The organism is Streptosporangium sp. NPDC002607 (assembly GCF_053592655.1).
Window position 1 is genome coordinate 1 of the sequence record NZ_JBSFWD010000004.1, and the last position, 57671, is coordinate 57671.

Consider the following 57671-nt stretch of genomic DNA (forward strand, 5'->3'; position numbering starts at 1 on the left):
CCCGATCCAACTTCCCGTTCCCCGTCACCGGCAACACCCCCAACACCACCACCGCCGACGGCACCATGAACTCCGGCAACACCTCCCCCGCGAACCGCCGCAACTCAGCGACATCCACCACGTCCCCGCCCTGAGCGGCCACCACATACGCCACCAACCGCCGATCCCCCGGACGCTCCTCCCGCACCACCACCGCCACCCGCGACACCGACCCATGCCGGGCCAACACCGCCTCCACCTCACCCAACTCAATCCGAAAACCCCGCACCTTCACCTGCTGATCAACCCGCCCCACGAACTCCACAACCCCATCACCACGACGCCGAACCACATCCCCCGTCCGATACATCCGCCCACCGGACCCATCAAACGGACACGCCACAAACCGCTCCGCCGTCAACCCGGCCCGCCCCAGATACCCCCGCGCCAGCTGCGCTCCGGCCAGGTACAGCTCCCCCTCCACCCCGGCCGGAACCGGCCGCAGCCACGAATCCAGCACGTGGAGACGGGTGTTCCAGACGGGGTGACCGATCGGCACGGAGGTGATCTCCGTGCCGGGACGGTGCTCCCAGAAGGTGACGTCGACCGCGGCCTCGGTCGGGCCGTAGAGGTTGTGCACCGGCACCCCCAGCCGGGCCGCCGCCTCGTCGGCGAGTGCAGGTGGCAGCGCCTCACCGCTGCAGACGAGAAACCGAAGAGCCGTACCCGTTCCGGACACCTCCGGCGAACCAGGAGAGGGCACCGCCTCCAGGAAGGCGGCCAGCATGGAGGGGACGAAGTGCAGGACCGTGATGCGTTCGGAGTCGATGAGCCCGGCGAGGTAGGACGGGTCCCGGTGCCCGTCCGGCCTGGCGACGACCAGGGTGGCGCCGGTCTGAAGCGGCCAGAAGAACTCCCAGACCGACACGTCGAATCCGGCCGGCGTCTTCTGCAGAACGCGGTCCGCCGGACCCAGGCGATACTCGGACTGGGCCCAGAGCAGGCGGTTGACGATCGCACCGTGGGTGACCACGACCCCCTTGGGCCGCCCCGTCGAGCCGGAGGTGTAGATCACGTACGCCGGATGCTCCGGCGCGAGCGGCACACCGAGATCGGAAGCCGGGTACCCGGAGGCGTCGGCACGGCCCAGCCAGTCACCGTCGATCACCAGAACCGGCCGTGAGTCGTCCAGCATCGACGCGATCCGCACCGCAGGAAGCTCCGGGTCGACCGGCAGGTAGGCGGCGCCCGCCTTGATCACGGCGTACATGGCGACCAGCAGGTCCGGTGACCTGGGCAGCATCAGCGCCACCACTCGTTCGGCTCCCACCCCGTACTCGGCCACCAGCAGCCGGGCCAGCCGGTTGGCTCGCGCGTTGAACGCCGCGTAGCTCAGCTCGTCCCCCTCGAACACCAGCGCCGTCGCGTCCGGTGTCCGCGCGACCTGGGCCTCGAACAGCGCGGCCAGCGTGGTGCGGGGCACGTCCGCGGCCGTGTCGTTCCAGTGGTGTGGCACGAGCCCGCGCTCGCCCGGGGAGAACCCGTCGAGACGGCCGGTGGCGGTGTCCGGTTCGGCGACCAGTTCGGCCAGCAGGCTCAGGAAGCGGTCGAGCAGAGCCGCGGCCTCCGCCTCGGTGAACACGTCGGGCCGGTACTGCAGCCGGAAACGGAGCATGTCCCCCGGCACGACCAGCAGCGTGATCGGATAGTGCGTCGCGTCGGTCACGTCCGCCGAGGTCAGGTCGAGGTCGCCGATCGCCGTACGGGAGTCGATGGGGTAGTTCTCCATCACCAGCAGCGCGTCGAACAGGGGGCCGCGCCGGATCTCGGCAAGGCCGACGTGGTGGTGGGGCAGCAGTTCCGCCTGCTCGTCGCGGAGCCTGCGCAGCAGGTCACCCACGGTTTCCGCGGGGTCGAGCCGGACCCGGACCGGCACGGTGTTGATGAACAGGCCGACCATGCGCTCGACCCCGGGCAACTCGGGCGGGCGGCCGGAGACCGTACCGCCGAAGACGACGTCCCGGCGGCCGGTCAACCGGCCGAGCAGCAGGCCGAAGGCGGCCTGCATGACGGTGCTGAGCGTGCTGGAGTGCGTGCGGGCGAGAGCGGTGAGCGCCCTGGTCCGGCCGTCGTCGAGTTCGGCGGTGACCCTGGCGGGCGCGACCGGCTCGGCGGGGGCGTGCGGGGCGACGAGGGCGGGCTCGTCGAAACCGTCCAGCGCGCGCTCCCAGGCCCGCCGCGTGGACTCGCCGTCCCGACCGGCCAGCCAGGCCAGGTAGTTCTCGTACGGCGGCGCGGGGGCGGGTTCCTGGCCTGAGTACAGCGCGAACAGCTCGGCCGCCAGCAGCGGTGTCGACCAGCCGTCCAGCAGGATGTGATGGTTGGTGAGGATCAGCCGGTGCCTGCCGGGTCCGAGCCGTACCAGTGCGAAACGGAGCAGCGGTGGCCGGGACAGGTCGAACCGCCGGGCCCGCTCCTCGGCGGCCACCGTCTCGGCGTCGGTCCCCGCCACCTCCCGCCACGGCACCTCCACCCGCCGGTGCACCAGCTGCACCGGGTCGCCGCGCAGCTCGAAGGAGGTTCGGAGGTTGGGGTGCCTGCGGACCAGGCGTTCCGCGGCCGCCCTGAGCCGTGGCGCGTCGAGGGGACCGCTCAGGTCCAGGGTCAGCTGAGCGGTGTAGACGTCCACCTCCAGCAGGGAGTGGAAGAACAGGCCGTGCTGGAGCGGGGCGAGCGGCCAGACGTTCTGGAGGCCGGGGCCGAGCTCGTCGAGGTCGTCCTGGGTGAGGGGTACCGCGACGTCGGAGGGGGTGAGGCCGCCGCCGACGTGCCGGGAGATGCCGGTCAGCGCCTCCGACCAGGCGGCGGCCAGCTCGGCGATCCGGTTGTCGGCGTGGCGGGCGGGATCCCAGGTCCAGGTGACGCGGAGGACGTCACCGAGGGCGATCGCGTCGATCTGGATGCCGTGCCTGAGCGGGGCGGCGGCATCCTGGCCACCGGACAGCCCTCCGGCTACGGGCTCCCAGTCCAGCCCGGAGGAGGTGATCCGGCCGAGATAGTTGAAACCGATCTCCGGCTGGGGCAGTGCGGCGAGTGCGGGTGCCGTGTCAGGGTTGAGGTAACGCAGGAGGCCATAGCCCAGCGGGTCGGGAAGAGCGCGGAGCTGCTCCTTCACCCGCTTGACCGCCTGGCCCGCGGCCTGGCCTCCGTTCTTGAGATCGGCCCAGTCAACGGGGCCCGCGTCGATCCTGACGGGGTGCACGGCGGTGAACCAGCCCACGGTCGCGGACAGGTCCACGCCGGGGAGGACCTCCTGCCTGCCGTGCCCCTCCAGGTCGACGAGTACGGAACGCCGCCCGCTCCACCTCGCGACCGCCGCCGCGAGCCCGGCGAGCAGCACGTCGTCGGCGTTCCCGTGGAAGGCACCCGGCACGCCGCCCAGCAGCGGCCCCGCCACGTCGGCGGAGAGCTCCACGACCATCTCCCGCCGCTCCCCCCAGGTTCCCCGCTCGCGTACCGGCGCGGCGGGAAGGAGTGAGCCATCGGTCGCGGGGACGAAAGTGCCCGAGGACACGGCCCGCGCCGGTGAGACCGGCGGGGACGGCGCGAGGAGCGCGGTCCAGGCGGGAAGGTCGGCCACCCGTACCGGGTTCACGGCCTCGGCCTGGAGCAGACGCGCCCAGGTGCGGAAGGAGGTGGTGGGCTCGGGCAGGCGTACCTCGGTGCCCTCTCTCCCGGCGCTCCAGGCCGCGAGAAGGTCGGGCAGCAGGATCCGCCAGGAGACGCCGTCGACGGCCAGGTGGTGGATGGCCAGCAGAAGCCGTCCGGACCGCTCGTGGCCCGCGTCGAACCACACGACCCGTACCATCCGTCCGGCGCCGGGATCCAGCTCACCCCGGACCCGCTCGGCATACCCGGCCACCGTATCGTCCGACACGTCCCGAACCCGTGCACCGTCCCCGCCGGGAACACCGGGAACACCGGGAACACCGGGAACACCGGGAACACCGGGAACACCGGGAACACCGGGAACACCGGGAACGCTGTCGGCCGTACCGTGCACGACACCGAGGCCCTCGCCGGCCGCCTCGTCCGGAACGTTCGAGACCTCCACCCGGCGCACGCAGTCCGCTGCCAGGACCGCTCCAGCCGGGGCGATCTCCAGCCCCCACGCCCCGGCACCCGCCGGAGGCGTGGACGTCCGGAGCCTCAGCGCGTCGTGACGGTCCAGCACGACCTGGACGGCGGCCGTCAGGTTGTCGAGGCCGAGATCCGGGGGTACCTGAAGCACCGCGCTCTGGCTGAATCCCTCGATCGGCCCTTCGCCCTCGGCGAGCCAGGCGATGATCGGGGTGACGTCGACGCTTCCCGTGCCGTCACCCGCCGGATCCGTGCCGTCCGCGGGCTCCTCCGTGGCGAGGGCGACGAGGGCGAGGGCCTCGGGGGTCTGGTGCTGGAAGACCTGCTTCGGAGTGAGCGCGAGCCCGGCCTCCCGTGCTCGGGAGACGAACCGGATGGCGAGGATGCTGTCGCCGCCCAGGTCGAAGAACCCGTCGTCGGCCCCGGCCCTGGGCAGGCCGAGGACCTCGGCGAACAGTCCGGCCAGCAGGTGTTCGCGGTCGGTCGCGGGCTCCCGCCCCGAGGTCTCCCCCGCGGGTTCCGGCAGGGCACGCCGGTCGAGCTTGCCGTTGGCGGTCAGCGGCATCTCGTCCAGCGTCACGATTGCGGCGGGCACCATGTATTCGGGCAGGGACCGCCGCAGGTGCCCGCGCAGTTCCTCCGCGCCCGCGCCACCGACCACGTACCCGACCAGCCGCAGGTCTCCCCCCGGCTCGGGCCCCCGGTCACGGCGGGCCAGCACGGCCGCCTGTTCGACGCCGGGATGCGCGGCCAGTACCGCCTCGATCTCGCCCAGCTCGATCCGGAAACCGCGGACCTTCACCTGCTGGTCGGCGCGGTCGACGTAGTGGAGTTGCCCGTCGGCACCCCAGCGGACCAGGTCGCCGGTGCGGTACATCCGCCCGCCGGGCACGAAGGGGTCGGCGACGAACCGCTCGGCGGTCAGCCCCGGCCGGTTCAGGTATCCGCGCGCCAGGCTGGGTCCCGAGACGTACAGCTCCCCGACAGAACCCGGCGGGACCGGGCGTAGTCCGGCGTCCAGCACGTGCAGGCGGGCGTCGTAGACCGGGCGGCCGATCGGGCTCTCGCCGGGGAGGGTCAGCGGGTCGCTGCAGGTGACGACGACCGTGGTCTCCGTCGGCCCGTAAACGTTGATCATCCGGCGCCCGGCGGACCAGCGGCGGACCAGCTCGGGGCGGCACGCCTCGCCACCCACCAGCAGGGTCCGCAGCCCGGGGAGCGGTCTGACCGGGACCGTCGCCAGCGCGGCGGGGGTGACGAACGCGTGCGTGACGCGCGCCTCGGCGAGGAACCGGCCGAGTGGCTCGCCGCCGTACACCCCGGCGGGCACCGGCACGAGCGCCGCACCCGCCGACAGGGCCATCAGCCACTCGAGCACCGCCCCGTCGAACCCGATCGAGGCGAACTGCAGGACCCGGCTGTCCTCCGTCACCGCGTACCTGTCGATCTCGGTGCGCGCGTACGCGGGCAGGCCCGCGTGGGTGACCACCACTCCCTTGGGGCGGCCGGTGGATCCGGAGGTGTAGACGACGTAGGCCGGGTGTTCCGGCAGCAGCCCGGTCACCGGGTCGGTGGCGGGCAGGCCGCCGCCGGTCCAGGTGTCCAGCTGGACGACCTCGACGCCAGGCGGCGCGCGGAACCCGGCGTCGGCGCGGGTCACCACGGCGGAAGGGGCGGCGTCGGCGAGCATCGTCGCCAGGCGCTCCGGCGGATGGTCGGGGTCGAGGGGGAGGTAGGCGGCGCCGGACTTGAGGATGCCGAGGAACGCGACGGTCATGTCGAGGGAGCGGGGCACCGACAGGCCCACATAGCGGTCGGGCCCGGCGCCGAGGGCGATGAGATGGTGGGCCAGCCGGTTGGCCCGCGCGTTCAGCTCGGCATAGGTGATCTCGGTGTCCCCCGCGACGACGGCGACGGCACCGGGAGCGCGCCGCACCCGGTCCTCGAACAGGGAGACGGCCGTGCCCGGCGGCACCTCGCGCGGCGCGGCGCCCCAGTCGGCCAGAAGCGTGTGCTCGGCCTCGTCGAGGAGTTCCACGGCGCCGACACGGGTGGTGGGGCCCGCCTGGACGACGCGGGTGAGGAAGCGCAGGAAACGGCCGTGATGGTCGGCCAGCAGGTCCTCGCCGTACAGGTCGGGGTGGCCGTCGAAGTCGATGCGGACTCCGCGCCCGTCGGAGCCGTCGTAGAGGTTGATCGACAGGTCCTCGACGGGCCCGGTGCAGAGCGGGTGCGCGACGGCGGTGTGACCGGCGAACCTCAGGTCGTAGTCGAACCGCATGATGTTGACCACCGGGCCGAACAGCCGGTCGCCCACTGTGCCGCGGAGTTCGCGGCGCAGGTCCTCGTACCGGTAGCGCTGGTGCACCAGCAGCCGCCCGACCTCCCGGGTGACCTGGGCGGACAGCTCGCCGAAGGTCGTCTCCGGGGAGACCGCCAGGCGGAGCGGGAGCACGTTGGAGAGCATCCCCGGCGTTCGCCGGGCGGCGGGCGTGGTCCTGGCGGTGACGGCCAGCCCGAGGACCACCTCGCGGGCGCCGGTGAGGCGCCCGACGAAGGCCGCGATCGCCGCGATCATGAACCCGGAGACGGCCGTACCGTGGGAGAGCGCGGCCTCGGTGAGCGCGGCGGCGTCGCGCTCACCCAGCGTGGCGCTCCGCCGGTTGAACCGCGACGTGGCGGCGGCGCCGGAGGAGAGGGCGGGGACCGCGCTCAGATCGGCGAGCCTGCCGTGCCAGTGGCGGCGGTCGGCCTGGAAACGGTCGGAGGCGCGGTAGGCGGCGTCCTCCTCCAGCAACGTGGCCAGCGACTGGAAACCGCCGGGGCCGGGGTCGCGGCCGTCGACCAGCGCGGTGTAGACCTCGGCGAGACGCTGGGCGATCATCGGCCCGCTGTAGCCGTCCATGACCACGTGGTGGCAGCGCAGGTACCACAGGTGGCGGTCGGGCGCGATCCGGATCAGGGCGGTGGCCACGAGCGCGTCCTCGCGGAACGGCGAGCGCAGGTCCTCCCGCATCCACTCCAGAGCGGCCCGCTCCGCACCGAGTCCCCCGTCGCCCGGCTCTCCCCCGCTGAGGTCGAGGAACGGGCACGGCACCTCGCACTCCCCGACGACCTGACCGACCTGACCGACCCGGCCCGCCTCCTCGGTCTCGCCACCGATGATCCGCACGTGAACGGCGTCGACCTCCCCGGCGGCGAGTCGCACGGCCGCGGCGAAGACCTCCGGATCGACCGGACCGGAGATCTCTATGTACTGGGCAATGCAGAGCGGTTCGCCAGGGATAATCCGCTGGGCGTCCCATATTCCACTCTGCGCTGCAGACAATGGCAGGAGGGAATTCTTGCTGAACACCGTCGCCACGCTTTCCATCTGGGCCGGAAAATGCCTGACGGGTGCTTATTAGCACCTCGAAGGGGCAGAAACGCATTGTGTGCGGCGATCCACTCCCACGTTTATTACCGGCAAGTAAATCACAGGTGTGATCTGCCTCGCAATAACGCCTTTTATCATTTACCGCTAAACTCGCCTCCTACTTTTTCGCTCTTTCTCAAGGCGACCTTGCCGGATCCGAGCACCACGCGGGGGCGCACGAGCCGCCGGGGCCTGAGCATGACCCGCGGCCTGACCGCCGGGGCAGGGGGCCGGTAGGGGCGCGGTCCGCGGTGCCACCAGCGTGTGCCCCTGGCCAGGTGGCTCGGCCACCAGACGACGTCGCCGACGTCCAGGGTGAGCGCGGTCACCAGTACGGAACGGACGATCATCGTGTCGAGCAGCACCCCCACGGCCACCGTGAAGGCGATCTGGACCGTCTGCGTCAGTGGAAGCACCACCAGCACCGCGAAGGTGCCGGCGAGCACGACTCCCGCCGAGGTGATCACACCGCCGGTCGCGCCCAGACCGAGGATCGCGCTGTGCGCCGTGCTGTAGCGGTGCGCCTCCTCCCGAACCCGGTGCATGAGGAAGATGTTGTAGTCGACGCCCAGCGCCACCAGCAGGACGAAGACCAGCAGGACGAACCCCTGGTCCACCCCGGCGAAGCCGAAAAGGTGCGCGAACGCCAGCGAGCTGATTCCCAGCGTGGCCAGGAACGACAGCACCACGGTGGCCAGCAGCAGCATGGGCGCGATGAGCGAGCGCAGCAGCACCGCGAGCACCGCGAAGACCACGAGCAGCACCAGCGGGATGATCACCATCCGATCCCGCTGCGCGCCGCGCTCCAGGTCGGCGATGAGCGCCACGTTGCCGCCCACGTTGACGTCCGGGGCGGCGACCGCCCGCAGCCGGTCGCGCAGGGCGAGCACCTCGTGCTGCTCGGCCTCCTCGCCGTCGCCCCCGCGTACCGTCACGTTGAGCAGGATGTCGCCGTTGCCCGCGGCGCCCAGCGAGATCGCGGTGACCTCGGGCCGCTGCGCGGTGTCCACGATCACGTCCCTGACGTACTGCTCGGTGGTGACCACCTGGACCGGGTCGGCCTCGCCCGAGGGGAAGTGCCGCTCGGCGACCTCCTGCCCGACCACCGAGTCCGGCCTGGAGAGGAAGACGTCGGCGTTGCCCAGCCCGCCCGCCCGGTAGGAGGCCAGCCCGGACGCGCACAGGCAGAGCCCGATGACCGTGACGACCCACACCAGACGGGGGTTCGCGTGGATCCTCCTGCCCAGGGCGCCCCATCTGCCGTGGTCGGCGGGGTGCTCCTCGGCGTCCGGGTCGTGGTGCGGGACGAGCGGCCAGAAGATCCAGCGCCCGAAGACGACCATGACCGCGGGAAGCAGGGTCATCATGGCGAGCATCGCGCTGGTCACCCCGACCGCGGAGACCGGCCCGAGTCCCCTGGTGGAGTTGAGCTCGGCCACCACCAGGCAGAGCAGCGCGGCGACCACCGTCGCCGCGCTCGCCACCACCGCGGGCCCGGCCCTGCGCAGCGCGACCGCCATCGCCTCGTGCCGGTCGGCGTGCCTGCGCAGTTCCTCGCGGTAGCGGGCGATGACCAGCAGCGCGTAGTCGGTGCCCGCGCCGATCACCAGGACCATGAGCAGCGAGACCGCCACGCTGCTGACCGTGATCGCGCCCACGGCGGCGAGCAGGTAGTTCACCCCCATCGCGACGGCCAGCCCGACCAGCACCGTTCCCAGCGGGAAGAGCCAGAGGACCGCGCTGCGGTAGGTGATCAGGAGCACCACCACGGCCACGCCCATCGCGGCCAGCAGCAGGTCGCTGTCCACCGTCGAGAACACGGCCAGCGCGTCGGCCTGGAATCCGACCATGCCGGTGATGTGCGCGGCCAGTCCCGCGGGGCGGCCCTCGTCCACGACCCGGCGGATCCGGTCGACGATCTCGGCGGTCTCCCTGCCGCCCTGGTCCCTGACGATCACCACGACCTGGACCGCCTCGCCGTCCCCGGACCGCTGCGTGGCGATCAACTTGATCGTCCTGGTCAGCCTGGGCGCCCGGAACTTCTGCTCGACCATCCGCAGTTGCGCGGGCAGCCGTCCTCGGGCGTCCCGGTACGGTGCGAGCTCCCTGTCGAACTCCGCACGCCCGAAGGTCCTGCCGCCGGTGGGGGTGGGCATCTCGGCCACCACCCCGGGGACCCCGGCCAGCGCCTTGACGTCCCTGGCGATCTCGGCGTCGTCGGCCTCGCCGAGACCGCCCGGCCGCTCGTAGACGATCGTCGCCGGGGAGAGGTTCTCCCCCTGCATGCCGAGGATGCGCCTGACCGCCTGCGCGGAGTCCGCGCCGGCGGGGAGGTATCCGGCGATGTCGTCCTGCTGCACCGACTCCAGCCGCCCGGCGAGGGAGGCGGCCACGACGACGACGCCCAGCCAGACGAGCAGCACCACCCACTTCGTGCGCCGCCCGCACAGCAGCCCGCACAGCAGCCCGGCCGGCGACGCCCCGTTCATCGGCCCGTGCTCAGCCGTCCCAGCAGGTGGTCGGCCATGGCCGCGACCGTCGGGTGCTCCCAGGCCATGGTCGGCTCGATCTCCAGCCCGTACTCGGCCTCGATGTCACCGCAGAGGCTGAGCGAGTAGACGGAGTCCATGCCGTACTGGGCGACCGGCACCAGCGGGTCGATCTCCTCCGGTGAGCGCATGACGTAGGAGGCCACCCGCGCCCCCAGCCAGCCGCGGATGATGTCCAGGTCTGCGGCGATCCCGGCGTCGGCGGACATGTTCACACTCCTTCTGATCGGACGCGCGCGGCGACGGCCGCCGTGAGCTCGGCGTGGACGACGGGCAGCGATCCGTTCAGCAGCAGGTCACGGGTGCGTGAGCGCTGGATCTTGCCGCTGGTGGTCTTGCCCACTCCGCCGCGCCTGACCAGCACGACGCTCATCGACGGCAGCCCGAAGGAACGGGCGAGCTCGCCCTGCACGCCACGGGCCAGCTCTTCCGCGGGAGCGTCGAGGCCCCGCTCGCGAATCTCCTGGACGAGCACCACGTGCTCACCCTCGGCGCGTACCCCGAAGGCCGCCCCGGCCCCCAGCGACGGGTGCACCCGCCGGGCGGCCTCCTCCAGGTCCTGGGGATAGAGGTTGCGCCCGTTGACGATGACGACGTCCTTGATCCGGCCGGTGACGTACAGCTCGCCGTCCAGCAGGAAGCCCAGGTCCCCGGTCCGCAGGAACGGCCCCTCGCCCGTGGCGGTGCGTCCGCGGAAGGCGTCGCGGGTCGCCTCCTCACGCTGCCAGTACCCCCGCGCGACGCTCTCCCCGCGTACCCAGAGCTCTCCGACCCGCCCGTGCGGCAGCTCGGTTCCGGTGCCGGGATCGACGACGTGCACGGACATGCTGATCGGCCGCCCGCAACCGACCAGTTCCACGCCTTCTCCCGGGTTCTCCGCCGGAACCGCCTCGTGCCGCTCCAGCGCCGCGGCGTCGAACCCGCGGACCTTCGGCCCGTGCCCCAGCGGGGTGGCGGTGATCACCAGGGTCGCCTCGGCCATGCCGTACGCCGGGGCCCATGCCTTCTCGCTGAAGCCCGCGGCTCCGAAGCGGCGCACCATCGCGCGAAGCGTGCCGGTACGCACCGGCTCGGCCCCGTTGAGCGCGAAGCGCAGGCCGGACAGGTCGAGCCCGGCCACCTGGGCGTCGGTGACCCGGGCCGCGCACCACTCGTAGGCGAAGTTCGGCGCGACGGTGTATCCGGCCCGGTATCGGCTGATCATCTCCAGCCAGAGCGCGGGGCGCATGACGAAGGCGATCGGCGAGGCGAAGTAGAGGTCGCCGCCCGCGTAGATCGGCTGGAGCAGCATGCCGACCAGGCCCATGTCGTGGTAGTGCGGCAGCCAACCCACCCCGACGCCCACCTTGGGCGAGCCGATCGCCCGCCAGATCTCCCCCTCGTTGTGGAGCAGGTTGGCATGGGTGATCATGACGCCTCTGGGCTCGCTGGTGGAACCGGAGGTGTACTGCATGTAGGCGAGGGTGTCGGGCCCCATCCGGGGCATCGTCCAGTCATCGGGGTCGGGGAGGTCGAGGGCGTCGGTGGCCACGCACTCGACGGTGCCGTCCAGACCGACGTCGCGCAGCCAGGCATCGAGCATGTCCAGATTGGCCGAGTCGGTGAGCACCAGCCGCACGTCGGCGTCCTTGATGATCCCCTCGGCGCGCTCCAGCGCGCGGGGATCGGTCTGCGGCAGCGGCGAGGGCACCGCGACCACCCGGGAGTACAGGCAACCCAGGAATGCCGCCAGGAACTCCAGACCGGCCGGGTGGAGCAGCAGCACCGTCTGGTCCGCCATCCGCCGCCCCGCCAGCCAGGCGCCGATCGACCTGGCCCGTGCGTCCAGGTCGGCGAAGGTCAGCCGGCCCTGCTCGACGAGCTCGCCCCTGCGGTCCGCCACGAAGGTGTAGGACCGTTCGTGCCCGTGCCGGTCCACCTGCGCGCGCACCCACTGCACAAAGGACATCTGGTCATCTCCCATGATGGCAAGAGACCCCAACATAGGAGGAAAGATCAGCCGGTCCCAGGCCTGGGCCGCACAAGCTCTCACCCGGTTTTACGCCGAAAGTTAGTATCTTCCCCCTCCCCGCTTCCGCCCCAGGAGTCCGTGTACGGGGGCACGCGCGGGGGCATGGACGGAGCTGCGCCTTGCCGAGTTAGGCTCACCTTGCTTAATATATGAGCAGGTGTTCAGGTGTTGACAGAATGGATCTTACGATGGGTCACGGGCATGGCCACGGGCACCGCGCCGACGCCGACCGCCGCTACCTCGCAGCGGCGCTCGCCCTGCTGCTCGCCTTCATGGCGGTCGAGGTCGTCATCGGCATCGCCGCCAACTCCATCGCGCTGATCTCCGACGCCGGGCACATGCTCACCGACGCCGGCGCCATCGCGCTCGCGCTGGTGGCGATGAGGATGGCGGCCCGCCCGGCCCGCGGCGCCTACACCTTCGGCTGGAAGCGGGCCGAGATCCTCTCCGCGGCCGTCAACGGGCTGACGTTCGTGGCCCTCGTCGCCTACTTCGTCTACGAGAGCGTGCGGCGGCTCATCGAGCCGCCCGAGGTCGCCGGAGCCCTGGTCTTCGGCACCGCCCTGGCCGGGATCGCGGTCAACGCCGTCGCCGCGTGGCTCATCGCCAGGGCCGACCGGAGCAGCCTCAACGTGGAGGGCGCGTTCCAGCACATCCTCAACGACCTGTACGCGTTCGTGGCCACCGCGATCGCCGGCGCGGTCGTCTGGCTCACCGGCTGGGGCCGGGCCGACGCGATCGCCGCCCTGGTCGTCGCGGCCCTGATGGCCAAGGCGGCCTACGGCCTGCTGCGCGACGCCGGACGCATCCTGTTCGAGGCCGCGCCCGACGGGGTGAACCCGGCCGAGGTGAGCGCCGCGATCATCGCCCACGCGAGCGTGACGGGTGTCGAGGACCTGCACGTGTGGACGGTGACCAGCGGCTTCCCCGCGCTCTCCGCGCACGTGACCGTCATGCCCGGCGGCGACTGCCACCAGGTCCGCCGCGAGCTGGCCGAGCTGCTGCACCAGCGCTTCCACATCGACCACACCACACTGCAGGTCGACCACGTCCCCGGCACGGCATGCCGCATGATCACTGGCTGAGGCAGGCCTCGAAGACCGCGGTGAGCCGGGCGATCACCGCCTCACGGTCGGGAACGTCGCTCGACTCGGGGCCGTAGAGCTGGCGCATCGTGCCGTTCCCGGTGATGAGCGCGGTGGCGATCCTCGCCCGGAAGGCCGCGTCGGGGCCGGAGAGCCTTGCCGACAGGGGCTCCAGGATCGCCGAACTGACCCGGTCCCGGATGAGATCGTGGATCTCCGGGCAGTTGGACGACCGGATGAGCGCGGCCATCACCGGGCTCGCCTGGTCCGAGCGGAGCCGCTCGGCGATGTACTCGGCCAGGCGGCGCGGAAGCTCCTCCTCGGGGAAGTCCAGGACGCCGGGGAAGCGTCCCTGCATCGCGAGCACCTCGGCGAACAGCTCTCGCTTGCTGCCGAAGTAACGGTTGATCAGCGCTATGTTGGCGTCCGCCTCGGCGGCGATCATCCGCATCGTCACCTGGTCGTAGCCGAGGTCGGCGAACAACCGGCGGGCGGCGTCGAGGATGCGCCGCCTGGTGCCCTCTCTGTCGCGCTGCCGTGTCTCATCCACCTAAGCAATCCTTCCAGATTTGACGAGTAAACAAGCGTCTACTAACTTAATATGTACTCTACATGCATTGGGGGACGGTTCATGCCGACCGAACAACAGATCCAGGCCGAGGCCGCACCGAGTTTCACCCACAGACAGGTGCTGGAGATCCTGGCCGGACTGATGCTCGCCATGCTGACGTCGATGATCTCGACGTCCGTGGTGGGAACCGCGTTGCCGACGATCGTCGGCACGCTCGGCGGCCAGGACCAGCTCGCATGGGTGGCCAGCGCGACCCTGCTGACCATGACCGCCTCCACCCCGATCTGGGGCAAGGTCTCCGACCTCTACGGCCGCAAGCTCATGTTCCAGGTCGCCCTGGTCGTCTTCGCGGTGTCCTCCGTCGCCGCCGGGTTCTCCCAGGACATGGGCCAGCTCATCGCCGCCAGAGCGGTGCAGGGCATCGGCGCCGGCGGTCTCGCCGCACTCCCGCAGATCATCCTCGGCGACGTGGTGGAGCCCCGCGAGCGCGGCCGCTACTCCGGCTACATCGGCGCGGTCTTCGGCGTCTCGACGGTGGCCGGCCCGCTGCTCGGCGGGTTCATCGTGGACAACATGTCCTGGCGCTGGACGTTCTGGATCTGCGTGCCGCTGGCGGTGGTCGCGTTCGTCGTCATCCAGAAGGTGCTGAAGCTGCCCTTCACCCGCCGCGACACCAAGGTCGACTGGTGGGGTGCGACCTTCATCACCGGCGGCACCACCGCGCTGATGCTGCTGCTCTCCCTCGGCGGCAAGGAGTTCGGCTGGAACTCCTCATGGACCTACGGCCTGGGCGCGCTCAGCCTGGTGATGTTCGGCCTGGCCGTCGTCGCCGAGCGCACGGCGGCCGACCCGATCCTGCCCCCGCACCTGTTCCGCAACCGCACCTTCGTGCTCACCTCCGTCGCCTCCCTGCTGGTCGGCGCGGCGATGTTCGGCGCGCTGATGTTCCTGCCCCAGTACCTGCAGATCGTCAAGGGTATGAGCCCCACCGGCTCCGGCCTGATGACCCTTCCCCTGGTGCTCGCCCTGCTCGTCTCCTCGATCGCGGTCGGCAGGTTCGTCAGCAAAACCGGCCGGTGGAAGATCTTCCCCGCGGTGGGCATGCTACTGGTCGGGGTCGGCCTGTTCCTCCTGTCGCGCCTGCACGTCGACAGCTCGCTGCTGCTCGTCGGCGTCGACAACGCGGTGCTCGGCATCGGGCTCGGCGCCACCATGCAGATCCTGATCCTGGCCGCACAGAACGCGGTGTCCAGGGCGGACCTCGCCTCGACGACCTCCGGCGTGTCGTTCTTCCGCTCCCTGGGCAGCGCGGTGGGTGTCGCCGCCTTCGGCGCGATCCTGGCCAACCGCCTCACCGCGGAGCTGATCTCCCTGGCGAAGGCCGCGAAGCTGCCGCTCAGCGGCGGCACGGCCCCCAGCCTCGGCTCCCCCGAGGCCATCCACAAGCTCCCCGCGCCGGTCCTGGAGATCATCCTGGAGGCCTTCACCCGGGCGATGAGCGCGGTCTTCCTGGTCGGCGTCCCGATCGCCGTCCTCGCCGCGGTGACCGTCCTGATGATCAAGGAGATCCCGCTGCGCTCGGCCCGGTCCGCCACCCCGCCCACCGCCGCCGATCCGACCGCCCCGCCGGTCACCGTCGGCAGGTAGCGAACCTCCCCCACACCGCCCGGGGCCGGCCCACTCTCCGCCGGCCCCGGGCTCCGGCGCGCGGGAGGACAGGATGCGGTCCCGCCGCCCGAGAGTGACGGCGGTCAGAGTGTCCACTTCTGGTTGGCCCAGCCGTTGCAGTTCCACAGCTGCACCTTGGTCCCGTTCGAGCCGATGGTGCCCAGATCGGCGTCCAGGCAGCGCCCGTTGTACATGCTGTAGATCGTGTGGCTCGTCGCGTCGTAGATCCACTTCTGGTTGGCCCAGCCGTTGCAGTCCCAGAGCTGCACCTTGGTGCCGTTCGCGTTGATGGTTCCCAGGTCCGCGTCCAGGCAGCGCCCGTTCTCCTTGCTGTGGATCGTGTGGCTGGACACGTCATAACTCCAGGACTGGTTGTCCCAGCCATTGCATCCCCACAGTTGCACCTTGGTGCCGTTCGGGCCGATGGTGCCCAGATCGGCGTCCAGGCAGCGCCAGTTCTGGTGACTGCGGATGGGACCCCAGGCGGCGGACGCCGAACTCGATGCGGCCACCGCACCGGGGACGAACCCCGCGCAACCGAGTGCGACCGCCGCCGCCGACGCCAGCACCCTGAATCTCCGTCGCATCGTCGATGCTCTCCTTCCTGCGGGTTACGGAAGTGGAGAGCGACGTGCACCATCGGAAGACCCCCGCCCCCGATGACTACTCTCCGCAGCAGAACGTACACGCAGGGAGATCGGTTTCGGGGTGGCGACACGACTGGTCGGCGTTTCGCGGGACGCGGCCACCCGGTGGCCTCCCCCAGGGGGAGGCCACCGGGGAACTCAGCTGGAGGCCGTCGCGCGCTCGGCCGCGGTGATCGCGTTGCGGAACAGCATCGCGACGGTGGTGGGCCCGACCCCGCCGACCCTGGGGGTGATGGCCCCGGCCACCTGGGCGCAGGACTCGTCGACGTCGGGCAGCAGGCGCCTGCCCTCGTAGCGCACGCCGCCGCCGATGACGACGGCACCGGGCTTGACGTGCTCGGGCTGGACGATGCCCGGCACACCCGCGGCGGCGATGAGGATGTCGGCGCGGCGCGTGTAGCGGGGCCAGTCGCTCACCCCGGTGTGCACCACGGTGACGGCGGCGTTCGCCGTCGGGCGCTTCTGCGCGAGGAGGATCGACAGGGGCCGCCCGAGCGTGGCCCCGCGCCCGAGGATGACCACCTCCCGACCGGCGACCGGGATGTCGTAGTAGGCGAGCAGCGCCTCGATCCCCGCGGGCGTGCACGGCAGCGGACCGGGAAGCTCCAGCGCCAGCCGCCCGATGTTGAGCGGGTGCATGCCGTCGACGTCCTTGTCGGGATCCATGACCTGCAGGGCCCGGTCGTAGTCGAGGTGCCTGGGGACGGGGTGCTGCACGAGCAGCCCGTGCACCGCCGGGTCGTCGTTGAACGCGGTGATGACCGCGTGCAGGTCCGCCTGGGTGGCGCTCGCGGGCAGGTGCTCGTGCGGCGAGGCGAACCCGAGCTCGGCGGCCTGCCGCTGCTTGATCCGGATGTATCCGGCGCTGGCGTCGTCGTCGCCGACGAGAACCGTCGCCAGGCTGGGGGTGACGCCCCGGCGGGTCAGCGCGGCCGCCCGCGCGGCCACGTCGGCGAGGATGCTCTGCGCGACCGGGCCGCCGGGAAGCAGCCGGGCGGACGGCGCGCTCTCGGACTCCGAGCCGTCTGAGCCGTTTCGAACGGGCTGGGACATGCGTGTCCTCTCGGCGTGGGCGCCCAGGCGGTCGACTCCCACGACGAGCTCCCCGATGGTTGATGCCATCCCCTTGCCGCCAGTCGCGTCACTCCCAGGATGCCCGATCGGCATCCTCCAGGTCGAACCGCCCCACCCGTCAGGAGGGGGTGCCGAGCCGGGCCAGGCGGCTCACCGCCTCATCGATGACCTCGTCCCTCTTGCAGAAGGCGAAGCGGACGAAGTGGCTTCCACGCTCGGGGCGGGCGTAGAAGACCTGGGTGGGGACGGCGACCACGCCCGCCAGGGACGGCAGCTCCCGGGCCAGGGTGAGGCCGTCGGTGAAGCCGAGGGGGCGGATGTCGGTCTGCACGAAGTAGGTGCCCGCGGGGCAATAGACCTCGAAGCCCGCCGCGGCCAGCCCCGCCGCCAGCCGGTCGCGCTTGGACTCCAGGTCGGCCCGGAGACGGGAGACCCAGTCCAGCTCGTGGCGGAGGCCGTGGGCGACGGCGAGCTGCCAGGGCGCGGCGGCGGTGAAGGTGAGGAACTGCTTGACGGTCTGCGCGGCCCTGACCAGCTCGGCCGGGCCGCAGATCCAGCCGGTCTTCCAGCCGGTGACCGAGAAGGTCTTGCCGGCCGAGGAGATCATCACGGTCCGCTCCCGCATGCCGGGCAGGGTGGCCAGCGGGACGTGCTCGACGCCGTCGAAGGTGAGGTGCTCGTAGACCTCGTCGGTGACGGCGATCAGATCGCGCTCCTGGCAGAGCAGGGCGATCTCGTCCAGCTCGGCACGGGTGAGGACCGTGCCGGTGGGATTGTGCGGGGAGTTGACCAGGACGACGCGGGTGCGCGGGCCGACCGCGGCGCGCAGCTCGGCGGGGTCGAAGGTGAAGCGGCCCTCGACGGGGCGCAGGGTGACCGGGCGGAGCACCGCTCCGGCGAGGGCGACGGAGGCGGCGTAGGAGTCGTAGTACGGTTCGAACGCGATCACCTCGTCCCCTGGCTCGCAGAGCGCCAGGATCGCCGCCGCGACGGCCTCGGTGGCGCCGACGGTGACGAGGATCTCGCCGTCGGGGTCGAAGGAGAGGCCGTAGTGGTCCTTGTGGTGCTCACAGACGGCCTGGCGCAGCTCGGGCACGCCCGGCCCCGGCGGGTACTGGTTGGCGCCCTCGCGGATCGCCGACACCGCACGCTCCAGCATCGCCGCGGGCCCGTCGGTGTCGGGAAAGCCCTGCCCCAGATTGATCGAATCCGTCCGCAGGGCCAGCGCCGACATCTCGGCGAAGATGGTCGTGCCGAACCCGCGCATCCGTGTCACCAAAGGATCGTCCACGCGCCCCAGCGTAATCGGCGCCCCGGATCACTCGTCCGCGACCGTGCGGGTACGGCGCCGGCGCGGATCAACCGATCACCTCACCTCGCATACCGCCGGAGTCGTCGGTGCGCGAGACCGGCACCGACCACCTGGCGCTCCGCGGACGAGGGCCACCCGCCGCGCCACAGCTGTTACGGTTTTTCGTGGCGTGAGGAGGGGGCTTGGCGGTGCTGGTCATCCATGGGGCCTGGGTCGGTGACAGGCTGGCACTGTGGGGGGAGGATGCGGACGGTTCCGCCGGGAGCGCCTCTCGGGCGAAGGTCCGGCCGCATCCGTTCGCGGCCCCGGCGACGGCCCTGGCGGGCGGGGTGCCGCTCTGGGGAGAGATCGCGGCGGCGGCCGTGGGCAGGGCCGTCCCCGAAGAGCTCGTCCTGCTGCTGCCCGGCTCCGCGCGGAGCCCGCTGCCCTCCGCCGAGTCCGGGATCGAGATCGGCGCGCGGCAGCCGAAGATCGGCCGCTGGCGGGTGCCCGCCCTGCTGATCGAGCCCGGCGCGGCACTGAGCCTGCTCGACGCCGTGGACGAGGTGACCCGTCTGCCGGCGGAGAGGTACGAACCCGACGAGTTCCCCGACGGAGAGGACCGGGCGCCGGTCCCCGGCGCCTCCCTGCGCTATCTCGCCGCCGTCGCGGCGTACACCCGTGATCTGATCCGCCGGGGCCGGGTGCTGCCACAGCTCGTCGCCGAGGACGCGGGCCACGCGGCCCGGTGGCGTCCCGTGCTGACCGGTCCCTACGCGGCCCGCTTCCGTGAGCTGGCCGCCGCGATGCCGCCCGTCTGCCGGGCCGTCGTCGAGGAGCGGCCCTCGGCCCACGTGCTGATCGAGGCCGTGGCCTGCCTCGCCGACGCCGCGGTACGGCGGGCGCTCCCCGACCGCCTGCTCGGCGGGCACCGGCCGGGACCGCGCGCTCCCCTCCCGGACCGCTGGATGGTCGCCCTCACCGGTGCGGACGCCGCGCTTCCCGGGCTGACCCGGACCTCGGCGGAGAAGCTGGCCGGGCCGCTCCGCGAGTGGTTCGACTCCGCGCACCGGCTCGACGGCCCGGTCAGGGTGTGCTTCCGGCTGACCGAGCCCGAGAGCGGCCCGGAGCCCGAGCCCGCCCGCGACCTCGTCGCGGAGTACGGCGGCCGTCCGGCACCGCCCCCCGACGGCTCCCGCTGGCGGTTGGAGTTCGCCCTCCAGTCCTCGGACGACCTGAGCCTCTACCTTCCCGCGCCGCTCATCTGGGCCGGTGAGACCGCTCCCGGCCTGCCGGGGCGTCCCGACGAGGCGCTGCTCGCCGGGCTCGGCCGGGCGGCACGCCTTTACCCCAGGGTGGGAGAGGCACTGCGCGATCGCCGTCCTTCCGAGCTGGTCCTCGACACGACCGGCGCGTTCGCGTTTCTCCGCCAGGCCGCCCCGCTCCTGCAGGCCGCCGGGTTCGGCGTGCAACTGCCCGCCTGGGCCGGCACCACGAGGCTCGGCCTCAAGCTCACCGCCCGCTCGCAGCCGACCGGTCCCGGCGCGGCGGCCGACCAGGGTTTCGGGCTGCACCAGCTGGTGGACTTCCGGATGGACCTGGCGATCGGCGACGAGACGATCAGCGAGGAGGAACTGGCCGAGCTGGCCAGGCTCAAGGTGCCGCTGGTCCGGGTGCGGGGCCGCTGGGTCGAGCTGGACGACCGGCAGCTCACCGCCGCGCTCAGAGCCGTCGAGCGGCGCCGATCGGGTGAGATGACCGTCGGCGAGGTGATCCAGGAGGTCATCCACGGCGGCGACGAGGAACTGCCGGTCGTCGGGGTGGACGCCGACGGTCTCCTCGGCGACCTGCTGTCCGGCGAGGCCGACCGCCGCCTCGTACCGATCACGACTCCGGCCGACTTCCACGGCGTGCTCAGGCCGTACCAGGAGCGCGGGCTGTCCTGGCTCAGCTTCATGTCCGAGATCGGGCTCGGCGGCATCCTCGCCGACGACATGGGCCTGGGAAAGACCGCGCAGACCCTCTCCCTGCTGCTCAACGAGCGTGCGACGGGCGTGCGGCCGGGGCCGACCCTGCTGGTCTGCCCGATGTCGCTGCTCAGCAACTGGCAGAAGGAGGCCGCCAGGTTCGCCCCCTCGCTGGAGGTCTACCTGCACCACGGCACCACCAGGCTGCGCGGGGCGGAACTCGCCCGGCGGGTGGAGCGGGCGGACCTGGCCCTCACCACGTACGGCACCGCCCTGCGGGACCGCGAGACGCTGACCGGCCTCTCCTGGGCCAGGGTCGTCTGCGACGAGGCGCAGGCCATCAAGAACAGCGCCGCCAGGCAGGCACAGGCCGTACGGGCGCTGCCGGCCAGGAGCAGGTTCGCGCTGACCGGCACGCCGGTCGAGAACCACCTGGCCGAACTCTGGTCCCTGATGGAGTTCTGCAACCCCGGCCTGCTCGGTTCGGCCAGGACGTTCCGGGAGCGCTACCAGGAGCCGATCGAGCGGGACGGCGACGCCACCGCGACCGCCGCGCCACCGGGCCGTTCGTGCTCCGGCGCCTCAAGACCGACAAGACCATCATCTCCGACCTGCCGGACAAGATGGAGATGAAGGTCTGGTGCACCCTCACCCCCGAACAGGCCACCCTCTACCAGGCGGTGGTCACCGACATGATGGACAGGATCGCCGGCAGCGAGGGCATCGAGCGGCGCGGCAACGTGCTCGCGACCATGCTGAAGCTCAAGCAGGTCTGCAACCATCCGGCGCACCTGCTCAAGGACAACTCGCGGCTGCCCGGCCGGTCGGGGAAGCTGGCCCGGCTGGAGGAACTGGCGGAGGAGATCGTCGGCGAGGGCGACAAGGCGCTGGTCTTCACCCAGTACGCCGAGTTCGGCACGCTGCTCCAGCCGTACCTCTCGGCGCACCTGGACCGCCCGGTGCTCTGGCTGCACGGTGGACTGCCGAAGAGACAGCGGGACGCGCTGGTGGAGCGGTTCCAGGACGACGACGAACCGATGCTCTTCCTGCTCTCGCTCAAGGCGGCGGGCACCGGGCTCAACCTGACCGCGGCCAACCATGTCATCCACGTGGACCGGTGGTGGAATCCCGCCGTGGAGAACCAGGCGACCGACCGGGCGTTCCGGATCGGCCAGACCAGGAACGTGCAGGTCAGGAAGTTCATCTGCGTCGGCACCCTGGAGGAGAGAATCGACGAGATGATCGAGCGCAAGCAGGCGCTCGCCGAGAGCGTCGTCGGCACCGGCGAGGACTGGATCACCGGCCTGTCCACCGACCGGCTACATGAGCTGTTCCGTCTCGGACCTGAGGCCGTCTGATGAGCGGGCGCGGCGCGTTTTCGGTACGGGTCCGCGAGGAGGCGTCATGAGCAGGAGCGGCTGGTTCGAGCCGTCCGTGCCGATCCGGGTCGAGGGCGGCATCCGGGTCCGTAGCAAGCGGGGCTCGATCGGCGAGCGGTGGTGGTCGCGCCGGTTCATCGACATCCTCGAAGACGTCTGTGACCCGGGCAGGCTCGGCCGGGGCCGCTCGTACGCCCGCTCCGGCCAGGTCCTCGACACAGAGCTCGGGCCGGGGCTGGTCACGGCCCGGGTCCAGGGGTCTCGGCGCACCCCGTACCGGGTCGAGATCCAGATCACCTCCTACCGGGCGGACCAGTGGCGTAAGCTCACCGACGCGCTGGCCGCCCAGGCCCTCTACCGGGCCAAGCTGCTCGCCGGCGAGATGCCGCCGGAGATCGAGGACGCCTTCCGCGCCTGCCGCCTGCCGCTCTTCCCCGACACCGGCGACCTGGACATGACCTGCTCGTGTCCCGACTGGGGCTTCCCCTGCAAACACCTGTCCGCCGTGCTGTACGTGCTGGCCGAGAGGTTCGACGACGACCCGTTCCTGGTGCTGGCCTGGCGGGGCATCGCCAGGGACGCCCTGCTCGACGCCCTCCGCGAGGCGGGCGGCACCACCGCGCCCGGCTCCGGCTCCGGCGAGAACAGACCTGGACTGTTCGACGTGGACGACGCGCCGTTCACCGACCGGCTGACCGCCTTCTACGAGCCGAGTGTCTCCCCGGCCCGGCTCCGCGACCGTACCGGCCTCCCCGTCCCCCCACCCGACCTGCTACTGCGCACCCTCGACCCGCCACAGATCAAGGCCCGGCACATCCCCATCCTGGACCTCCTCCGCCCCGCCTACCGGACCTTCGCCGACAGCGACGACACCTGACCCGGCGCCGGTCATCGGAGAACGGACGACCTCAACCGGTTCCACCGCCGCTGCTGGACGGAAGGATCCTGCGGCACTTTCCCCGAGGCGGGGACGGAGATCGGGCGCGCCCGGCCCCTCCCCGCCCGACGGGGCGCCACCGGCCGGCGACGGGGTAGGCCCGCCTCAAACGGTCACGGCGAAGCTCCGGAGCACGTCGGCGATCTCATCGACCTCGGTGAGCTTGCCCGAGGCGACGGCGATGACGAGGTCATAAGCCTCGTCATCGCCGGTGTCGATCGCCCTCCCGTTCCATGCCAGGAAGACGACCGTCGCCACCCACGCCACCCGCTTTTTTCCATCCACGAACGGATGATTGGCGGCCAGTGAATGAAGCAGGGCCGCGGCTTTGGCGAACAGGTCCGGATATGCCTCCTGCCCGAACATGGACGCCTGGGGCCTGTGCACGGCGGAATCGAGCAGACCCAGGTCACGCAGTTCCGGCGTAGCCCCGATGGCCAACTCCGCGAGATCGAGAACCTGCTCCACCGTGAGACAACGGGTCATTCGGCGAGCCGATCAAGAACGGGTTTCCATCGGCGCACCGCTTCCACGCCGAGCCGATGAACCTCCTCGTCATCGGAGTGGCGCACCAGGTATTCCTCCACGGCCGCCAGCACCACCTGCTGCATGCTCCGCCCCTCTCGCTCCGCGCGTCGCCGGAGGGCTTCGGTCTGCTCGTCGGAGAGCCGCAATGTCATAGCCATGCCTCCCACCGTACGGCGAATCTGGTATCACGGCGATACCATAACCGAGAGGATAGAAGTCGTTACCCAGAGTGGCAACTCGTTTTGCCGGACGACGTCCGGCAAGGACTTCACATCCTCGGTCCAGCCGGTCAGCGGGCCGGGATCACCGCCCGACCAGGGTCACCCGGGGAGAGCCGAACCGGCCGAGAACCCCGCGATGGTGTCGCGGTACCGGTGTGATGTCCCGCTCGCGGGTTCGCGCGGGCGGCGATCGCCACACCTCCGAGAGGGCTTACGGGGGAGATCATCTATGCATAGTTGATTATGGGGTGATACGTCTATTTCCTGTGACCCGACGATTCCATGAGCTCGACGCGCTCCGCGGCTTCGCGGTGTGCGGGATCATGCTGGTCAACACCTGGCAGCACACCCGCGACCAGCTGAGGAACCCAGGCCAGAACGCGGTCGACTGGGTGATCGACAACCTGCTGCAGAGCAGGTTCTATCCGATCTTCTCGTTCCTGTTCGGGCTGAGCTTCATCCTCTTCCTCCGGTCGGCGGCCGAGCGGACCGAGAGCCCCCGGGCCGTGCTGCTGCGCAGGCTGGCGGTGCTCGCGGCGCTGGGCGCGCTCCACCAGATCGTCAACCCCGGCGAGGTGCTCCTGCCCTACGCGATCTTCGGGGCGCTGATCCTGCTGCCCGCCTCGTTCTTCCCGCAGCCCGCGGTGGTGCTGCTGGGCGTCGCCCTCACCGCCTGGGCGGTACACCAGGGCGGCGGGGTGATCCTCATCCCCGGGCTGTTCGTGCTGGGCATGGCCATGATGCAGCGGCCACCGCCCGAGTGGCTGCTGCCGTTCGCGTTCGCGGCGAGCGTGGTGCTGGGCGTGGCGCTCACCTGGCTCTGGGTACGCATCGCGGGCGACCCCGTCCTCTTCAACCGGGCCGTCTACCCGGCCGCCGGGCTCGCCGCCGCCACGGCCTACTGCACCGGGTTGCTGCTGGCGCTCAGGACCCGGCTGCGTGACCCGCTGCTGGCGGCCCTGGCGCCGCTCGGCCGGATGGCGCTGACCAACTACCTGATGAGCACACCGATCATCCTGCTCTTCCTGCCACTGCTCACCTCGGATGCGACCCGGCTGGCCGGTGTGGCGCTCTCGGTCGCCGTCCTGGTGTTTCAGGTGCTGTTCAGCCGGGCGTGGCTGGCCAGATTCAGGTACGGACCACTGGAATGGGCGTGGCGGAGCCTCACGTGGATGGAACGAGTGCCGAACCGACGGATAGGGTCACACCCGTGACGCGCATCGCCCTCTGCCAGATCCCGGTCTCGGAAGACCCCGCCGCCAACCTCGACCGTGCCCGCACGGCCCTCGGCGAGGCCGCCGCGGGCGGCGCCGAGCTGGCGATCTTCCCGGAGGCCACGCTCACCCGGTACGGCAGGAGAATCACCGACCTCGCCCAGCCGCTGGACGGACCGTTCGTCACCGGGCTGGCCGAAGCCGCACGGGAGCACGGCCTTTCGGTGATCGCGGGGGTGTTCGAACCCGGTGATCATCGGGTCCACAACACCGCGGTCGCCATCGGCCCCACCGGCTCGATCGAGGCGGCCTACCGGAAGATCCACCTGTTCGACTCCTTCGGCGCCCGCGAATCCGAGCTGGTCGCGCCGGGCGACACGCCGGTCGTGGTGGAGCTGGCCGGGCTCCGGGTGGGCCTGGTCACCTGCTACGACATCCGCTTCCCCGAGCTGACCAGAGCCCTGGTGGACGCCGGGGCCGAGTTGTTCGCGGTGATCGCCGCGTGGGGTTCCGGGCCGATGAAGGAGGAGCACTGGACCACCCTCGTCAGGGCCCGGGCGATCGAGAACACCACCTGGGTCGCGGCCGTGGGCCAGGCGCCGAATCCGGAGGCCCGCGACAACTTCGGGATCGGGCGGAGCATGCTGGTCGACCCGATGGGGGTGGTACGCACCGATATGGGCTCCGGACCCGGCGTACAGATATGCGAATTCGACTCCCAGATCACGATTGCCACCCGGAATGCCCTGCCGTGCCTGGAACACCGGCGACTCCGGGCCGGTGGATCGTAAAATGCCGACCGTGAGTGATCCACCTGGGCGTAGAACGCAGATGCAGAAGGTCATACCTCCTCGGCTGCTCGTGCCCTATCTGGCCGGCAGACGCACCGTGATCTCCGGATACGTGTACCGGGTTCAGGACTGCGCGCGGCTGACCACCCCCGCTCAGCTCTTCGCCGGTCTCGACCTGGGGTTCGACGGCTCGGAGCTGACCGCCACCGTCCCGGAGATCTATCTGATGCGCTGGTACGCCCGCGACATGGACGCCTACGTCGTGCCGTATGGCCCGCACATGGGTGGTGACTGGAACGATTCACCGCCCTTCGCCGGGAACGGCTTCACCACCTCGCGGGATCACGTCGTGCCGCAGTTCCACACCACGCCCATGCCGATCCCCGCCGGGGCCGAGATCATCCACGTGACCGACGGCGAGGAGCGCCTCTTCGGCCGCTACGACGGCCTGAGCTGGCGGCCCGCCTCATGAGCGCCGAGATCGAGCCGGTGGCCTCGGGGTTCGCCGCCCACTACTCCGGCCGGACGTACGCCGCCGCCCTCGGCCCGGGTACCACCGAGGTGGTGCTGTTCAACGAGGAGGCCCAGCCGGGCTTCGAGGCGGCCTCCGGCTACTGGCGGCTGGTCGTCTCGCGCGAGGACCTCGACTGGCTGGTGCTGGTCCGCACCGTCGGCGCGTTCGGCGGTGAGCCCTGCCTGGTCCTTGACGTCTCCGAGGAGAACGGTGAGGAGAGCCTGCACATCGCCTACACCGGGCACAGCGGGGTGAAGGCCGAGGCCCTGGGCTACTGGATGGTCGACCACGGGGCGTACGAGGTGGTCGTCCCCCGCGACGAGGTCTTCTCCGTGCGGATCGAGCGCCTGCCGGTCCCGCTCACCCCGGTGCTCTCGGAGCCGTGACCTCCCCTCGCGCCTGACGCCCGCCTGAGGGCTCCCAGGTGACCTGCCACGACGCGCGGCCGGGGTGGAGACCCGCCGTTATCCCGTCGCCGCCGCCCGCTCAGCCCACGCCGAGCCGGCGGTAGCGGGAGAGCCTGGCGGCGATGCGGTCCGCGGGGGGCTGCCCCAGCAGGGTCGCGATCTCGTACTCCAGTGCCCGCGAGACCCGGCGGCAGAACGCCTCCGGCTCGTAGGCGGCGTCGGGGAACTCCGGGATGATCCGGTCGACGAGGCCGTCCCGGCGCAGGTCCGTGGATCTCACCCCCTGGGCCTCGGCGATCTCCGGGGCGAAGTCGACACTCCGGTACAGCAGCGCCGACGCTCCCTCCGGGGAGAGCGGCGACAGCCAGCCGTGCTGGGCGCAGAGCACCCGGTCGGCGGGGAGCAGCGCGAGGGCGGCGCCGCCCGCGCCCTCCCCCAGCAGCAGGCAGACGGTCGGGGCGTCGAGCATCACCAGGTCGGCCACGGAGCGGGCGATCTCGGCGGCCAGGCCGCCCTCCTCCGCCGCCCTGGAGAGCGCGGCCCCGGCGGTGTCGATCACGGTGACCAGTGGCAACCCCAGCTCGGAGGCCAGGCGCATCCCCCTCCTGGCGACCCGGAGCCCGGCCGGGCCGAGCGGGGCGTCGATCCGCTGGCGCCGCCGGTCCTGACCGAGCACGACCGCGGGGACCTCGCCGAACCTGGCCAGGGCGAGGATCAGCCCGGGATCGTGCTCGCCCACACCGGTGCCGTTGAGCGAGGTGGCCTCGGAGGCTCCGAGCTTGAGCAGCGCCCGCACGCCGGGGCGGTCGTCGCGGCGGGAGCGGCTGATCGCGTCCCACGCCTGGACCACCGGGATCCACTCGTCCGGCTCGGGACCCGGATCCAGCCCCTCACGGGGGGCGCACAGCACGGCGAGCACCCGGATGGCGACCCGCCGGGCGTCCTCGGCCGACACCACGGCGTCGACCAGGCCGTGGGCGAAGAGGTTCTCGGCGACCTGAACACCCTCGGGAAACGGGTAGCCGTGCAGCGCCTCGAACACCCTCGGCCCCAGGAACCCGATCAGCGCGCCCGGCTCGGCCGCGGTGACGTGCCCCAGCGAGCCCCAGGAGGCGAAGACGCCGCCGGTGGTGGGATGGCGCAGGTAGACGACGTACGGCAGGCCCGCGGCGCGGTGCGCGGCCACGGCGGCGGTGACCTTCACCATCTGGACGAAGGCCACCGCGCCCTCCTGCATCCGGGTGCCGCCCGAGGCGGGGGCCGCCAGCAGCGGGAGCCGCTCGGCGGTGGCCCGCTCGATCGCGGCGGTGAGCCGCTCGGCGGCGGCCACCCCGATCGAGCCGGCCAGGAAGGAGAACTCGCACGCGACGATCGCCACCCGGCGCCCGTCGAGCAGTCCCTCCCCGGAGATCACCGCCTCGTCGTATCCCGTCCTGGCTCGGGTCACGGCCAGCTCCTCGGCGTATCCCGGGTTGGTCGGGGAGGGGTCGGCGGGCGGCTCGTCCCACGAGAGCCAGGTACCGGGATCGAGGAAGGTGTCGATCAGGGTCCGCGCGTCGGGCCGCGCCGGGGTCATATCCGCGCTCCGCGGGGGATCCGCCTTCCTGTCATCGTTCACGTTCCTCCAGCCAGGCGAGGACCTCGTCGTTGTGCTCGCCGAGGGCCGGCGGGGCGGTATGGCGCATGGGAAGGTCGCCGTCGAAGCGGAGCGGCGGTCCCGGCAGCTCGATGGTGCCGAGCACGGGGTGGTCGACCTCGACGACCAGCCCCTGGGAACGGGTCTGCTCCCAGGCGTAGACCTCGTCGATGGACCTGATCGCCCCGGCGGGCACCCCGGCCTCGCCGAGCGCGGCCAGCCAGTGCGCCCTGTCGTGCTTGGTGAGCCTCCGCTCCATGTCCGCGATCAGCTCGTCCCGATGCGCAAACCTTTCCCTGTTCGTGGCATATTTCGCGATATCTGGATCTATCTCCAGCAGGGTGGCGACCTTGCGCCACTGCGCGTCGTTCGCCACCGCGATCTGGATCATGCCGTCGGCGCAGTGGAAGGCCCCGTACGGGGCGATGGAGGCGTGGTGGTTACCGTTGGCGACGGGCACCTGACCGCCGACGGTCCAGGCCGTGCCGTGGTAGGAGTGCACCCCGGTCACCGCGGCCAGCAGCGAGGTCCGCACGATCTTGCCCCGCCCGGTCCGCTCCCGCTCGTACAGCGCGGCCAGCACACCGTAGGCGCCGTGGATGCCGCCGAGCAGGTCCGCGATCGAGGCGCCCACCCGGTACGGCTCGTCGGCCGACGGGCCGGTCAGGCTCATCAGTCCGGCCTCGCCCTGCGCGATCTGGTCGTACCCCGGCCTGCCGCCCTCCGGGCCGTCATGGCCGAAGCCGGTGATCGACAGGATGACCAGGCGGGGGTTGAGCTCGTGCAACCGCTCGACGGGGAAGCCCAGCCGGTCCAGGACGCCGGTGCGGAAGTTCTCCACCAGCACATCGCTCTGCCGCACCAGGCGCTCGATCAGCGCCTTGCCCTCGGCGGACTTGAGGTCGAGGGTGATCGACTGTTTGTTCCGGTTAGCCGCCAGAAAATAAGTAGAAATATCACTATCAGGACCCACGAACGGTGGGCCCCAGCCCCGGGACTCGTCACCTCCCCCGGGATGTTCCACCTTGATCACCCGAGCACCCAGATCGCCGAGCATCTGCGTGGCGTGCGGACCCGCGAGCGCACGAGAGAGATCGAGAACGACGATGTCGCCGAGTGCTCCCTGCAAGATCAACCTCCGATGCGTGGCGGCCGGACCCGGCCGGAGGAGCGCTTCCTCCGTTCCCGGCCCGCTTGCCATGAGACTGGCACGATACCCGGATGAGGGAATCCCATGATCCCCCATACCAGTACCCGGCGGGACACGCGGGGGGAGATCATCAGGAAAACCCCGGCCGGAGCGGAGCATTACCGCGGCCGTGTCCCCAACAGGTGGCCCACCTCGTTGAAGACCTCGGGCCTGGTTCCGCGCCACACCGAGACCGAGGCGTTGCCGACCGGGCCGAACGCCTCGACGGAGTCGATCGGGACATCCTCGATCACGTGCTTGAACATCAGCACGACCGAGTCGTGCGCGACGACGAGAACCCGGCGCCCGGCGTGCCCGGCACGCAGCTCCTCGACCACCTCGCGTATCCGACCGGCGACATCGGGGAAACTCTCCCCCTCCGGGGGCCGGAAACCGCCGTACAGACGCGCCACCAGGTTCTCCGACTCACCGGGAAACCTCTCCCTGAGCGCGAGCAGGTTCATCCCCGACCAACGTCCCATGTCATGGTCCCTGAGCCTCGGCTCCAGCCGGATCTCGGGGTCCGCACCCAGCTCGGCGGCGACCAGCTCCCAGGTCTGCACGGTCCTGCGGTACGGCGAGCACAGGACGAGTTCCGGCGGATCCCCTGCCGCCAGGTGCCGCCCCAGCTCGGTGGCCTGCTCCCTGCCGAGCGGGGTCAGCTCGGCCTCGGAGTCGGGGCGCTCCAGGACGACCGCCCGGCCCGCGCGGAAGGCCTCCTCGAAGGCCACGTTGGACTCGCTCTGACCATGTCGTACCACAGTGATCGTCAGCGGCATTCCCTCATGAAAACGCCTTCTCGCTCAGCGGGCAAGGAGCGCCGGGCACGGAACGAGCCGGGGCCCGCACCCTTCGAAGGATGCGGGCCCCGGCCCTTGCCGTGCTGGTGCTACATCAGACCGGAACGATGTTCTCGGCCTGCGGGCCCTTCTGGCCCTGCGTGACGTCGAAGGAGACCTTCTGGCCCTCCTGCAGCTCACGGTAGCCCTGGGCGGCGATGTTGGAGTAGTGAGCGAAGACGTCGGCGCCGCCGCCGTCCTGCTCGATGAAGCCGAAGCCCTTTTCCGAGTTGAACCACTTCACGGTTCCCGTAGCCATAACTTTCTCCTTCGATAGGGGGCAGAGCCGGAATCCGCACCGCGCGGATCCCGCGTCGCCGCGATGAGCCCATCCGGAGATGACCGGGAAAACAAAAATGCACCTGACGGATGACCTTCAGGTGCACACAGAGTTTCATGGGTACCACAACCGCAACTGCCTATAGTTTAGCACCTCCGCGGCCCGGCACACGAACTCGTCGGGCCCCTCCCCCGGCGTGCTGCCGGGGGAGGGGAAAGCGATCGCCAGGACGGGTCGGCCGTGGTCCTCACGGCCGTCGTAGCGGGGTGTCTCTCATCTCCCGATCGACCTGATACGGACCGTGAGGCGAGGCGGAACGCCGATGCGGGCGGTACCCGAGGAGGACACCCGCTCGGCTACCTGAAGTCCACCTCCGCGTGCGGCAGGCCGCCCGACAGGGAGGGGAAGCCAGGGCCCCGGTCGAAGAAGGGCGCGTCGTCGGTGACCAGGGCGCGGAGTTCCGCGCGGCGGATCTCGGTGGCCTCGGCGTCCACCTGGGGATCATCCTGCGAGCCGGACAGGATGACCCCGTAGTCGTCGCGGGCGCCGTCCACCGAGACCTTGCCGTCGCGGACGTCGGCGGCCACCAGGGCGGGGTCGCGGTCCAGCGGAGAACCCCAGCCGCCACCGCCGGTGGTGCGGACCCGGATGATCTCGCCCGCGCGGACCGGCGAGTCGTCCACCAGGCCCTCCATCTCCCTCCCGTCGATCTCCACGACGAAGGGTTTTCCGGCCCGGCCGCCGTTCACCCCCCAGCAGGACAGGATCGAGCGGTCGGCGATGGACATGAACGAGGCGTCGCGGAGCATCCGCAGGTGCTTGTCGTAGCCGAGACCGCCCCGGTAGAGGCCGGGGCCGCCGGAGTCGCGGGCCAGGCCGAGCCGCTCGACCCGGAAGGGCCAGCGGGACTCGGCGAACTCGACCGGGATGTTGCGCGAGTCGGGCACCACGTGGATGGTGTCCTCCCCGTCCGCGTACCACCGGCCGCCCGAGCCGCCGCCGAGGACCTCGCGCATCAGGTACGGGGTGCCGTCGAGGCCGTCGCCGTAGACGCCGGTGTAGCGGATGGTCTCCTGGTCGGCGGGCATCCGGCCGCCGGTCGCCTTGGCCAGCACCCCGGCCAGCACGCCCAGCAGGCGCAGGATCACGAAGGTACGGGCGTTGGTGGGGGCCGGGAAGATCGGGGTGAGCAGGGTGCCCTTCTCCGGGAACCGCATCTCGATGAGGGGCACGACGCCCTCGTTGACGTCCAGCTCGGCCATCCGCTCGGGGGTGTCGGCCAGGTTGCGCAGGATCGGCGCCAGCCACTTCTTCAGGAACACCCCGTCGGCGTAGTCGCCCGCGTGGTTGATCGGCCCCTTGGCCTGCGGCGAGGTGCCGGTGAAGTCCATGACCAGCGGCACCTGGGCCGAATGATCGACGGTGAGGGTCATCCGCTGGGTGTGCAGGCGGGGGGAGTCCACGCCGTCGTGCTCGGCGTAGTCCTCCCACACGTGGGTGCCCTCGGGGATCTTGGCCAGCAGTTCCCTGCGGAACGTCTCGGTGGTGTTGGAAATGATCGCGTCGAAGCACGCCTCGACCGCCTCGCGCCCGTACCGGTCGAACAGCTCGCCCAGCCGCCGCGCGCCCATCAGGCAGGCCGAGCACTCGGCGTCCAGGTCTCCGGCCAGCGAGTCGGGCATCCGTGAGTTCCGGGTCATGATGGTGAGCGCCGCCCGGTTGGGCACGCCCTCGTCCCACAGCTTGATCGGCGGGACCATCAGCCCCTCCTCGAACACGCTGCGCGCGTTGCTCGGCATGGAGCCGGGCACGCCCCCGCCGATGTCGTCGTGGTGGCCGAACGCCTGCACGAAGGCGACGACCTCCCCGCCGTGGAAGACCGGGACCGTCACGCACAGGTCGGGCAGGTGCCCGATGCCCCCCTCGGACAGGTAGACGTCGTTGTGGAAGAACACGTCGCCGGGCTTCATCTCGGCGGTCGGGAAGTCCCTGACGATCGGCTGGACCAGCGCCGAGTAGGACCTGCCGGTCAGCTTGCGCAGCCGTACGTCGTGGATGCCCGCGCGGAAGTCGTGCGCGTCGCGGATCATGGGCGAGCGGGCGGTACGGGCGATGGCCGTCTCGACCTCCATCTCCACGGACGCGAGCGTTCCCTCGACGATCTCCACCAGCACCGGGTCGGCCGCGCTCGCCGATTCAGCCGTTGTCGTTCGCTGCACGGCGCACCTCCAGGTTTCCGAACTCGTCCATGGTCGCGGTGAAGCCGGGGTGAACCGGCAGGGTGGAGCCGTACTCCTCGATGACCGCGGGACCGCTGATCTCCGCTCCGGCCGCCAGGTCGGCGCGGCGGTGGATCGGGGTGCTGCCCCACTCGTCGTAACAGACCTCGCGGAAGGCGACCGGCTCGGGCCGGCTCGTACCGTGCGGCCGGCGTCCGATGGCGGGGCGGGTGATCGGGCCGATACCGGAGACCCGGAGGTTGACCCACTCGACGCCGTGCCGGGGGTCGTCACGGTAGCCGTACCCGTAGAGCTTGTGGTGCTCGGTGTGGAAGCGGTCCAGCACCTCGGTCCGCCACGCCTCGTCCAGCGGTCCGGCCGGGGCGGGCACCCTGACCTCGTAGGCCTGGCCGTAGTAGCGCAGGTCGGCGCTTCGCGCGTAGACGTGCGCCTCTCCGGCGAAACCCTCGCGGTCCAGGGCCGCGGCCGCCTGTCCCTCCAGCTCACCGAAGATCTCCGCGGCGGCCGCGAGCGAGAGGTCGCGGGTGACGAAGGTGCGCACGTAGTCGTTCTTGACGTCCACGGTGAGCAGCCCGAACGCCGAGACGTTGCCGGGGTCGGGCGGGACGATCACCGAGGGCAGGCCGAGGATGTCGATGAGCCTGCAGACCAGTAGCGGTCCCGAGCCGCCGAAGGCGACCATGGGGAAGTCGCGCACGTCCAGGCCGCGCTTGACGGTGATCTGGCGGATGGCGTTCGACTGGTTGAACGCGCTGATCTCCAGGATGCCCGCCGCGGTCCGTTCGGGAGTCAGTCCGATCTTGCCCGCGAGCGCCTCGATCCCCTGCCGGGCGGCGTCGGCGTCGAGCGGGATCTCCCCGCCGAGCAGGTGCGCCGGAACCCGGCCGAGGAAGACGTGCGCGTCGGTGACGGTGACCTCGGTGCCGCCCCGGCCGTAGCAGAGCGGCCCCGGGTCGGCCCCCGCGGACTTGGGCCCGACCTTCAGCGTGCCCTCCGGGGAGATCCACGCGATGGAGCCGCCGCCCGCGCCGACGGTCACGATGTCGATCATCGGGATCTTGCAGGGGTAGCGGCCGATGCTGCCCTCGGTGGTCAGCGACGGCTCCCCGTCGACGACCACCGCGACGTCGGTGGAGGTGCCGCCGCCGTCCAGGGTGATCACCGAGGGGTGCCCGGCGGTGGCGGCGATCAGCGCGGCGCCGAGCGCGCCCGCGGCCGGTCCGGAGAGCACCGTGGTGATCGGCTGGTGCACCACCTCGGCCGCGGAGAGCACGCCGCCGTTGCTCTTCATGACGGAGAACGGCAGGCCCTCGCCCGCACGCGCGGCACTCGTCTCGCCCCCTTGGCCGTCCACCTCCAGACGTTCGGCCAGGTTGGCGATATAGCGGCGCATCGTCGGTTTGACCGCGGCGTCGACCAGCGTGGTGACCGAGCGCTCGTACTCGCGGTACTCGCGCAGCACGTCGCACGAGATCGAGACGACGGCGTCCGGGTGCTCCCGTTCCAGGACCTCCCGCATGCGCAGTTCGTGGGCGGGGTTGGCGTACGAGTGCAGGAAGCAGACGCCGATCGCGGTGATGCCGCGATCACGGAACCACCGGGCCGCCTCGACGGCCTGCTCCTCGTCGAACGGCCGCACCTCGGCCCCGGTGTGGTCCAGGCGCCCGCCGACGGTCCTGACCCGGTGCACCGGGACGATGCGGGGCGGCTTCACCCAGAAGTAGGAGTTGCCGTAGCCGTCGGGCACGCTCTGGCGGGCGATCTCCAGGATGAACTCGAAGCCCTCGGTGGTGACGAAGCCCAGGTCGGCGATACGGTCCTCAAGGAGCTGGTTGGTGGCGACCGTGGTGCCGTGCACCACCGCCGACACGGCTTCCAGGGTCACCTCCTCGGCCCCGGCCGCCTTTCTGAGGACCTTCCATACCCCCTCCATGAACCCGTCGGCCGGGTTGGCGGGGGTGGAGGGAGTCTTGGTCGTGGTGATCTCACCGGTCTGCTCGTCCACCGCGACCACGTCTGTGAACGTGCCCCCGGTGTCGACCCCGATACGGACGCTGCGCATGCCCCCGTGTCTACCCAGTCCCGGCGAATCCGCAAATCGGCGGACCCTGCCGAAGCTACGGCCGATCCTTGGGCAGTGTTGGCGAGAGCGGAGGGGTGAGTACCGGTGGACGTCCGGGGCCGGACCCGGCCGCGGAGACGCGAAAGGCCGGCCCTGCCGGAGATCGTCCGGAGGCCGGCCCCGCTGGAGGTCCGCGGTGCCTGTTCTAGCGGCGCCGGGGACCCATGGTGGTGTTGATCACCGAGTCGGCGTCGTGCGCGTGGACCTTGGCGGCGAGGCGGATGGCGATCTCATTCGTACGGCGCAGCTCGGCCTCGACCCTGTCCTTGCCGGACTGGCCGATCTGCACGCCGAAGTAGGCGCCGATGATCGCACCCGAGACACCGACGAGCCCGGCGAACGGCGCGGTCGTGTCACCTCCGCGCAGCGTGATCACCGCGAAGCCGATCAGGATGACCACGAGCCCCACGATGACGACGTAGAACCCGTACCGCCAGCGAGCCGCCTCGGCCTGGGCGGCGACGGCCTCGTCCTCGCTCATCATCGCCGCGAGCGCCACCGGTATCTCCGCGGTCTCCGCGGAGGGGCCGGAGGTCAGGGTGGCCGGGGTCTTGCCGAGAGGTGGAACGGTCTTGTTGGTGGTCGTCACTGGTTCTCCCACTTTCCGATATGCCAAAGGGAATCTCCCACGCTTTTCACGGTCAAGCCAAGTCAAGCCCAGTCAGGCTACGTCAGCCAGGGACCACCCACCCCTACCAGCGCATCTTCCCTCCAAACCCCCTCGTACCTCCCGTCTTTCACCCTTGGTCGCAGACCATGACCTTTCAGGCGGATGTCCGAGGATGGACCGTTACAAAACATGAAGATCACGATCTGCGTTCGGAACGTGGAAACCATGATCGGATGCGGTAGAAGACTTTCATCACCTCCCCTCTTCTCCTGAGGTATCCGTGACAAAGCTCTTCCGGCTTCTCGTGGCCCCGCTGTCCGCCGCCGCCCTCCTCCTCACCGCCTTCTCGACCCCTGCCCGCGCCGACACCGACCCTCTGCTCGCCGCCCAGTGGCAGATCGCCTGGAACACCTACAGGTTCTACGAGTGCCTGACCGCTCCCCTGCCGATAACGGGAAGGAAGCAGGTCAAGCGTGATGTCTCCACCGAGATCAACGCCCCGGTGGAGCACGTGTTCGACGCCTACTCCAATATCAACAACCATCTGGGCATGCACTCGTTCCTGAAGCGGGTCGTCACGCACGCGGATTGGAACGAGCCAGGAACGCGCTACGTCAACTTCACCGCGGTCGAGGAGATCCCGGTCGCCGGGCTGCCGGTCACCAGCAACACGCACGCGCAGCAGCGCGTCCACCGCGACGACCTCTACTACGAGACCGACACCTGGACGCTGCCGAACGTCGTCACGCACCAGAAGATCGTCTTCACCGACCTGGGCGACGGGCGGACGCGGATCACCGAGCACCTCACCTTCGAGGCGAGCATCCTGCTCATCGACTTCACCGTGACCAACGGCGTCTCCTCCCACCAGGCGACGCAGGCGGGCCTGAAGGCGGCGATCGAGAGCGGCCTGCTCCGACCGTGAGGATGTAGGTGAACGCCTCCCGGTGGGGTCCGACCCTTGCGCCGACTGACCACGGTGTCCTCAACGGGACCTGTCGACTCCATCCGGGAGGCGTTCGTCCGCACTCACCGACCGATGGGGCTCACCCGCCGGGCGAGCCCCATCGACTCCCCGGCACCGCGGGGATCGTACGGTCAACGAAAGCGACAAACCGGTCACCAGGGGTGGAGATCGCTGACCGCGTCAGAAGTACTAGGCTGGCGCCCCGTGACCGAAACGTCTGCCCTCTCCGCCGTTCCCGCCGTCTCCCGGGACGGGGTGCTGCGCTTCTACTTCGGCCCGATGGACTGCGGCAAGTCCACCCTGGCCCTGCAGATGAACTACAACCACGGCCGCCAGGGCAGGCGCGGCCTGGTGCTCACCAAACACGACCGCTCGGGCAACGCGCAGGTCACCAGCCGGATCGGTCTGGGCAGCGAGGCCGTCGAGGTCGACGACGACCTGGATCTGGTGGCCCTGGTCCGCGCGCACCAGCCCATCGACTACGTCATCTGCGACGAGGCGTGCTTCTACACGGTCGCCCAGATCGAGCAGCTCGCCGACCTCACCGACGACTACGGCATCGATGTCTACGCCTTCGGCCTGGCCTCGGACTTCCGCTCGCGGATGTTCCCCGCCGCCCAGCGGCTCTTCGAACTGGCCGACGAGATCAACCGCCTCCAGGTCGAGGTCCTGTGCTGGTGCGGACGCCCCGGGCGCCTGAACGCCCGGGTGGTCGGCGGCAGCATGACCCGTACCGGCGAGCAGGTGGTCATCGGCGACACCGGCGCCGCTCCGATCCGCTACCAGGTCCTGTGCCGCCGCCACCACCGCTCCGGCGAGCTCGGCCTGCCCGGTCTTCCCGGCTGACCTCCCCCTCGCGGGCCCGGCCTCATCAGACGGCGCAGTAGCCCTCGTCGTCGCAGGCGTCCCCGCCGGTCTGGGCGGCCTTGACCGCCCTGGCGGCCGGTGACTGCCCGGTGCGCTCGGCGACCTCTTCGAGGGCGGCGAGCAGGGTGTCCTCGGGCTGGGCGCCGGAGACGGCGAACTGGCCCTCGAACAGGAAGAGCGGCACCGAGCTGACGCCGATGGCGCGGGCCTGGGCCAGCTCCTCCCGCACCGCCGCCGCGCCGTCCTCACCGTCGAGGTCCGCCCGTACGCCGAGCTCTCCGGCCAGCTTGGCGAGCACCTCGCGCGAGCCGACGTCGAGACCGTCGGTGAAGTGAGCCCGGAAGAGCGCGTACAGCGCCTCCTCCCCCTTGCCCTGCTCTCCGGCGAGCCGGATGAGGCGGTGCGCGTCGAAGGTGTTGGCCTGGATCGCGTGGTCGAAGTCCAGCACCAGCCCGTCCTCCGCGGCGACCCCGCCCACCCTCCCGAACATCTGCGCGGCCTGCTCGGCCCCGCCGAACTTCTTCGCGGCCCAGGTGAGCGTGAGCTCGCCGTTGGACTTCGCGTCCGGCATGAGCTGGAACGGTCTGAACTCGACCTCCACCTCCCCGCCCTTGGCCCGGTAGCGCTCGACGGCGCGGGCGAAGCGGGCGTGGCCGATGTAGCACCAGGGACAGACGACGTCTGAGTAGACTTCAACCTTCACATACCGCTGCAACCGGTGCGGAGGGCCGCTCATTCCGCGGTGTCGCCCGCGGCCGCGGCCACGCGGCACCCGGTGAGATGGAGCGGTCAGTACGGCAGCCGCCTGCCCGCCGGAGTCCGCAGGTCCAGGGTGAGCCGGGCGGCGGAGCGCGACCGCTTGCGGAGGTGGATCCGACGCATCGTCACCTGACCTTCTCGGGCTGCCGATCGCCGGTCGGCTGCCATGCCCCGGGCGCCGGGACCGGGACGGAAAAAAGCCGCCGGGGCGCCGTCCCCCGGTGCGGGGACGGGTCGGCGGCCATAGCGGCGGCCACAGGGGAGGCTGGAGCGGCGAACGCTCTCACGCCGCCCCGACGCAGTGGCCGTGATGGGCGGGAATGTCACGATGGGCGGGAATGCTACGTCCGTCGGGCATAAGCTCCCCGGTGTCATCGAAGACCACCACGCCGTTGCAGAGCAGCCCCCACCCCTGCTCTGGGTGAGAGACCAAGAGACGCGCCGCCTCATGGTCAAAAGCGTCCGCGGACGGACAGGGGGGTATGTGCTGGCACACGGTCTTGCTCCGATCTTGATTGTCTGCGGGAAGAACTCCCGGCTCAGCGGGAGACGGCGCGGACGACCTTCCCGGCCGACCTCGCATCGGCTTCACGGAATCTCGCCTTCGCATCCGCGCCGGCACTTCGTGTGCTCCAACGCGACCAGGTTCTGGTGGGCAGCCCCGGTGGCGACCGCGGACTCCCCCGCCGGCGTCACCGCGTCCGTCTGTCCGATGACCCGAACATGACGCGGGATCTTCTAGCGGCGTTCCCTGAGCAAACAAGTTGTTAATTTGTCGCCTTCTTGGTGCTAATTAACCTTTGTCTACACCCGTACATGCCCATCGTCGATAGAGCCAGAGTCTTGTCCTGGTAGAGCATTCTTTGCGATGAGAGGTCCCCTTGATACCAGGCGGAACCTGCCGACCGTGGCGAGGAAATCGCGGCCGGACGCGGTCGGCGCCGGGGCGATGTGACAGGCGTCGAACTCCTCGTGTCACACCGCACCGGACCGGCGGCCGGGAGGATGTCAAGGAGCTTGAACTCCTCCCCGGCCTGGGGGCCGGAGACTCTCCCGTCGCGTCGCGGTCAAGCGGCGCGCGGGGGTTGACGCTTCGCAGACCGGGTAACCCCGAGGTCTCCACGTCCTGACACCGGCGTTCCGACGGCGTTCTTGATATTGATCGCGGCGTTGGTGTCGGCATGCCCGACCCAACCACACGCGAGGTTGGCGCAGGCGTACCTTATCCCGGGCCGCCGGGTCACAGTGACCGCACCGGTGACAGGTCTGCGAGGTCCCCCGCGCGGGAACCTTCACCACCTGGCCGCCCCGCTCGGAGGTCTTGTACTCCAGCAGGGTGACCGTCCGGCCCCACGCCTGCCCGGCGATGGAGCGGTTCAGCCCGGCCTTCTGCGCGACGTTCACGCCGGGGGCCTCGACCGTACCTTTGGCCGAGCGGACCATGTTCGTGATCTTCAGGTCCTCCACCACGACCACGCCGAAGGTAGCGGCGAGTTCGGTGGTGGTCTGGTGCTGCCAGTCGACGGCTCGGCGCTTGGCTCTCGCGCGCAGCCGGGCGATCTGGTCGTAGGTGCGGGCCAGCCGATGCGAGGCCGGCTCAGCACGATGGCGGGTGCGCCGCTGGCGGGCCGACTTCTTCTCCAGCCGGCGCAGGTGTTCCTTCTCGCCGTTGCGAAGCCAGGGTGCGTGCTCACGCATGGTGCCGTCCGACAGGGCCAGGGCGACGGTGATGCCCCGGTCGATCCCTACCGTGTGGCCTGGGTGCACGGTAGGGGTCGGCGCGATGAGGGTTTGGGTGCGGAACACGACCTGCCAGCCGTGGGCATCCTTGACCAGCCGCGCTCCGGTGATCCGCCCGGCAGGGCCGCCCCTGGTGAGGCCGGGCAGGTCCTTGGTCCACCGAAACCGTACCCGCCCGACCTTGGGCAGGTTGATCGCGCCCCAGCGCCGGTTGACCCGCTTGATCTGCAGATCGCGGGCTTGGGGGACGTCCACGGCCAACCGGGTCCGTAGGCGGCCCTTGAACGTGGGCCGCTTGGCCGGATGGTCGGGGTTGAAGAAGTTCGCCCACGCCTGCCGATACGTTTTCAGCACCGCTTGTGCCGCCTGGGCGGGTAGTTGTCCCATCCAGTCGATCTCGCGGCGGGCTGTGCGGATCGCCGCGTCGCAGTCCTTCAACGTCGCGAACCGGCCTTGGCGGAAGGTGAAGTACTCATGCAGCAGGTTCCACAGCGCGCGGGCGGTGTGCGCCTGAGCGTCCAGCACAGCCACCTGCTCTGCGCCCAGATCGAGTCGCGCCACGTGCGCACGAGCCTGCCTCACCAACTCCACACCGTGATCGTATCCTTCGGTTTACGTCACCGCCGTGGAATCCAACCCGAGATACGCACCGGACGCCGTGTTGCCTGCAACCTCCACGCACGCGTGGTGTTCGTGACGAAGTACCGGCGTGGGGTGTTCACCGACCCGATGCCGGCCCGCTGCGAGGAACTCATGCGCGAGGTCCGCGCCGACTTCGAGGTAGACGACGGACCAGGGACGAGGCCCGAGCGACGGTGCCGTCTCGGGCGTCGTCGGCGGTGTCCCGGGGTTCGCCGAGTATCCCCGCGGCGGGAGGTACGCGGTGGCGCTGTTCGCCAGGACCGAGCAGCTGCACGCGACCCGGCGCATCGACGTCGACCTGGCGATCGGCCAGGCCGCCCGGGTCACCGCGGATGAGTTCCGCCCTCGGGCACGAGAACCCTCGCGGCTGCCGATCCCCCGCCTTCCGTCTCTCCGGTCCACCGACCCCAGTGAACTGCGTCGACCGGGGCCCGGGTGGTCGGCACCGCCGCGACGTGCAATCTGGCGCCGGCGTTCGGCGTGTAGGACAGCCTGCTCAGCCCGGTGAAGAGCCGGGTGGTGCGGTGGAGTCGCGGATCACGAGCCGGCAGGGCATGGTGTGGATGCCGGGGGCGACCTTCCCGTCGATGGCGGCGAACAGGTGTTGCGCGGCCGTGTGCCCCAGCCGTTCCAGGTTCGGGTCGACGCTGGTGAGCAGCGGGCGGGTCTCGGCCGACAGCACCTCCCAGTTGTCGTAGCCGATCACCGCGATGTCCGCGGGCAGGCGCCGGCCGCGCTCCCTGGCCGTCTCCATGAAGCCCGCGGCGATCTGGTCACTGCCGCAGAACACCGCGTCGAGGTCGGGCTGCGCCATCAGCAGCATCTCGGCCGCCTGCCGCCCCCACCGCTGGGACCAGGCACCAAAGAGGGTCTCGCCCGCCTGTTCGAGACCGGCCTCGGCGAGCTCTCGCCGCACGCCCTCGGCCCTGTCGATCGCGGCCTTGTAGTCCGTGGGACCGGTGACATGGGCGATCCTGCGCCGCCCGGTGGCCAGCAGGTGCCGTACGGCGAGCATCGCGCCGCCCACGTCGTCGGGCACGAAGGAGACATCGTCGGCGTCGTCGGAGGGACCATAGGCGTACACCACGGGAACCGGCAGGTCACGGCTGATGGAGGGGCGCGGGTTGGTGCTCTCCCCCACCACGATCAGGCCGTCGACCCGCCGGGACAGGAGCATGCGGATGTGGTGCTGCTCGCGGATGACGTCGCCGCGGGCGTCGCAGAGCATCACCGCCATCTCCCCCGCGCCGAAGGCGTTCTCCGCGCCGAGAAGGACGGGGATCCCGAATCTCCCGGCGCTGTCGCTGGTCAACAGGCCGACCGTACGGCTCTGCCCGGTCAGCAGGTTCTTGGCGAGCGCGTTCGGCCGGAAGGAGAGCTGTTCGGCCGCTTCGAGCACGCGCTGCCGGGTGTCGGCCCTGACGTTGTCCTTCCCATTGAGTGCCTTGGACACGGTGGCGATCGACACGCCGGCCAGCGAGGCCACGTCACTGATGGTCACCGCACGTGACCGCCTGCCAGCCATCTGACGAAATCCTTTTCTTTACACCTTGTCAGCAGGATCGGCCATCGCGATGGTGGCCCCCCAGAGGGTAGCCCTCACCCTCACCCAACAGCAAGGTCAGCCTCCTGCTAGCAGGGGATTGACACGGTCTGATGTTTCTTTTACGTTTCCGAAAACCTTTTAGTTCAATTTCGTGCGTCGCGGGGGATGCCGGAAGAGGAGAAGACCATGCAGCCACGCGTCGGGATGACCGCCATCGTATTGTTAGCGCTAACAACAGCGGCGGCCTGCGGCGGGAGCGAGAAAACCGCCGCTCCCGCCGATGAGGCCACCACGATCACCATGTGGACGCGCGCCGCGACGCAGGCGCAGAGCGAGCGGCTGGTCAAGGCGTACAACGCGAGCCACAAGAACCAGGTGAAGCTGACGGTCATCCCGACGGACAACTACCAGCCGCGCATCGCGGCCGCGGCCGGGGCGAAGCAGCTGCCCGACGTGTTCGCGGCAGATGTGATCTTCGTCCCCAACTACACCTCGCAGGGCCTGTACCTGGACATCAGCGACCGCATCGCCGCACTGCCCTACAAGGACAAGCTCGCCCCCTCGCACATCAGGCTGGGCACGCTGGACGGCCGCTCGTACACGCTCCCGCACACCCTGGACCTGTCCGTCTGGTTCTGGAACAAGGACCTGTACGAGAAGGCCGGGCTGGACCCCGAGAAGGGGCCCACGACGCTGAAGGAGTTCGCCGAGCAGGCCACGGTCGTCGACGAGAAGCTCGGCAAGGACGGCAAGGTGCACGGCACCTTCTTCGGCGGCAACTGCGGCGGCTGCTACGTGTTCACCTTCTGGCCGTCGGTGTGGGCCTCGGGCGCCCAGGTCATGGACACCGAGGGCACGACCTCGCTCAACGACCAGGCCGCCATGACGGACGTGTTCAAGATCTACCGCGACCTCTACGCCAAGGGCGTCACCGGCCCGACCGCCAAGGAGGAGCAGGGACCGACCTGGACCGGTTTCTTCCCCAAGGGGGAGATCGGCGTGATGCCGATGCCCTCGACCACGCTCGGCTCGATACCGAAGGAGATGAGGGTCGGCGTCGCGCCCATCGCCGGCCCCGACGGCGGAGAGTCCACCTTCGTCGGCGGTGACTCGGTCGGCATCTCGTCGACCAGCGAGAACGCCGACGCCGCCTGGGACTTCCTGTCCTGGACGGTCTCCGACGAGGCACAGGTCGAGGTCATGGCCAAGAACAAGGACATTCCAGCCCGCACCGATCTGGCCGACAACAAGTACTCCGCCCAGGACCCGAGGGTGGTGCTGATGAACTCCATGGTCGCCAAGGGGCAGACGCCGTACGCGCTGCGGTTCGGGCAGACCTTCAACGACCCGCAGGGGCCGTGGCTGCGCCTGGCCAGAGAGGCCGTGTTCGGCGACGCGGGCAAGGTCGCCCAGCTCAACTCCGAGATCACCAAGTCGCTGCAGCAATGACGGTGACACTGACCAGGCATGACGGGAAGGCGGTGCGGGGAGTCGTCCCGGCACCGCCCCCCTGGTGGCGGACCCGGCGGGCGCAGGGCTGGGTCTACGCGGCCCCGACCGCCCTGATCGTCGGCGTGCTGTTCCTGGCACCGCTGGCACTGGTCGTCTGGATGTCGCTGAACCGCTGGCCGCTGCTCGGCCGGGCGACGTTCAACGCGCCGGACAACTACCTCAAGATCGCCGACAATCCCCTCTTCCTCGACGCGGTGGGCTTCACGCTGAAGTACACCGCCATCACGACCGTGCTGCTGTCGGCCGTGGCGCTCGGCCTGGCCCTGCTGGTGCAGGAGCGCAGGCCCGGTGTCGGCTTCTTCCGTACCGCGTTCTTCCTGCCGGGTGCGGTCGGCTTCGCCGCGGCGGCGCTGCTCTTCTACGGCATGCTCAACAACGACTTCGGGCCGATCGACCCGATCCTGCGGGCCCTGGGCCTCACCGACGAGCCGGTGCGGTGGACCGGAACCCCGAACATGGCGCTGTTCTCCACGATCGCGCTGGTGCTGTGGCGGTTCGCCGGGTTCAACATGCTCATCCTGCTCACCGGGCTGCAGTCGATCCCGGTCGAGGTCTACGAGGCGGCCAGGAGTGACGGCGCCAGCCGTTGGCAGATCTTCACCAGGATCACGCTGCCGCTGCTCCGTCCCACGCTCGCGCTGATGCTCGTCCTCAGCGTCACCGGCTCCCTGCTCGCCTTCGACCAGTTCTTCATCTTCACCAACGGCGGCCCGGACAACAGCACGGTCTCCATGGTCATGGTCGTCTACCGCGACGCGTTCTTCCGCTTCGATCTGGGCGGCGCCGCGGCGCTGTCCGTCGTGCTGCTGGTCGCCCTGGTCGCGCTCAACGCCCTGCAGATGCGGGTGCTCGGGAGGTCGAAGTGAGCAGACCGGTGAGAACGCCCTACTACACCACGATGTCGGCCCTGGCGGTGCTCTTCCTGTTCCCCCTGCTGTGGAGCGGCTGGTCCTCCTTCGACGGCGGGGCCGGGAACTACCTGGAGATGGCCCGCTTCGGCGAGGGCGTCGGCACCTACCTGACCAACAGCGTGCTGGTCTCGGCGATGACCGTCGCCGGCACGCTGGGCGTCTCCGCCCTGGGCGGCTACGCCTTCGCCCGTTTCGACTTCCCCGGCAAGAACCTGCTCTTCCTCGCCACGCTGGCGATCCTGATGGTGCCGTACGCGACCATCCTGATCCCGCTCTACGTCCTGCTCGGCTACATCGGGCTGCAGAACTCGCTGATCGGGCTCGCGCTCGTCTTCGTGATGTTCCAGCTGCCGTTCGCGCTGTTCATGATGCGCAACGCCTTCGAGGCGATCCCGCGCGAGCTGGAGGAGGCCGCCCTCGTCGACGGCTGCGGCACGTTCCGCGCCTTCGCCCGCATCCTGCTGCGCGCGGTGCGGCCCGCCCTGGTCACGGTCGGCCTGTTCGCCTTCCTGGCCTCGTGGAACGACTTCTTCGCCCCGCTCATCCTGCTCAACGACGGTGCGAACTTCACCCTGCCGGTGGCCGTGGTCAGCATGACCCAGCGCACGTTCGGCGCCGTCGACTACGGCATGCTGCAGGCCGGCGTCATGGTCATGGCCGTGCCCTGCCTGATCCTCTTCATCGTCCTCCAGCGCCACTACGTGCGCGGATTCATGTCAGGAGCCCTGCGTGGTTAGTCCCGTCATGCCCTCGGCGGGGGTACTGTCCCCGCTCGGCCTCGATGCCGTACGGCTCACCCCGGGTTTCTGGGGTGACCGGATGGCGCTCAACCGCGAGGTCGTCATCGCCCACTGCCAGGAGTGGATGGAACGGGTCGGCTGGATCGGCAACTTCCGCGGCGTGACTCCCCGCCGGGGCCGGGAGTTCTCCGACTCGGAGATCTACAAGCTGCTGGAGGGGATGGCCTGGTCGGACCATCCCGCCCTGGACGAGCTGGCCGCGACCGTGGCGCGGGCGCAGGAGGAGGACGGCTACCTCAACACCCGCTGGAGCGGGCGGCGCTACACCGACTTCGAGTGGGGCCACGAGCTGTACTGCTACGGCCACCTGATCCAGGCAGGCGTCGCCCGGCTCCGCGCGCACGGCGAGGACACGCTGACCGAGGTGGTCCGCCGGGCCGCCGACCACGTCTGCGCCCGCTTCATGGACACCGAGGAGACCTGCGGTCATCCCGTGGTGGAGACGGCGCTGGTCGAGCTGTACCGCGTCACCGGGACCGAGCGCTACCTGGAGATGGCCCGCAGGTTCGTCGAGCGGCGCGGCAGGCCCGCCCTCGGTGAGATCCAGTTCCATCCCGCGTACTTCCAGGACGATCTGCCCGTGCGGCGGGCGCGGGTGTTCCGCGGGCACGCGGTGCGCGCCCTCTATCTCGCCTGCGGCACGGTGGACGTGGCCGTCGAGACCGGTGACACGGAGCTGCTGCGGGCGGTCGAGACACAGTGGGAGCGCACCGTCGCCCGGCGCGTCCACCTGACCGGCGGGGTGGGCTCGCACCACTCGGACGAGGCCTTCGGCGAGGACTTCGAGCTGCCGGCCGACCGCGCCTACTCCGAGACCTGCGCCTGCATCGCCTCGATCATGCTGTCGCACCGGCTGCTGCTGGCCACCGGCGACGTGCGCTACGCCGACCTGGCCGAGCGGACCATGTACAACGTGCTCGCCACGGCGGTGGCGCTGGACGGGCGCTCGTTCTTCTATGTCAACCCGCTGCAGGTACGGGTCCCGGCCGAGCCGCGCGAGGGGGTCAACCACGGTTCCGAGGGGGGCCTGCGCTCGCCCTGGTTCGACGTGTCGTGCTGCCCCAACAACATCGCCCGTACCCTCGCCTCGCTCCCCGCCTACCTGGCCGCGGCGGACGGCGACGCCCTGCGCATCCACCATTACACGCCCGGCGAGATCCGCCACGACGGTCTCGCGCTCCGGATCGAGACGGACTACCCCTGGTCTGGCACGGTGACCGCGCACGTCGTCGAGGGCCGGGCCGGCCGGATCTCGCTGCGCGTACCGCCCTGGGCTCAGGGCGCGACCCTGAGCTACGGCGGCGTGTCGCGTCCGGCCGAGCCCGGCTACGCCACGGCCGAGGCCGACTGGCGGCCGGGAGACCGGATCCGGCTCGACCTGCCGATGCGGCCCCGCTGGACCTTCCCCGACCGGCGGGTGGACGCGGTCCGCGGGTGCGCCGCCGTCGAACGCGGCCCACTCGTCTACTGCGCCGAGTCCACCGGCGACGAGCCTCCGCTGGCGCAGGTCACGGTGGAACCCCTCACGCCGGTCGAGCGGCACGTCGACGGGGCCGTCGAACTGGACGTCCCGGCCTGCCTGACGGCCCCTGAAGACGACGCCTGGCCGTACCGGGCCGATCGGCGGGCGGCCGCGGGCCGGCAGACGTCCCTGCGGCTGGTCCCCTATCACCGCTGGGGCAACCGGGGCCCCGCGAGCATGCGCGTGTGGCTGCCGCTGACCTGATCTCCACGCCGCAGACGGTCATCTAGGAGGCGTCGGCGATCTCCCTCAGCCGGGCGGCCAGTTGCTCCGGCTCGCCGTCGACCAGGGCCGAGACCCCGCGCCACCAGGCGAACCACTCGCCGCTGCGCCACATCCAGTCGATCCGCTCGATGGCGGCGATGACGTCGCCCCTGTTGCGCCAGACCGCACCCGCCTGTTCCGCGGAGGCGCCCTGGCGCAGCGCCCAGGTGTGCAGGGTCTCGGCGGCCTCGGTGTCGACCGGCTGCTCGTACGGGTCGGGATGCTCGTCCAGCCGGTGCGGGCCCAGCCCCGCGGCGACGCCCCAGCTCCACTGGGCCTCGGCGGGACGGGAGTAGCGCAGGGAGTCGAAGTCGAGGTTGGAACCGAGCTCGTCGTCCGCCCGGCGCAGCACCAGCGCGTCGAGGCGGCCGCCCGCGTCGAAGGAGACCACGATCCGCTGGCCGGGGCGCGCGTCGGGTGGCAGTTCGACCCGGTCCTCGGCCTGCCAGGAGTTGAGGTCGGTGACGGCGGCGGGGCGGCCCCAGGTCTCGTCCGCCGCGTCGTCGGCGATCCAGGCGGCGAGCATCTCCAGAACCGTCAGGTCGGTCCACGGTTCGATCGCGGTGGAGCTCCACAGCACCTCGTCCGGCGCGGGCAGCTTGCCGCCGCGCTCGCGCCGCCACCACCGCTCGCCGAGCTCGCGGGTTCCGACCAGCAGGGCGGCCAGCGCGGCGAGCTCGGTGGATCTGCGGGTGAGGGGGGCGCCTCGGGCGAGCTCGACGGAACGCGCGACACGGCCGGCGCCCAGCGCCGCTCCCGCCTCGCCCAGCAGCAGGGCGGCGTCCGGCCGCTCCTCGCCCAGTAGGTCACGGATCAGTCGTCTGGCCTCGGTCCTCGCGTCCTCCGCACGTCCCTCACGCATACCGACACGGTACGCCGGGAGATCCTTAGGCGCGAGCGTCACCGGGCGCTACCGCCGTGCCGTCGTCCTGCGGTGACACGGCGAGGTACGCCGATGTCGCCGAGCGGGGTGAAGGAGAGCATCCGTTCGACAGCGGTCTGCGCCACCGCCCCGAGCACCCCGGCCAGCATGATCAGGTCGCGCACCGGCCCGCTGGGGAACGGCATCGCTCTTCGGCCGCCCACGTGTCACGCGGGCGGCCGAAGACCGCGCGGCGGCCCCCGGCCGGTGTCCGAGCGTCAGCCGAGAGTGTCGATCGCACCGATCATGATGTCCCAGAACCGGTCCCGGTCGAGTACGGTTCCGACGTTCGCGTTGGGCTCCCAGTCCATCCGGCCGTGCAGGTCGGCCACGGTGGCGCCCCGGGTGTGCTCACCATCCAGCTCGACCCGCAGACCCACCCGGACATGCGTGAGGACCGCGGGATCGATCAGGTAGGCGACGGTGATCGGATCGTGCAGCGGGGGCGCCTCGAATCCCCAGGTCTGGTGGTAGCTGGAGCCGAAGAAGGTGAGAAGTTCCACGCAGACACGGGCCAGCGGGGTGCCGAGCGCGGCTATGCGGTCGAGCACGTCTGTGGTGACGAGCGCCTGGTGGCTGACGTTGAGCCCCACCCAGGTGGTCGGGATGCCACTGCCGAGCACCTCCGCCGCGGCCTCCGGGTCGGCGTAGATGTTGAACTCGGCGTAGGGCGTGTGGTTGCCGCGCTCGGTGGAACCACCCATGATCACGATCTCGCGGATCCGGTCGCGGTCGCCGGGATGGCGGCGCAGCAGCGTGGCGATGTTGGTCAGCGGCCCGATGGCCACGACCGTCACCGGTTCGTCGGCGGCGGCGAGCGTGTCGTGGATGAGCTCGACACCGTGGCGCGGATCGAGGGGCACGTCGGGCTCGCCGAAGGCCGGGCCGTCCAGCCCGCTCTCCCCGTGCACATAGTCGCCGATCTCCAGCGGGCCGGCGAGCGGCCGGTCGCAACCGGCCGCGACCGGCACCCCGGTCACCCCCGCCAGGCTGAGCATCCGCCGCGCGTTGAGGGCGGTCTTCGCCACGGTCTGGTTGCCGGCGACGGTGGCGACCGCGCGCAGGTCGATCGCCGGGTCGGCCACCGCCAGCAGGATGGCCAGGGCGTCGTCGTGCCCCGGATCACAGTCGAGAATCACCGGGATCGGCATGTCAGATCTCCTTCGCCAGCCAGCGCACGGCCCGGGTGAAGAGGGTGCGGTAACCATCCCAGGTGACGAACTCCTCGGGGCACCAGTGCGGGGCGATGTCGGAGGCCCAGGCGAGAGTGCGGCCCGCCCCCGCCTGCCGTACGGCGAGCAGCGGGTCGGCGCCGACGGTGGCGAGCAGCCGGGCGTCCTCGGGGACCTCGAAGCGGTTGTAGCCGAGCAGGTCGGGCCAGTCGGAGGGCAGCCCGTCCACGATGGGATGGGTCGGATCGACGACGACGCCCGGAAGACCCTGCGGGGCCTCCACCCGGTCGTCGTAGGGAGAGATCCGGGCGGGGAGCACCCGCTCCACGGGGGTGCCGCGGAAGGCCGCCTTCGCCTCGATGCCCTGGAAGCTGAGGTAGCCACCGGCCATCGCCAGGCCGCCGCCCTGCTCCACCCAGCTCGCCAGCAGGTCGAGCCGGTTCTCCGACTTCCTACTGTGCAGCCAGGTATCGGGGTGCAGCAGGATGCTGTTGGCGCCGATGTCGGAGAGCACGACGACGTCGTAGGCCGCCAGTTCCTCGAACGTCCCGGGGAACAGCTTGGGCACGTCGTGCGCGGGTAGATGGTCGACCTCGATGCCGTCTGCCACCAGTACGTCGCGCAGCGGCTCGAAGCCGGTGTGGTAGGTCGTCGTGGTGAACGCGTCGAACCCCTTGTAGTGGGTCGACACGCTCATCCACGACTCGCCGGCGACCAGCACGCGGGTCATATTGTCTCCTTCAGGGGATCTTCGGGGTGGTGAAGAGCTCGCGCGGGTTGGCGACGAGCAGCCGGTCGGTGTCCTCGGGGGTCAGCCCGTGGTGGTGCAGGCGCGGCACGAAATGCGTGAGGATGTGCGCGTAGCCGGTTCCGCCGTACCGGACCAGCATGGTCTTGAGGAACACGTCCTGGGAGAGCAGCAACCGGCCGCCCAGGCCGGCACGGACCAGCCAGGCGACGGCGGCGGCGTTCTCCTCGTCGCACGGCGACTGGCCCTCGCCGGGGTAGAGGTAGTCCATGCCGCACATGTCGTATCCGAGGTAGGCCCCCCGGGCGGCGAGGGACACCTGGTAGTCGCGCTCACGCAGGCTGGGGTTCAGGTGCGACAGCACGGTGGCCGTGAGGAGGCCGCCCTCCTCGGCGACGACGTCGAGCACCCGGTGGCCGTGCCGTACCCACCCGGGCAGGTGCACCGAGAGCGGCGCGCCGGTGCGGGCCTGGGCTCGGGCGGCGCCGCGGAGCACCTTCTCCTCGGCCGGGGTGAAGTCCGGGGAGATCCCGATCTCCCCGATCACCCCGGCACGTACTCCCCCGGCGCCGTCGACCAGATCTCGCTCGATCTCGTCGGCGACGTCGGCGGCGCTCATGCCGCGAACCCGGGCCGGGTGGGTGCGCTCCAGGTAGAAGCCGCAGCCCATCACGATGTTCAGGCCGGTGGCACGGGCGATGCGGACCAGCTCCGCCGGAGCGCGGCCGATGCCCTCCGGGGTGACGTCCAGCACGGTGCGGCCCCCACGGGCCGCGAATCGGGCCACCTCCTCGATCGCCACACCGGTGTCGTCCAGGGACACGTTGTCGCGGGAGAGGTAGGGGTCCAGCCTCAGCCGGCCGAGGAACTCCATCCGCACCGGCGAGCCGGCGATCAGCTCACCCTCGGCGTCGCCCTCGGGGGCGGGGTGCCAGGCGCTGGCGCCGTCGTTGCGCAGGTGCTCATGGCAGAGAGTGATGCCGAGCTCGGCGACGGGCACCTCGCCGAGCACCGTGGTCGCGGTCGCGTCGGCCCGGCCGGTCATTTCCGCACCGCGCCGAACCTCGCCCACATTTTGTTGTTGGCGAAGATGGCCAGCAGGAGAATGCTGCCCTGCACGATCTGCACGTAGAACGGCGAGACGTGCAGCAGCACCAGGCCGTTGGCGATGACGCCGAGGGTGAGCGCGCCGAAGATGGTGCCGAGCATGCTGGCCCGTCCGCCGAACAGGCTGGTCCCGCCGAGCACGACGGCCGTGATGACCTCCAGCTCGAACCCGGTGCCCGCGTTCGACGACCCGGAGCTGAGCCGGGTGGCGATCAGCACTCCGGCAAGCGCGGCGGCCAGGCCGGCCAGCACGTAGACGGTGAGCCCGACCCTGCGGGTGTTCACACCGGTACGGCGCAGCGACTCACCGTTGGAGCCGAGACCGACCACGTAGCGGCCGAACGGCGTGCGGGTCAGGACCAGCCAGCCGAGCAGCGCGATCACCACGGCGAGGATGGCCGGCACCGGCACTCCGGCGATGCGGCCCTGGCCTAGCTGGACGATCCACAACTCACCGTCGATCGGAGTGGAGTACCCCTCGGTCGCGCGCAGGGCGGTGCCCCGCAGGATCGAGAGCATGGCCAAGGTGACGATGAACGCCGGGATGCCCTGGTAGGAGGAGAACCAGCCGTTGACGAACCCGATCGCCGCGCCGAGCGCGAGGATCGCGATGAGCGCGAGGGTAGGGTCCCAGCCCTGCTGCAGGACGATCGCCAGCAACGATCCGGACAGCGCGACCGTCGAGCCGACCGACAGGTCGATGCCGGCGGTGCTGATCACGAAGGTCATCGCGACCGCGACGATCAGGGTCGGGGAGATCTGCCGGATCAGGTTGAGCAGGTTGCCGACGCTGGCGAAGCGGTCGGCGGAGAACGAGAAGAAGATCAGCAGCAGGACCAGCACGGCCCCGATGGCGATGGTCTGGGCGTGACTGCCGATGTGGGCGGTGAGCCGGGCCGATCGGGTGGTGACCACCCTCTCACTGGTGACGGTCATGACCGCGCTCCCTCGGGCTGGTCGTGGGCGACGATCTCCGACACGAGCCGCTCCAGGCTGGTGGTGCGGGCGTCGAGGTCGGCGCGGAGCGTCCCCTCGTACATCACGCAGAGCCGGTCGCAGACCCGGAACAGGTCCTGGAGGCGGTGGGTGATCAGAATCACCGAGACCCCCTGGGAGGAGACGGTCTTGATCAGTTCCAGCACGGTCTCGACCTCGGCGACGGCGAGCGCGGCCGTGGGCTCGTCGAGGATGAGCAGCTTGGGGCCGAAGGTGACCGCGCGGGCGATGGCGACCGCCTGCCGCTGGCCGCCGGAGAGCCCTCCCACCGGGATATCGGTGAGAGGGATCCGGATGTTGAGCGCGTCGAGTTGCCGGCGCGCGTCCTCGTGCATCCGCTTGATGTCCAGCAGCAGGCCACCGGCCCGGCGCGGTTCACGGCCGAGGAACAGATTGCCCGCCACGTCGATGTCGTCGCAGAGCGCGAGGTCCTGGTAGACCATCTCGATCCCCAGCTCGCGAGCGTCGCGGGGGGTGGCGAAGGACACCTGGCGGCCATCGAAGACGATCTGCCCGGAGTCCGGCACGACGGTGCCCGCCAGCACCTTCATCAGGGTGGACTTGCCGGCGGCGTTGTCGCCGACCAGTCCCACCACCTCGCCCGCACCGACCCGCAGATTGGCCCCGCGCAGTGCGTCGACCATTCCGTAGCGTTTGCGGATGTCGCGCATGACCACACGGTCCGCGCCGGTCGCCTCGTAGTCGGTCATAGGGGTCTCTCCGCCGCTCACTTGAACGTGGAACGGTACTTGTCGACGTTTTCCTGGGTCACGATCGTGACGGGCACATCAATGGTCTTCTTGGCCTGCGCGCCACCGACCAGCGCCTTGACCTCCTTGACCGCCTCGTAGCCCTCGGTCCTGGGGTCCTGCTGCACGACTCCGGCGACGAAGCCGGCGTCGATGCCGCCGATCGCTTCCGCGGTGAGGTCCCAGCCGAAGACCTTGACCCGGTCGCTCGCGTTCTGCGACTTCACCGCGGCCACCGTGCCGAGCAGCGCGGGCTCTCCGGTGGCGTACACGGCCGTGAGGTCCGAGCGCGAGGTGAGCAGGTTCTCGGCGGCGGCCAGGGCGGCCTCCTGCTTGTTCTGCCCGTCCACGGTCTGGACGATCTTGGCGCCGGCCGCCTCGACGGTCGAGTTGAAGCCGTCCTTGCGCACGTTCTGGATGAAGGAGTTGAGCGCGCCGACCACGCCGATGTTCGGCGCGGCCACGTTCTGCTTCTTGGCCCACTCGTTGACGAACGTGCCCATCTGCTTGGCCGCGGCCTCGTTGTCCACGCCCACCTGGGTGTCGACCGCCGGGGAGTCCACGATCGCGTCGACGGCCACGACCTTCAGTCCCGCGTCCTTGGCGATCTTGACGGCGGGCTTGATGCCCTCGACGTCGATGGCCACCACGATGACGCCGTCGAACTGCTGCTGGACGAAGTTGTCGATGGCCTCGTTCTGCTTCACCGGGTCGTCGTTGGCGTTGAAGATCGTGAGGTCGACGCCCGCCTCCTTCGCGGCCTGCTGGGCGCCGGCGTTCATCTCGTTGAAGAAGATCGCCTGCTGGTTGATCTGCACCAAGCCGATCTTCGGCTTTTCTCCGCCGTCGGCCGAGGGCGCGGTGTCGGAGGCGTCCGTGCCGCCACATGCCGCGGCCAGCAGGCCGGTGGCAAGGATCGCCGTGACGGCGGTCAGGCGGGTGAAGCGAGTCGGTCGTGCCATCGAATCAGCCTTTCGAGACGCTGATACAGCGGGGGGTTGGTAATCGATTACCAATGTCCGGGGATGGTAGCGACCAGGGCAAACTCCCGTCAAGGTGACGTAAGGCCGCGGACGCTCTATGGTTCTAACAACCCGCACATGAGCGAGCTCACATGACGGGGAGGCGGCCGGTTATCCTCAGCGCGACCAGGGAAATCGATTACACAACATGGGCGTGACAATCCACGACGTGGCCAGAGCGGCCGGCGTCTCCGTGGCCTCGGCCTCGCGTGCCCTGTCCGGGCGTCGCAAGGTCACCGCCGAGGTGGCCGAGCGGGTCACCCGGGCCGCCACCGAGCTGGGCTACCGGCCGAACGCCATCGCCAAGGCACTGCGCGACCAGACCACCGGAACAATCGGCATGATCGTTCCCGGCATCGGCAACCCGTTCTTCACCACGATCGTCGAGTCGGTGGAGCATCAGCTCCAGAAGACCGGACATGACCTGCTGCTGTGCGCCTCCCTGTACACACCCGAGATCGAGGCCCGGCGGCTGAACACGCTGCTGGCCCGGCGGGTGGACGGCCTGATCATCAGCCCGTGCGACTTTGAGGCCAGCGCGCCGGCCGTGCTGAACGCAGCCCGGCAGGTGCCCCTGGTACAGGTGGACCGCTACATCGAGGGCGGCGGAGCCGACTGGGTCGGCGTGGACGACGACTCGGCGCTGGCCCAGGCGGTCGACCACGTGGTCGCCGGAGGAGCACGCTCCGTCGTCTTCGTCAGCAGCCGCCTGATGAACTCCTCCGCGAGGTTGCGGCTGGCCGGCTTCCAGCTCGCCACAGCCCGTGCCGGGATCGCCTCCCTGCCGCCGCTGCTCGGCGAGTTCACCCTCGCCTGGGGCTTCGAGGCCGGGCAGGCGCTGCTCGCCGGCGACGCCCTGCCGGACGCGGTGGTCTGCGGAAACGACGAGATCGCGGTCGGCCTGCTGCGGGCACTGCGGCTCGGCGGTGTACGGGTTCCCGAGGAGATATCGGTGGTGGGGTTCGACGACGTCGGCCACGCGGCGATGTGCGACCCGCCGCTCACCACGGTGCGCCAGCCCGTGGAGGAGATGGCAGCCGAGGCGGTACGTCTGCTGAACCAGGTACGGGTGGGCGATCCACGGCCCGCGCAGCGCATCGCGATCGCCCCCCGGCTCGTCGTACGGCAGACCAGCCGCCCCGTGACCAGGGGCGTGGTCACCGCCGGAGCCGGAGGAACCATGACCGGGGACGGTCAGGAAGACAAGGAAACGACATGACCGACGTCGTGGAACTGACCCGCGAGCTGATCAGGATCGACTCGGTGGGCGGTGGCGAGGCCGCGGTCGCCGAGCCGCTCGCCCGCCGGCTGGAGGCCGCCGGTTTCGAGGTGCGGGCGCACGACCACGCGCCCGGCCGTACCGGACTGGTGGCCCGGTGGGGAACGGGCATGCCCGTCACCCTCACCGGCCACCTCGACACGGTTCCGCTGGGCGGCCAGGCATGGACGCACGAGCCGCACGCCGCCGAGGTGGACGGCGACCGGCTCTACGGGCGGGGGTCGAGCGACATGAAGGCCGGAGTGGCCGCGCTGGTCGTCGCCGCCGAGCGGCACGCGCGCGGGCCGGGCCGCCGGGTGGCGCTGGAGATCGTCCTCACCGCGGGAGAGGAGACCGGCTGCGAGGGCGCGATCGACATGATCGCCCGTGGGCTGGTCAGCCGATCCCGGGGACTGCTGGTGGCCGAGCCCACCGCGAACCGCGCCCTGCTCGGGCACAAGGGCGCGCTCTGGCTGAAGGCGACCGCCCAAGGCCGGACCGCTCACGGCTCGATGCCCCACCTGGGTGACAACGCGATCTACAAGCTGGCCCGCGCCATCGGCGCCGTCGAGCGCTTCGATCCCGGCGTTCCCCCCCACCCCTGGCTCGGCGCGCCGACCGCGAACGTGGGGACCGTACACGGCGGGATCAACGTGAACTCCGTCCCCGACCTCGCCGAGGCGACCGTCGACATACGCACGGTCACCGGCCAGGACCACGCGGAGCTACGCGAGCGGCTCCGGGAGAGGCTCGGCGGGGAGACCTCGCTGGAGGTGCTGACCGACCTGCCCTCGGTGTGGACCGACCCGGACGACCCCTTCGTGCGGGCCCTGCTCACCGCGGGGGCCCGCCCCCCAGGCGACCGACCGGCCGCCAGCTACTTCACCGACGCCTCGGTGCTGGTCGCCGCCTGCGGCGGAGTACCCACCGTGATCTGCGGCCCCGGGGAGCCGGAGCAGGCACACGTCACCGACGAGTACTGCGAGACTCCCCGGATCGAGGAGGCCGTCGAGATCTACACCGGCGCCCTGGCGGGGTTGCCGTCGTAACAAAAATCGGGGGAATTTGCCTGACCTGCGGTAACGCAGCCGGTCAGGCACGCACCTGGAGCTCGGTGAACTCAGCCTCGGCCCGTGCGACGACGTCCGGACACACCTCGCGCTTGGTGTGTTCGGCCAAGGCCCGGTAGATGCCTGCCGGACTCGGGTTCCGACCCTTGCGCTTGCCGGCTCCGCCTCCGCCGGTGCGATGTCCACCCACGTTCACCGGACGGCCGGGACCGTCCGGTGAACCGGTGAGGACTCCCTGACACCTGACAGAGCACTACTGGGCGCGAGCGTCGCCGGGAGACGGTACGGCCGTGCCGTCGTCGCCGTCGTCCTGCGGCTTCGCGGTGAGATAGGCGGCCCTTCCCACCATGTAGGCGGCCACCGCGGCCGTCACCACCTGGTAGACGGCGACCAGGATGATGACGCCGGCGATCTTCCAGCTGGGGTCGCGCAGCCACATGGCGAGCAGGATGAGGTGGAGGCCGAGCACCTGGGGCTTGGTCGCCGCGTGCATTCGCGCCAGGGTGCCGGGGAACCTGACCATGCCCACCCCCGCCGCGAACGCCAGCGTCGCCCCCAGCAGCAGGCAGACGGCCGCGGCCACGTCCATCGCGGTCACCGGGCACGCCCGGAGAAGAACCTGGCCAGCGAGACCGAGCCGACGAACCCCAGCAGGGAGAGCACCAGCAGCACGGGCAGCATCGAGTACTCCCGGTAGGTCGCCGCCCCCGCCCCGATCGCGCAGATGACGACGGCGGTGAGCACGTCCAGCGCGACGGCGCGGTCCAGCATCGTCGGACCGCGCACCAGGCGGTAGAGCGTCATCGCCGCCGCGGCGGCGAGCAGTCCCAGAGCGATCAGGTAAACCGTCGTCATCGCACCTCCTCCTGATCCGCGCGAGTGCCGAAGGCGGCCACGATGCGGTTCTCCAACCGGGTCACGTCATCCTGGGTGACCTGGCTGACCGTCGACGGGTCACCGGGCACGCCGAGCACGTGGAGCAGGAGCGTTCTCTCCCGGACGTTCGCCTCCAGCACCAGGCTGCCCGGCAGCGCCGACAGCGCCACCGTCACCAGCACCGCCATCGGCTCCGACGAGGCGCGCAGTCTCACCTCGACGAACTGGACCGGCGGCGGTTTGCCCAGTCTCAGCGCCCAGAAGGCCACCCGGAAGCTGGAGATCACCATGTCCCGTAAGAAGCGGATGAGGAACAGCAGGATCTTGACAGGGTGGAGCCGGATGCCGGTGTCCTGGATCGGCAGGGGCAGCAGCCACACGAGGACCAGCCCGGCCAGCAGGCCGCCGAGCACGTTGCCCACGCTCAGGTCTCCCCAGAGCAGCAGCCAGATCAGCGTCAGCCAGAGCACCTGCGGCAGCGGCACGGGCCTGCCCAGCAGCCGCAGCACCATGAACGTCGGGCGGGGCTCGCTCACCGCTCACCGCCGAGCACCGCGGAGATGTACGGTTCGCGGGCCAGCAGTTCCTCCGCGGCCCGCTCCGACAGGGCGGACAGCGGGCCGGCCAGCACGGTGAAGGACAGGGCCAGCGCCACCAGGGCGGCCGTGGAGGCGAACATGAGCTTCGGCATGGTGACGGAGGTGACGATCGCCTCGTCGGCGGCCCCGGTGGCGGGCTTCGGGTCCGCTCCGTCCCCGTCCTCCTGGGTGTCCTCCTGGGTCTCCAGCACGGTTCCCCCCTCGGTGACCATTCCCGCGGGCGGCACCCGCCAGAACGCCTTGTTCCAGGTCGTGGCCACCGCGTACAGGGTGAGCAGGCTGGTCACCAGCCCTCCGGCGACCAGGGTCAGGGCCATC

At 70.6% G+C, this 57671-nt stretch carries 51 protein-coding genes and 1 riboswitch (1 of these 52 running past the window's edge); of the genes, 18 read left to right on the forward strand and 33 right to left on the reverse strand.

Annotated elements, in window-relative coordinates:
- The 4 genes from ACWD3H_RS05565 to ACWD3H_RS05580 all read right to left on the reverse strand — a co-directional run.
- A partial coding sequence (locus ACWD3H_RS05565) for an amino acid adenylation domain-containing protein (protein WP_451954154.1) occupies positions 1-7447 on the reverse strand: 7447 nt, incomplete at its 3' end.
- 182 nt (positions 7448-7629) lie between these two features.
- Complete coding sequence (locus tag ACWD3H_RS05570) at positions 7630-10023, reverse strand: MMPL family transporter (RefSeq protein WP_451954155.1); 2394 nt, start codon at positions 10021-10023, stop codon at positions 7630-7632.
- Positions 10020-10292, reverse strand: a complete 273-nt coding sequence (locus ACWD3H_RS05575) for an acyl carrier protein (RefSeq protein WP_030923661.1) — start codon at positions 10290-10292, stop codon at positions 10020-10022. The genes ACWD3H_RS05570 and ACWD3H_RS05575 overlap by 4 nt, the downstream gene beginning before the upstream one ends.
- Before the next feature lie 2 nt (positions 10293-10294).
- Positions 10295-12031: a fatty acyl-AMP ligase gene (locus tag ACWD3H_RS05580; RefSeq protein ID WP_451954156.1), complete on the reverse strand. Its 1737-nt coding sequence runs from the start codon at positions 12029-12031 to the stop codon at positions 10295-10297.
- A gap of 251 nt (positions 12032-12282) precedes the next feature.
- On the opposite strand from ACWD3H_RS05580, the gene ACWD3H_RS05585 reads away from it, so the two are divergent.
- Positions 12283-13179, forward strand: coding sequence for a cation diffusion facilitator family transporter (locus tag ACWD3H_RS05585; RefSeq protein ID WP_355565702.1), 897 nt, complete (start codon positions 12283-12285; stop codon positions 13177-13179).
- Here ACWD3H_RS05585 and ACWD3H_RS05590 read toward each other — a convergent pair.
- Entirely contained in the window at positions 13169-13729 is a 561-nt protein-coding gene (locus tag ACWD3H_RS05590; protein WP_355625301.1) for a TetR/AcrR family transcriptional regulator, read from the reverse strand. The two genes, ACWD3H_RS05585 and ACWD3H_RS05590, sit on opposite strands and share 11 nt — an antisense overlap.
- Positions 13730-13810: 81 nt before the next feature.
- Between ACWD3H_RS05590 and ACWD3H_RS05595 the strand changes: the two genes are divergently transcribed.
- Entirely contained in the window at positions 13811-15397 is a 1587-nt protein-coding gene (locus ACWD3H_RS05595) for an MDR family MFS transporter (RefSeq protein WP_451954157.1), read from the forward strand.
- Between the two features lie 104 nt (positions 15398-15501).
- Here the strand turns inward: ACWD3H_RS05595 and ACWD3H_RS05600 are convergent, their stop codons facing one another.
- The 3 genes from ACWD3H_RS05600 to ACWD3H_RS05610 form a co-directional block, all read right to left on the reverse strand.
- Entirely contained in the window at positions 15502-16005 is a 504-nt protein-coding gene (locus ACWD3H_RS05600; RefSeq protein ID WP_350952672.1) for an RICIN domain-containing protein, read from the reverse strand.
- 198 nt (positions 16006-16203) lie between these two features.
- Positions 16204-17118: a bifunctional 5,10-methylenetetrahydrofolate dehydrogenase/5,10-methenyltetrahydrofolate cyclohydrolase gene (locus tag ACWD3H_RS05605; RefSeq protein WP_355565735.1), complete on the reverse strand. Its 915-nt coding sequence runs from the start codon at positions 17116-17118 to the stop codon at positions 16204-16206.
- Between the two features lie 14 nt (positions 17119-17132).
- Positions 17133-17215, reverse strand: a riboswitch (ZMP/ZTP riboswitch).
- Positions 17216-17257: 42 nt separating this feature from the next.
- The gene (locus ACWD3H_RS05610) at positions 17258-18430 is read right to left on the reverse strand and encodes a pyridoxal phosphate-dependent aminotransferase (protein WP_451954158.1); all 1173 of its coding nucleotides are present in this window, start codon (positions 18428-18430) and stop codon (positions 17258-17260) included.
- A 209-nt stretch (positions 18431-18639) separates the two neighbouring features.
- Between ACWD3H_RS05610 and ACWD3H_RS05615 the strand changes: the two genes are divergently transcribed.
- From ACWD3H_RS05615 to ACWD3H_RS05625, 3 genes are read left to right on the forward strand one after another with little or no spacing between them, the layout of a single operon-like run.
- Complete coding sequence (locus tag ACWD3H_RS05615; RefSeq protein WP_451954383.1) at positions 18640-21030, forward strand: DEAD/DEAH box helicase; 2391 nt, start codon at positions 18640-18642, stop codon at positions 21028-21030.
- The gene (locus ACWD3H_RS05620) at positions 20967-21755 is read left to right on the forward strand and encodes a DEAD/DEAH box helicase (protein WP_451954159.1); all 789 of its coding nucleotides are present in this window, start codon (positions 20967-20969) and stop codon (positions 21753-21755) included. The genes ACWD3H_RS05615 and ACWD3H_RS05620 overlap by 64 nt, the downstream gene beginning before the upstream one ends.
- 46 nt (positions 21756-21801) lie before the next feature.
- Entirely contained in the window at positions 21802-22653 is an 852-nt protein-coding gene (locus ACWD3H_RS05625; protein ID WP_451954160.1) for an SWIM zinc finger family protein, read from the forward strand.
- Between the two features lie 165 nt (positions 22654-22818).
- Here ACWD3H_RS05625 and ACWD3H_RS05630 read toward each other — a convergent pair whose 3' ends face one another.
- Both ACWD3H_RS05630 and ACWD3H_RS05635 read right to left on the reverse strand, forming a co-directional pair.
- A complete protein-coding gene (locus ACWD3H_RS05630) occupies positions 22819-23199 on the reverse strand; it encodes a type II toxin-antitoxin system death-on-curing family toxin (RefSeq protein WP_451954161.1) in 381 nt (126 codons plus the stop codon).
- Positions 23196-23399: a FitA-like ribbon-helix-helix domain-containing protein gene (locus ACWD3H_RS05635; protein ID WP_343967286.1), complete on the reverse strand. Its 204-nt coding sequence runs from the start codon at positions 23397-23399 to the stop codon at positions 23196-23198. The genes ACWD3H_RS05630 and ACWD3H_RS05635 overlap by 4 nt, the downstream gene beginning before the upstream one ends.
- Before the next feature lie 329 nt (positions 23400-23728).
- Here ACWD3H_RS05635 and ACWD3H_RS05640 point away from each other — a divergent pair, with 329 nt between their 5' ends.
- From ACWD3H_RS05640 to ACWD3H_RS05655, 4 genes are read left to right on the forward strand one after another with little or no spacing between them, the layout of a single operon-like run.
- Positions 23729-24676: a DUF418 domain-containing protein gene (locus tag ACWD3H_RS05640; protein ID WP_451954162.1), complete on the forward strand. Its 948-nt coding sequence runs from the start codon at positions 23729-23731 to the stop codon at positions 24674-24676.
- Complete coding sequence (locus ACWD3H_RS05645; protein WP_355565725.1) at positions 24673-25467, forward strand: carbon-nitrogen hydrolase family protein; 795 nt, start codon at positions 24673-24675, stop codon at positions 25465-25467. The genes ACWD3H_RS05640 and ACWD3H_RS05645 overlap by 4 nt, the downstream gene beginning before the upstream one ends.
- 10 nt (positions 25468-25477) lie before the next feature.
- The gene (locus tag ACWD3H_RS05650) at positions 25478-25939 is read left to right on the forward strand and encodes a hypothetical protein (protein ID WP_245651881.1); all 462 of its coding nucleotides are present in this window, start codon (positions 25478-25480) and stop codon (positions 25937-25939) included.
- Positions 25936-26367: a hypothetical protein gene (locus ACWD3H_RS05655; RefSeq protein ID WP_451954163.1), complete on the forward strand. Its 432-nt coding sequence runs from the start codon at positions 25936-25938 to the stop codon at positions 26365-26367. Before ACWD3H_RS05650 ends, ACWD3H_RS05655 begins: the two co-directional genes overlap by 4 nt.
- Before the next feature lie 100 nt (positions 26368-26467).
- Here ACWD3H_RS05655 and ACWD3H_RS05660 read toward each other — a convergent pair whose 3' ends face one another.
- The 7 genes from ACWD3H_RS05660 to ACWD3H_RS05690 form a co-directional block, all read right to left on the reverse strand.
- Positions 26468-27964, reverse strand: a complete 1497-nt coding sequence (locus ACWD3H_RS05660) for a carboxyl transferase domain-containing protein (RefSeq protein WP_451954164.1) — start codon at positions 27962-27964, stop codon at positions 26468-26470.
- Between the two features lie 31 nt (positions 27965-27995).
- A complete protein-coding gene (locus ACWD3H_RS05665; protein WP_451954165.1) occupies positions 27996-29153 on the reverse strand; it encodes a CaiB/BaiF CoA transferase family protein in 1158 nt (385 codons plus the stop codon).
- Between the two features lie 179 nt (positions 29154-29332).
- Entirely contained in the window at positions 29333-29992 is a 660-nt protein-coding gene (locus ACWD3H_RS05670) for a histidine phosphatase family protein (protein ID WP_355632793.1), read from the reverse strand.
- A 115-nt stretch (positions 29993-30107) separates the two neighbouring features.
- Positions 30108-30311 (reverse strand): cold-shock protein, encoded by a 204-nt coding sequence (locus ACWD3H_RS05675; RefSeq protein ID WP_350929493.1) that lies wholly within the window; start codon positions 30309-30311, stop codon positions 30108-30110.
- A gap of 377 nt (positions 30312-30688) precedes the next feature.
- Complete coding sequence (locus ACWD3H_RS05680; RefSeq protein ID WP_451954166.1) at positions 30689-32551, reverse strand: hydantoinase B/oxoprolinase family protein; 1863 nt, start codon at positions 32549-32551, stop codon at positions 30689-30691.
- Positions 32529-34634, reverse strand: a complete 2106-nt coding sequence (locus tag ACWD3H_RS05685; RefSeq protein WP_451954167.1) for a hydantoinase/oxoprolinase family protein — start codon at positions 34632-34634, stop codon at positions 32529-32531. The genes ACWD3H_RS05680 and ACWD3H_RS05685 overlap by 23 nt, the downstream gene beginning before the upstream one ends.
- Before the next feature lie 205 nt (positions 34635-34839).
- Positions 34840-35283 carry a hypothetical protein gene (locus ACWD3H_RS05690; RefSeq protein WP_350929487.1) on the reverse strand — a complete coding sequence of 148 codons (444 nt, stop codon included), beginning with the start codon at positions 35281-35283 and terminating at the stop codon, positions 34840-34842.
- 301 nt (positions 35284-35584) lie between these two features.
- Here ACWD3H_RS05690 and ACWD3H_RS05695 point away from each other — a divergent pair, with 301 nt between their 5' ends.
- A complete protein-coding gene (locus ACWD3H_RS05695; RefSeq protein WP_451954168.1) occupies positions 35585-36229 on the forward strand; it encodes an SRPBCC family protein in 645 nt (214 codons plus the stop codon).
- A gap of 246 nt (positions 36230-36475) precedes the next feature.
- Positions 36476-37117, forward strand: a complete 642-nt coding sequence (locus tag ACWD3H_RS05700) for a thymidine kinase (RefSeq protein WP_355567598.1) — start codon at positions 36476-36478, stop codon at positions 37115-37117.
- Positions 37118-37142: 25 nt separating this feature from the next.
- On the opposite strand, the gene ACWD3H_RS05705 is transcribed toward ACWD3H_RS05700, so the two are convergent.
- From ACWD3H_RS05705 to ACWD3H_RS05715, 3 genes are all read right to left on the reverse strand, one after another.
- On the reverse strand, positions 37143-37841 hold the full coding sequence (locus ACWD3H_RS05705) for a DsbA family oxidoreductase (RefSeq protein WP_451954169.1): 699 nt from the start codon (positions 37839-37841) through the stop codon (positions 37143-37145).
- A 339-nt stretch (positions 37842-38180) separates the two neighbouring features.
- Positions 38181-38393, reverse strand: coding sequence for a DUF5999 family protein (locus ACWD3H_RS05710; RefSeq protein ID WP_451954170.1), 213 nt, complete (start codon positions 38391-38393; stop codon positions 38181-38183).
- A 512-nt stretch (positions 38394-38905) separates the two neighbouring features.
- Positions 38906-40228 (reverse strand): RNA-guided endonuclease InsQ/TnpB family protein, encoded by a 1323-nt coding sequence (locus tag ACWD3H_RS05715; protein WP_451954171.1) that lies wholly within the window; start codon positions 40226-40228, stop codon positions 38906-38908.
- On the opposite strand from ACWD3H_RS05715, the gene ACWD3H_RS05720 reads away from it, so the two are divergent.
- The gene (locus ACWD3H_RS05720; protein ID WP_451954172.1) at positions 40112-40615 is read left to right on the forward strand and encodes a transposase; all 504 of its coding nucleotides are present in this window, start codon (positions 40112-40114) and stop codon (positions 40613-40615) included. The two genes, ACWD3H_RS05715 and ACWD3H_RS05720, sit on opposite strands and share 117 nt — an antisense overlap.
- Before the next feature lie 160 nt (positions 40616-40775).
- Here the strand turns inward: ACWD3H_RS05720 and ACWD3H_RS05725 are convergent, their stop codons facing one another.
- The gene (locus ACWD3H_RS05725) at positions 40776-41804 is read right to left on the reverse strand and encodes a LacI family DNA-binding transcriptional regulator (protein ID WP_451954173.1); all 1029 of its coding nucleotides are present in this window, start codon (positions 41802-41804) and stop codon (positions 40776-40778) included.
- Positions 41805-42011: 207 nt separating this feature from the next.
- On the opposite strand from ACWD3H_RS05725, the gene ACWD3H_RS05730 reads away from it, so the two are divergent.
- Genes ACWD3H_RS05730 through ACWD3H_RS05745 form a run of 4 tightly spaced genes read left to right on the forward strand, consistent with a single transcriptional unit; the run spans position 42012 to position 46774 of the window.
- On the forward strand, positions 42012-43274 hold the full coding sequence (locus ACWD3H_RS05730) for an ABC transporter substrate-binding protein (protein ID WP_355557996.1): 1263 nt from the start codon (positions 42012-42014) through the stop codon (positions 43272-43274).
- Positions 43271-44203 carry a carbohydrate ABC transporter permease gene (locus ACWD3H_RS05735; RefSeq protein WP_355557994.1) on the forward strand — a complete coding sequence of 311 codons (933 nt, stop codon included), beginning with the start codon at positions 43271-43273 and terminating at the stop codon, positions 44201-44203. Before ACWD3H_RS05730 ends, ACWD3H_RS05735 begins: the two co-directional genes overlap by 4 nt.
- Positions 44200-44985 carry a carbohydrate ABC transporter permease gene (locus ACWD3H_RS05740; RefSeq protein ID WP_355557991.1) on the forward strand — a complete coding sequence of 262 codons (786 nt, stop codon included), beginning with the start codon at positions 44200-44202 and terminating at the stop codon, positions 44983-44985. Before ACWD3H_RS05735 ends, ACWD3H_RS05740 begins: the two co-directional genes overlap by 4 nt.
- On the forward strand, positions 44978-46774 hold the full coding sequence (locus ACWD3H_RS05745) for a glycoside hydrolase family 127 protein (protein ID WP_451954174.1): 1797 nt from the start codon (positions 44978-44980) through the stop codon (positions 46772-46774). Before ACWD3H_RS05740 ends, ACWD3H_RS05745 begins: the two co-directional genes overlap by 8 nt.
- Before the next feature lie 22 nt (positions 46775-46796).
- On the opposite strand, the gene ACWD3H_RS05750 is transcribed toward ACWD3H_RS05745, so the two are convergent.
- From ACWD3H_RS05750 to ACWD3H_RS05785, 8 genes are all read right to left on the reverse strand, one after another.
- Positions 46797-47696 carry a hypothetical protein gene (locus tag ACWD3H_RS05750; protein WP_355557985.1) on the reverse strand — a complete coding sequence of 300 codons (900 nt, stop codon included), beginning with the start codon at positions 47694-47696 and terminating at the stop codon, positions 46797-46799.
- 38 nt (positions 47697-47734) lie between these two features.
- A complete protein-coding gene (locus tag ACWD3H_RS05755) occupies positions 47735-47902 on the reverse strand; it encodes a hypothetical protein (RefSeq protein ID WP_451954175.1) in 168 nt (55 codons plus the stop codon).
- A gap of 72 nt (positions 47903-47974) precedes the next feature.
- Positions 47975-48907: a nucleoside hydrolase gene (locus ACWD3H_RS05760; protein ID WP_030923555.1), complete on the reverse strand. Its 933-nt coding sequence runs from the start codon at positions 48905-48907 to the stop codon at positions 47975-47977.
- Between the two features lies 1 nt (position 48908).
- Positions 48909-49658 (reverse strand): glutamine amidotransferase, encoded by a 750-nt coding sequence (locus ACWD3H_RS05765; protein ID WP_355557978.1) that lies wholly within the window; start codon positions 49656-49658, stop codon positions 48909-48911.
- Between the two features lie 10 nt (positions 49659-49668).
- Entirely contained in the window at positions 49669-50721 is a 1053-nt protein-coding gene (locus ACWD3H_RS05770; protein ID WP_451954176.1) for a phosphotriesterase family protein, read from the reverse strand.
- Positions 50718-51719: an ABC transporter permease gene (locus ACWD3H_RS05775; protein WP_030923544.1), complete on the reverse strand. Its 1002-nt coding sequence runs from the start codon at positions 51717-51719 to the stop codon at positions 50718-50720. Before ACWD3H_RS05775 ends, ACWD3H_RS05770 begins: the two co-directional genes overlap by 4 nt.
- Positions 51716-52489: an ATP-binding cassette domain-containing protein gene (locus ACWD3H_RS05780; RefSeq protein ID WP_030923543.1), complete on the reverse strand. Its 774-nt coding sequence runs from the start codon at positions 52487-52489 to the stop codon at positions 51716-51718. The genes ACWD3H_RS05775 and ACWD3H_RS05780 overlap by 4 nt, the downstream gene beginning before the upstream one ends.
- A 17-nt stretch (positions 52490-52506) precedes the next feature.
- Entirely contained in the window at positions 52507-53490 is a 984-nt protein-coding gene (locus tag ACWD3H_RS05785; RefSeq protein WP_355557969.1) for a substrate-binding domain-containing protein, read from the reverse strand.
- 208 nt (positions 53491-53698) lie between these two features.
- Between ACWD3H_RS05785 and ACWD3H_RS05790 the strand changes: the two genes are divergently transcribed.
- Both ACWD3H_RS05790 and ACWD3H_RS05795 read left to right on the forward strand, forming a co-directional pair.
- Positions 53699-54769 (forward strand): LacI family DNA-binding transcriptional regulator, encoded by a 1071-nt coding sequence (locus ACWD3H_RS05790; protein WP_451954177.1) that lies wholly within the window; start codon positions 53699-53701, stop codon positions 54767-54769.
- Positions 54766-55857: a M20 family metallopeptidase gene (locus ACWD3H_RS05795; RefSeq protein ID WP_350956999.1), complete on the forward strand. Its 1092-nt coding sequence runs from the start codon at positions 54766-54768 to the stop codon at positions 55855-55857. Before ACWD3H_RS05790 ends, ACWD3H_RS05795 begins: the two co-directional genes overlap by 4 nt.
- A gap of 274 nt (positions 55858-56131) precedes the next feature.
- On the opposite strand, the gene mnhG is transcribed toward ACWD3H_RS05795, so the two are convergent.
- The 4 genes in view from mnhG to ACWD3H_RS05815 are tightly spaced (at most 5 nt apart) and all read right to left on the reverse strand, a layout consistent with a single transcriptional unit that may run on beyond the window.
- Complete coding sequence (gene mnhG, locus ACWD3H_RS05800) at positions 56132-56467, reverse strand: monovalent cation/H(+) antiporter subunit G (protein WP_350929537.1); 336 nt, start codon at positions 56465-56467, stop codon at positions 56132-56134.
- A gap of 5 nt (positions 56468-56472) precedes the next feature.
- Entirely contained in the window at positions 56473-56733 is a 261-nt protein-coding gene (locus tag ACWD3H_RS05805; RefSeq protein ID WP_350929445.1) for a monovalent cation/H+ antiporter complex subunit F, read from the reverse strand.
- Positions 56730-57290 carry a Na+/H+ antiporter subunit E gene (locus ACWD3H_RS05810; RefSeq protein ID WP_355557961.1) on the reverse strand — a complete coding sequence of 187 codons (561 nt, stop codon included), beginning with the start codon at positions 57288-57290 and terminating at the stop codon, positions 56730-56732. Before ACWD3H_RS05810 ends, ACWD3H_RS05805 begins: the two co-directional genes overlap by 4 nt.
- Positions 57287-57671, reverse strand: the final stretch of a protein-coding gene (locus ACWD3H_RS05815) for a Na+/H+ antiporter subunit D (RefSeq protein ID WP_451954178.1). Its footprint extends 1220 nt past the window's final position; the window shows 385 of its 1605 coding nt (coding positions 1221-1605); its start codon lies off the right edge, out of view; the stop codon is at positions 57287-57289. Before ACWD3H_RS05815 ends, ACWD3H_RS05810 begins: the two co-directional genes overlap by 4 nt.

Coding starts and splice junctions, on each gene's coding strand:
- ACWD3H_RS05805 (WP_350929445.1), bottom strand. CDS start 56,733: ATGACGACGGTTTACCTGATCGCTCTGGGACTGCTCGCCGCCGCGGCG.
- ACWD3H_RS05585 (WP_355565702.1), top strand. CDS start 12,283: ATGGGTCACGGGCATGGCCACGGGCACCGCGCCGACGCCGACCGCCGC.
- ACWD3H_RS05755 (WP_451954175.1), bottom strand. CDS start 47,902: ATGCCGTTCCCCAGCGGGCCGGTGCGCGACCTGATCATGCTGGCCGGG.
- ACWD3H_RS05760 (WP_030923555.1), bottom strand. CDS start 48,907: ATGCCGATCCCGGTGATTCTCGACTGTGATCCGGGGCACGACGACGCC.
- ACWD3H_RS05720 (WP_451954172.1), top strand. CDS start 40,112: ATGCAGCAGGTTCCACAGCGCGCGGGCGGTGTGCGCCTGAGCGTCCAG.
- ACWD3H_RS05655 (WP_451954163.1), top strand. CDS start 25,936: ATGAGCGCCGAGATCGAGCCGGTGGCCTCGGGGTTCGCCGCCCACTAC.
- ACWD3H_RS05795 (WP_350956999.1), top strand. CDS start 54,766: ATGACCGACGTCGTGGAACTGACCCGCGAGCTGATCAGGATCGACTCG.
- ACWD3H_RS05605 (WP_355565735.1), bottom strand. CDS start 17,118: ATGTCCCAGCCCGTTCGAAACGGCTCAGACGGCTCGGAGTCCGAGAGC.
- ACWD3H_RS05685 (WP_451954167.1), bottom strand. CDS start 34,634: ATGCGCAGCGTCCGTATCGGGGTCGACACCGGGGGCACGTTCACAGAC.
- ACWD3H_RS05770 (WP_451954176.1), bottom strand. CDS start 50,721: ATGACCGGCCGGGCCGACGCGACCGCGACCACGGTGCTCGGCGAGGTG.
- ACWD3H_RS05725 (WP_451954173.1), bottom strand. CDS start 41,804: ATGGCTGGCAGGCGGTCACGTGCGGTGACCATCAGTGACGTGGCCTCG.
- ACWD3H_RS05750 (WP_355557985.1), bottom strand. CDS start 47,696: ATGCGTGAGGGACGTGCGGAGGACGCGAGGACCGAGGCCAGACGACTG.
- mnhG (WP_350929537.1), bottom strand. CDS start 56,467: ATGGACGTGGCCGCGGCCGTCTGCCTGCTGCTGGGGGCGACGCTGGCG.
- ACWD3H_RS05575 (WP_030923661.1), bottom strand. CDS start 10,292: ATGTCCGCCGACGCCGGGATCGCCGCAGACCTGGACATCATCCGCGGC.
- ACWD3H_RS05635 (WP_343967286.1), bottom strand. CDS start 23,399: ATGGCTATGACATTGCGGCTCTCCGACGAGCAGACCGAAGCCCTCCGG.
- ACWD3H_RS05625 (WP_451954160.1), top strand. CDS start 21,802: ATGAGCAGGAGCGGCTGGTTCGAGCCGTCCGTGCCGATCCGGGTCGAG.
- ACWD3H_RS05570 (WP_451954155.1), bottom strand. CDS start 10,023: ATGAACGGGGCGTCGCCGGCCGGGCTGCTGTGCGGGCTGCTGTGCGGG.
- ACWD3H_RS05675 (WP_350929493.1), bottom strand. CDS start 30,311: ATGGCTACGGGAACCGTGAAGTGGTTCAACTCGGAAAAGGGCTTCGGC.
- ACWD3H_RS05775 (WP_030923544.1), bottom strand. CDS start 51,719: ATGACCGTCACCAGTGAGAGGGTGGTCACCACCCGATCGGCCCGGCTC.
- ACWD3H_RS05670 (WP_355632793.1), bottom strand. CDS start 29,992: ATGCCGCTGACGATCACTGTGGTACGACATGGTCAGAGCGAGTCCAAC.
- ACWD3H_RS05765 (WP_355557978.1), bottom strand. CDS start 49,658: ATGACCCGCGTGCTGGTCGCCGGCGAGTCGTGGATGAGCGTGTCGACC.
- ACWD3H_RS05785 (WP_355557969.1), bottom strand. CDS start 53,490: ATGGCACGACCGACTCGCTTCACCCGCCTGACCGCCGTCACGGCGATC.
- ACWD3H_RS05735 (WP_355557994.1), top strand. CDS start 43,271: ATGACGGTGACACTGACCAGGCATGACGGGAAGGCGGTGCGGGGAGTC.
- ACWD3H_RS05780 (WP_030923543.1), bottom strand. CDS start 52,489: ATGACCGACTACGAGGCGACCGGCGCGGACCGTGTGGTCATGCGCGAC.
- ACWD3H_RS05580 (WP_451954156.1), bottom strand. CDS start 12,031: ATGTCCTTTGTGCAGTGGGTGCGCGCGCAGGTGGACCGGCACGGGCAC.
- ACWD3H_RS05730 (WP_355557996.1), top strand. CDS start 42,012: ATGCAGCCACGCGTCGGGATGACCGCCATCGTATTGTTAGCGCTAACA.
- ACWD3H_RS05600 (WP_350952672.1), bottom strand. CDS start 16,005: ATGCGACGGAGATTCAGGGTGCTGGCGTCGGCGGCGGCGGTCGCACTC.
- ACWD3H_RS05595 (WP_451954157.1), top strand. CDS start 13,811: ATGCCGACCGAACAACAGATCCAGGCCGAGGCCGCACCGAGTTTCACC.
- ACWD3H_RS05630 (WP_451954161.1), bottom strand. CDS start 23,199: ATGACCCGTTGTCTCACGGTGGAGCAGGTTCTCGATCTCGCGGAGTTG.
- ACWD3H_RS05790 (WP_451954177.1), top strand. CDS start 53,699: ATGGGCGTGACAATCCACGACGTGGCCAGAGCGGCCGGCGTCTCCGTG.
- ACWD3H_RS05660 (WP_451954164.1), bottom strand. CDS start 27,964: ATGACCCCGGCGCGGCCCGACGCGCGGACCCTGATCGACACCTTCCTC.